General features: G+C 40.8%; 60 protein-coding genes and 2 riboswitches (2 of these 62 running past the window's edge). Of the genes, 37 read left to right on the top strand and 23 right to left on the bottom strand.

Going from position 1 to position 57,174, the window contains the following annotated elements; genetic code table 11:
• The 5 genes in view from ACGLYD_RS18045 to ACGLYD_RS18025 are tightly spaced (at most 1 nt apart) and all read left to right on the top strand, a layout consistent with a single transcriptional unit that may run on beyond the window.
• A protein-coding gene (locus ACGLYD_RS18045; RefSeq protein WP_399629679.1) for an ABC transporter substrate-binding protein crosses the window boundary here: on the top strand, positions 1-472 show its end. Its footprint begins 497 nt before the window's first position; the window shows 472 of its 969 coding nt (coding positions 498-969); its start codon lies beyond the left edge, outside the window; it ends in the stop codon at positions 470-472.
• A gap of 1 nt (position 473) precedes the next feature.
• The gene (locus ACGLYD_RS18040; RefSeq protein WP_399629676.1) at positions 474-1,508 is read left to right on the top strand and encodes a FecCD family ABC transporter permease; all 1,035 of its coding nucleotides are present in this window, start codon (positions 474-476) and stop codon (positions 1,506-1,508) included.
• Complete coding sequence (locus tag ACGLYD_RS18035) at positions 1,495-2,280, top strand: ABC transporter ATP-binding protein (protein WP_067213610.1); 786 nt, start codon at positions 1,495-1,497, stop codon at positions 2,278-2,280. The genes ACGLYD_RS18040 and ACGLYD_RS18035 overlap by 14 nt, the downstream gene beginning before the upstream one ends.
• Entirely contained in the window at positions 2,277-2,690 is a 414-nt protein-coding gene (locus tag ACGLYD_RS18030) for a hypothetical protein (protein WP_067213609.1), read from the top strand. Before ACGLYD_RS18035 ends, ACGLYD_RS18030 begins: the two co-directional genes overlap by 4 nt.
• Complete coding sequence (locus ACGLYD_RS18025; protein WP_067213608.1) at positions 2,687-3,019, top strand: antibiotic biosynthesis monooxygenase; 333 nt, start codon at positions 2,687-2,689, stop codon at positions 3,017-3,019. The genes ACGLYD_RS18030 and ACGLYD_RS18025 overlap by 4 nt, the downstream gene beginning before the upstream one ends.
• 112 nt (positions 3,020-3,131) lie before the next feature.
• Here ACGLYD_RS18025 and ACGLYD_RS18020 read toward each other — a convergent pair whose 3' ends face one another.
• Complete coding sequence (locus tag ACGLYD_RS18020) at positions 3,132-4,577, bottom strand: MFS transporter (RefSeq protein ID WP_399629673.1); 1,446 nt, start codon at positions 4,575-4,577, stop codon at positions 3,132-3,134.
• A gap of 604 nt (positions 4,578-5,181) precedes the next feature.
• On the opposite strand from ACGLYD_RS18020, the gene ACGLYD_RS18015 reads away from it, so the two are divergent.
• The gene (locus ACGLYD_RS18015; RefSeq protein ID WP_338654669.1) at positions 5,182-5,700 is read left to right on the top strand and encodes a topology modulation protein; all 519 of its coding nucleotides are present in this window, start codon (positions 5,182-5,184) and stop codon (positions 5,698-5,700) included.
• A 276-nt stretch (positions 5,701-5,976) separates the two neighbouring features.
• Here the strand turns inward: ACGLYD_RS18015 and pabB are convergent, their stop codons facing one another.
• The 3 genes from pabB to ACGLYD_RS18000 all read right to left on the bottom strand — a co-directional run bounded on the left by pabB (position 5,977) and on the right by ACGLYD_RS18000 (position 8,624).
• Complete coding sequence (gene pabB / locus ACGLYD_RS18010; RefSeq protein ID WP_067213607.1) at positions 5,977-7,530, bottom strand: aminodeoxychorismate synthase component I; 1,554 nt, start codon at positions 7,528-7,530, stop codon at positions 5,977-5,979.
• Positions 7,531-7,557: 27 nt separating this feature from the next.
• A complete protein-coding gene (locus tag ACGLYD_RS18005) occupies positions 7,558-8,151 on the bottom strand; it encodes an aminodeoxychorismate/anthranilate synthase component II (protein ID WP_067213606.1) in 594 nt (197 codons plus the stop codon).
• Positions 8,152-8,285: 134 nt separating this feature from the next.
• Entirely contained in the window at positions 8,286-8,624 is a 339-nt protein-coding gene (locus tag ACGLYD_RS18000) for a helix-turn-helix domain-containing protein (RefSeq protein ID WP_067213605.1), read from the bottom strand.
• 111 nt (positions 8,625-8,735) lie between these two features.
• On the opposite strand from ACGLYD_RS18000, the gene ACGLYD_RS17995 reads away from it, so the two are divergent.
• The 3 genes from ACGLYD_RS17995 (at position 8,736) to ACGLYD_RS17985 (ending at position 11,929) form a co-directional block, all read left to right on the top strand.
• Complete coding sequence (locus ACGLYD_RS17995) at positions 8,736-9,581, top strand: VOC family protein (RefSeq protein WP_399629669.1); 846 nt, start codon at positions 8,736-8,738, stop codon at positions 9,579-9,581.
• A gap of 265 nt (positions 9,582-9,846) precedes the next feature.
• Positions 9,847-10,926 (top strand): AI-2E family transporter, encoded by a 1,080-nt coding sequence (locus ACGLYD_RS17990; RefSeq protein ID WP_067213603.1) that lies wholly within the window; start codon positions 9,847-9,849, stop codon positions 10,924-10,926.
• 124 nt (positions 10,927-11,050) lie between these two features.
• Entirely contained in the window at positions 11,051-11,929 is an 879-nt protein-coding gene (locus ACGLYD_RS17985; protein ID WP_399629666.1) for a DUF4349 domain-containing protein, read from the top strand.
• A 52-nt stretch (positions 11,930-11,981) separates the two neighbouring features.
• Here the strand turns inward: ACGLYD_RS17985 and ACGLYD_RS17980 are convergent, their stop codons facing one another.
• On the bottom strand, positions 11,982-12,311 hold the full coding sequence (locus ACGLYD_RS17980; protein WP_082786858.1) for a CHY zinc finger protein: 330 nt from the start codon (positions 12,309-12,311) through the stop codon (positions 11,982-11,984).
• Between the two features lie 83 nt (positions 12,312-12,394).
• On the opposite strand from ACGLYD_RS17980, the gene ACGLYD_RS17975 reads away from it, so the two are divergent.
• Positions 12,395-12,673: a hypothetical protein gene (locus ACGLYD_RS17975; protein ID WP_340766746.1), complete on the top strand. Its 279-nt coding sequence runs from the start codon at positions 12,395-12,397 to the stop codon at positions 12,671-12,673.
• 10 nt (positions 12,674-12,683) lie between these two features.
• On the opposite strand, the gene ACGLYD_RS17970 is transcribed toward ACGLYD_RS17975, so the two are convergent.
• On the bottom strand, positions 12,684-13,394 hold the full coding sequence (locus ACGLYD_RS17970; protein WP_340741064.1) for a hypothetical protein: 711 nt from the start codon (positions 13,392-13,394) through the stop codon (positions 12,684-12,686).
• A 105-nt stretch (positions 13,395-13,499) separates the two neighbouring features.
• Between ACGLYD_RS17970 and ACGLYD_RS17965 the strand changes: the two genes are divergently transcribed.
• Complete coding sequence (locus ACGLYD_RS17965) at positions 13,500-14,771, top strand: acetyl-CoA hydrolase/transferase family protein (RefSeq protein WP_067213599.1); 1,272 nt, start codon at positions 13,500-13,502, stop codon at positions 14,769-14,771.
• A gap of 144 nt (positions 14,772-14,915) precedes the next feature.
• Here ACGLYD_RS17965 and ACGLYD_RS17960 read toward each other — a convergent pair whose 3' ends face one another.
• Positions 14,916-16,022, bottom strand: coding sequence for a sugar diacid recognition domain-containing protein (locus ACGLYD_RS17960; protein ID WP_340766750.1), 1,107 nt, complete (start codon positions 16,020-16,022; stop codon positions 14,916-14,918).
• A gap of 144 nt (positions 16,023-16,166) precedes the next feature.
• Here ACGLYD_RS17960 and ACGLYD_RS17955 point away from each other — a divergent pair, with 144 nt between their 5' ends.
• The 10 genes from ACGLYD_RS17955 (at position 16,167) to ACGLYD_RS17910 (ending at position 26,561) form a co-directional block, all read left to right on the top strand.
• On the top strand, positions 16,167-17,327 hold the full coding sequence (locus ACGLYD_RS17955) for a glycerate kinase (RefSeq protein ID WP_340766751.1): 1,161 nt from the start codon (positions 16,167-16,169) through the stop codon (positions 17,325-17,327).
• Positions 17,324-18,454, top strand: coding sequence for a 2-keto-3-deoxygluconate permease (locus ACGLYD_RS17950; RefSeq protein ID WP_399629661.1), 1,131 nt, complete (start codon positions 17,324-17,326; stop codon positions 18,452-18,454). Before ACGLYD_RS17955 ends, ACGLYD_RS17950 begins: the two co-directional genes overlap by 4 nt.
• 105 nt (positions 18,455-18,559) lie before the next feature.
• Complete coding sequence (gene larA / locus ACGLYD_RS17945; RefSeq protein ID WP_340766753.1) at positions 18,560-19,834, top strand: nickel-dependent lactate racemase; 1,275 nt, start codon at positions 18,560-18,562, stop codon at positions 19,832-19,834.
• A gap of 49 nt (positions 19,835-19,883) precedes the next feature.
• Complete coding sequence (gene larE, locus ACGLYD_RS17940; protein WP_399629658.1) at positions 19,884-20,717, top strand: ATP-dependent sacrificial sulfur transferase LarE; 834 nt, start codon at positions 19,884-19,886, stop codon at positions 20,715-20,717.
• Between the two features lie 135 nt (positions 20,718-20,852).
• Entirely contained in the window at positions 20,853-21,548 is a 696-nt protein-coding gene (gene larB / locus ACGLYD_RS17935) for a nickel pincer cofactor biosynthesis protein LarB (protein WP_399633300.1), read from the top strand.
• The gene (gene larC / locus ACGLYD_RS17930) at positions 21,529-22,842 is read left to right on the top strand and encodes a nickel pincer cofactor biosynthesis protein LarC (protein WP_399629655.1); all 1,314 of its coding nucleotides are present in this window, start codon (positions 21,529-21,531) and stop codon (positions 22,840-22,842) included. Before larB ends, larC begins: the two co-directional genes overlap by 20 nt.
• A 143-nt stretch (positions 22,843-22,985) precedes the next feature.
• Positions 22,986-23,807: an ABC transporter permease gene (locus tag ACGLYD_RS17925; RefSeq protein ID WP_231885740.1), complete on the top strand. Its 822-nt coding sequence runs from the start codon at positions 22,986-22,988 to the stop codon at positions 23,805-23,807.
• Between the two features lie 4 nt (positions 23,808-23,811).
• Positions 23,812-24,606: an ABC transporter ATP-binding protein gene (locus ACGLYD_RS17920; protein ID WP_187046149.1), complete on the top strand. Its 795-nt coding sequence runs from the start codon at positions 23,812-23,814 to the stop codon at positions 24,604-24,606.
• Between the two features lie 15 nt (positions 24,607-24,621).
• A complete protein-coding gene (locus tag ACGLYD_RS17915) occupies positions 24,622-25,728 on the top strand; it encodes an ABC transporter substrate-binding protein (RefSeq protein ID WP_399629652.1) in 1,107 nt (368 codons plus the stop codon).
• Between the two features lie 173 nt (positions 25,729-25,901).
• Positions 25,902-26,561: a GntR family transcriptional regulator gene (locus ACGLYD_RS17910; RefSeq protein ID WP_067214098.1), complete on the top strand. Its 660-nt coding sequence runs from the start codon at positions 25,902-25,904 to the stop codon at positions 26,559-26,561.
• A 64-nt stretch (positions 26,562-26,625) separates the two neighbouring features.
• Here the strand turns inward: ACGLYD_RS17910 and glyA are convergent, their stop codons facing one another.
• From glyA to ACGLYD_RS17885, 5 genes are all read right to left on the bottom strand, one after another.
• On the bottom strand, positions 26,626-27,966 hold the full coding sequence (gene glyA / locus ACGLYD_RS17905; RefSeq protein WP_067213595.1) for a serine hydroxymethyltransferase: 1,341 nt from the start codon (positions 27,964-27,966) through the stop codon (positions 26,626-26,628).
• A gap of 149 nt (positions 27,967-28,115) precedes the next feature.
• Entirely contained in the window at positions 28,116-29,078 is a 963-nt protein-coding gene (locus ACGLYD_RS17900; protein WP_067213594.1) for a multidrug resistance efflux transporter family protein, read from the bottom strand.
• Between the two features lie 18 nt (positions 29,079-29,096).
• A complete protein-coding gene (gene pepT / locus ACGLYD_RS17895; RefSeq protein WP_067213593.1) occupies positions 29,097-30,323 on the bottom strand; it encodes a peptidase T in 1,227 nt (408 codons plus the stop codon).
• Positions 30,324-30,361: 38 nt separating this feature from the next.
• The gene (locus ACGLYD_RS17890) at positions 30,362-31,024 is read right to left on the bottom strand and encodes a lysoplasmalogenase (RefSeq protein ID WP_067213592.1); all 663 of its coding nucleotides are present in this window, start codon (positions 31,022-31,024) and stop codon (positions 30,362-30,364) included.
• 99 nt (positions 31,025-31,123) lie between these two features.
• Positions 31,124-32,047, bottom strand: coding sequence for a LysR family transcriptional regulator (locus ACGLYD_RS17885; RefSeq protein WP_082786761.1), 924 nt, complete (start codon positions 32,045-32,047; stop codon positions 31,124-31,126).
• Between the two features lie 46 nt (positions 32,048-32,093).
• Between ACGLYD_RS17885 and ACGLYD_RS17880 the strand changes: the two genes are divergently transcribed.
• Positions 32,094-33,101 (top strand): YeiH family protein, encoded by a 1,008-nt coding sequence (locus ACGLYD_RS17880; RefSeq protein WP_067213590.1) that lies wholly within the window; start codon positions 32,094-32,096, stop codon positions 33,099-33,101.
• A 62-nt stretch (positions 33,102-33,163) separates the two neighbouring features.
• On the opposite strand, the gene ACGLYD_RS17875 is transcribed toward ACGLYD_RS17880, so the two are convergent.
• Entirely contained in the window at positions 33,164-33,385 is a 222-nt protein-coding gene (locus tag ACGLYD_RS17875; protein WP_067213589.1) for a DUF2187 family protein, read from the bottom strand.
• A gap of 287 nt (positions 33,386-33,672) precedes the next feature.
• Here ACGLYD_RS17875 and ACGLYD_RS17870 point away from each other — a divergent pair, with 287 nt between their 5' ends.
• The 8 genes from ACGLYD_RS17870 to ACGLYD_RS17835 all read left to right on the top strand — a co-directional run bounded on the left by ACGLYD_RS17870 (position 33,673) and on the right by ACGLYD_RS17835 (position 38,969).
• The gene (locus ACGLYD_RS17870) at positions 33,673-33,936 is read left to right on the top strand and encodes a metal-sensitive transcriptional regulator (RefSeq protein WP_067213588.1); all 264 of its coding nucleotides are present in this window, start codon (positions 33,673-33,675) and stop codon (positions 33,934-33,936) included.
• A 126-nt stretch (positions 33,937-34,062) separates the two neighbouring features.
• The gene (locus ACGLYD_RS17865; protein ID WP_399633298.1) at positions 34,063-34,485 is read left to right on the top strand and encodes a DsrE/DsrF/DrsH-like family protein; all 423 of its coding nucleotides are present in this window, start codon (positions 34,063-34,065) and stop codon (positions 34,483-34,485) included.
• 15 nt (positions 34,486-34,500) lie between these two features.
• On the top strand, positions 34,501-34,797 hold the full coding sequence (locus ACGLYD_RS17860; protein WP_338654708.1) for a rhodanese-like domain-containing protein: 297 nt from the start codon (positions 34,501-34,503) through the stop codon (positions 34,795-34,797).
• Between the two features lie 58 nt (positions 34,798-34,855).
• Entirely contained in the window at positions 34,856-35,422 is a 567-nt protein-coding gene (locus ACGLYD_RS17855) for a sulfurtransferase TusA family protein (protein ID WP_399629643.1), read from the top strand.
• Positions 35,423-35,454: 32 nt separating this feature from the next.
• Positions 35,455-36,582 (top strand): MBL fold metallo-hydrolase, encoded by a 1,128-nt coding sequence (locus ACGLYD_RS17850; protein ID WP_399629640.1) that lies wholly within the window; start codon positions 35,455-35,457, stop codon positions 36,580-36,582.
• Positions 36,583-36,610: 28 nt separating this feature from the next.
• Complete coding sequence (locus tag ACGLYD_RS17845) at positions 36,611-36,838, top strand: sulfurtransferase TusA family protein (protein ID WP_067213583.1); 228 nt, start codon at positions 36,611-36,613, stop codon at positions 36,836-36,838.
• 63 nt (positions 36,839-36,901) lie between these two features.
• A complete protein-coding gene (locus ACGLYD_RS17840) occupies positions 36,902-37,675 on the top strand; it encodes a sulfite exporter TauE/SafE family protein (RefSeq protein ID WP_067213582.1) in 774 nt (257 codons plus the stop codon).
• A 205-nt stretch (positions 37,676-37,880) separates the two neighbouring features.
• Entirely contained in the window at positions 37,881-38,969 is a 1,089-nt protein-coding gene (locus tag ACGLYD_RS17835; protein ID WP_187046145.1) for a P1 family peptidase, read from the top strand.
• A 146-nt stretch (positions 38,970-39,115) separates the two neighbouring features.
• Here the strand turns inward: ACGLYD_RS17835 and ACGLYD_RS17830 are convergent, their stop codons facing one another.
• Positions 39,116-40,525, bottom strand: coding sequence for an amino acid permease (locus ACGLYD_RS17830; protein WP_338654718.1), 1,410 nt, complete (start codon positions 40,523-40,525; stop codon positions 39,116-39,118).
• Between the two features lie 243 nt (positions 40,526-40,768).
• Complete coding sequence (locus ACGLYD_RS17825; RefSeq protein WP_067213579.1) at positions 40,769-42,391, bottom strand: PucR family transcriptional regulator; 1,623 nt, start codon at positions 42,389-42,391, stop codon at positions 40,769-40,771.
• A gap of 150 nt (positions 42,392-42,541) precedes the next feature.
• Between ACGLYD_RS17825 and ACGLYD_RS17820 the strand changes: the two genes are divergently transcribed.
• Complete coding sequence (locus ACGLYD_RS17820; protein WP_187046142.1) at positions 42,542-44,005, top strand: CoA-acylating methylmalonate-semialdehyde dehydrogenase; 1,464 nt, start codon at positions 42,542-42,544, stop codon at positions 44,003-44,005.
• A 40-nt stretch (positions 44,006-44,045) separates the two neighbouring features.
• A complete protein-coding gene (locus tag ACGLYD_RS17815; RefSeq protein WP_399629633.1) occupies positions 44,046-45,404 on the top strand; it encodes an aspartate aminotransferase family protein in 1,359 nt (452 codons plus the stop codon).
• Positions 45,405-45,466: 62 nt separating this feature from the next.
• On the opposite strand, the gene ACGLYD_RS17810 is transcribed toward ACGLYD_RS17815, so the two are convergent.
• The gene (locus ACGLYD_RS17810) at positions 45,467-46,102 is read right to left on the bottom strand and encodes a glycerol-3-phosphate acyltransferase (RefSeq protein WP_067213576.1); all 636 of its coding nucleotides are present in this window, start codon (positions 46,100-46,102) and stop codon (positions 45,467-45,469) included.
• A 145-nt stretch (positions 46,103-46,247) separates the two neighbouring features.
• Positions 46,248-46,363, top strand: a riboswitch (SAM riboswitch).
• Positions 46,364-46,488: 125 nt separating this feature from the next.
• Between ACGLYD_RS17810 and ACGLYD_RS17805 the strand changes: the two genes are divergently transcribed.
• The 3 genes from ACGLYD_RS17805 to ACGLYD_RS17795 are packed head-to-tail and all read left to right on the top strand — an operon-like array spanning position 46,489 to position 49,620.
• Positions 46,489-47,778: an O-acetylhomoserine aminocarboxypropyltransferase/cysteine synthase family protein gene (locus ACGLYD_RS17805; RefSeq protein WP_187046140.1), complete on the top strand. Its 1,290-nt coding sequence runs from the start codon at positions 46,489-46,491 to the stop codon at positions 47,776-47,778.
• 31 nt (positions 47,779-47,809) lie between these two features.
• Entirely contained in the window at positions 47,810-48,676 is an 867-nt protein-coding gene (locus ACGLYD_RS17800; RefSeq protein ID WP_399629628.1) for a hypothetical protein, read from the top strand.
• Complete coding sequence (locus tag ACGLYD_RS17795) at positions 48,634-49,620, top strand: homoserine dehydrogenase (RefSeq protein WP_342539264.1); 987 nt, start codon at positions 48,634-48,636, stop codon at positions 49,618-49,620. Before ACGLYD_RS17800 ends, ACGLYD_RS17795 begins: the two co-directional genes overlap by 43 nt.
• A gap of 40 nt (positions 49,621-49,660) precedes the next feature.
• Here ACGLYD_RS17795 and ACGLYD_RS17790 read toward each other — a convergent pair whose 3' ends face one another.
• The 4 genes from ACGLYD_RS17790 to ACGLYD_RS17775 form a co-directional block, all read right to left on the bottom strand.
• A complete protein-coding gene (locus ACGLYD_RS17790) occupies positions 49,661-51,151 on the bottom strand; it encodes a BCCT family transporter (protein ID WP_067213572.1) in 1,491 nt (496 codons plus the stop codon).
• A 186-nt stretch (positions 51,152-51,337) separates the two neighbouring features.
• Complete coding sequence (locus ACGLYD_RS17785; protein WP_067213571.1) at positions 51,338-51,568, bottom strand: excisionase family DNA-binding protein; 231 nt, start codon at positions 51,566-51,568, stop codon at positions 51,338-51,340.
• 69 nt (positions 51,569-51,637) lie between these two features.
• Positions 51,638-52,120 carry a QueT transporter family protein gene (locus tag ACGLYD_RS17780; protein ID WP_067213570.1) on the bottom strand — a complete coding sequence of 161 codons (483 nt, stop codon included), beginning with the start codon at positions 52,118-52,120 and terminating at the stop codon, positions 51,638-51,640.
• A gap of 7 nt (positions 52,121-52,127) precedes the next feature.
• A riboswitch (PreQ1 riboswitch) is annotated at positions 52,128-52,174 on the bottom strand.
• A 260-nt stretch (positions 52,175-52,434) separates the two neighbouring features.
• Positions 52,435-52,770: a winged helix-turn-helix transcriptional regulator gene (locus tag ACGLYD_RS17775; RefSeq protein WP_399629622.1), complete on the bottom strand. Its 336-nt coding sequence runs from the start codon at positions 52,768-52,770 to the stop codon at positions 52,435-52,437.
• 134 nt (positions 52,771-52,904) lie between these two features.
• Here ACGLYD_RS17775 and ACGLYD_RS17770 point away from each other — a divergent pair, with 134 nt between their 5' ends.
• Both ACGLYD_RS17770 and ACGLYD_RS17765 read left to right on the top strand, forming a co-directional pair.
• Positions 52,905-53,534, top strand: a complete 630-nt coding sequence (locus tag ACGLYD_RS17770) for a nitroreductase family protein (protein ID WP_399629620.1) — start codon at positions 52,905-52,907, stop codon at positions 53,532-53,534.
• Positions 53,535-54,565: 1,031 nt separating this feature from the next.
• Positions 54,566-55,435, top strand: coding sequence for a DMT family transporter (locus tag ACGLYD_RS17765; RefSeq protein ID WP_399629618.1), 870 nt, complete (start codon positions 54,566-54,568; stop codon positions 55,433-55,435).
• A gap of 39 nt (positions 55,436-55,474) precedes the next feature.
• Here ACGLYD_RS17765 and ACGLYD_RS17760 read toward each other — a convergent pair whose 3' ends face one another.
• The 3 genes in view from ACGLYD_RS17760 to ACGLYD_RS17750 are tightly spaced (at most 26 nt apart) and all read right to left on the bottom strand, a layout consistent with a single transcriptional unit that may run on beyond the window.
• A complete protein-coding gene (locus ACGLYD_RS17760; RefSeq protein WP_255428527.1) occupies positions 55,475-56,383 on the bottom strand; it encodes a CPBP family intramembrane glutamic endopeptidase in 909 nt (302 codons plus the stop codon).
• A 26-nt stretch (positions 56,384-56,409) separates the two neighbouring features.
• On the bottom strand, positions 56,410-56,967 hold the full coding sequence (locus ACGLYD_RS17755) for a hypothetical protein (protein ID WP_399629615.1): 558 nt from the start codon (positions 56,965-56,967) through the stop codon (positions 56,410-56,412).
• On the bottom strand, positions 56,960-57,174 hold the end of the coding sequence (locus ACGLYD_RS17750; protein WP_338654735.1) for a hypothetical protein. The gene runs 664 nt beyond the window's last position; the window shows 215 of its 879 coding nt (coding positions 665-879); its start codon lies beyond the right edge, outside the window — the gene reads right to left on this strand; the stop codon is at positions 56,960-56,962. The genes ACGLYD_RS17755 and ACGLYD_RS17750 overlap by 8 nt, the downstream gene beginning before the upstream one ends.

Below are 57,174 nucleotides of genomic sequence, written 5' to 3'. Positions count from 1 at the left end.
AAAAGAAACAGAAGCTGAAAGTATGAATAAAACGATTACGGAAGAAGTAGAAAATAGCGGAAAAACCAATTCTGATCCAGTGAAAACACTATTGGTATATGGTGCGCCAGGTACGTATCTAGCGGCTCTTCCAAACTCACTTACAGGTGATTTATTGGAAAAAGCGGGTGGAGAAAATATTGCATCCGATTTTCCACAAGAAGAGAATTATCCGCAGTATGCGAGTTTAAGTGTTGAAAAGATTATCGAAAGAAATCCAAAAGTTGTGATGCTGATTACACATGGCGATCCAGAAGGGGTAAAAGCGGCTTTTGAAAGTGAAATGGAAAAGAATACAGCTTGGAAAAATCTTGATGCAGTAAAAAATGGCAATGTATTTATTTTACCTTCACATTTATTTGGTTCAAACCCAGGTACAAAAGTGGTAGAAGCACTTGAGGTGATGAAGGAAAATCTAGCGGCGGTTAAATAAAATGGAAGCGGTAGAAGTTCAAGTATCTAAAAATGTTCATCCACTCGCAAAAAAACGAACAATTGTAGTTATCTCTTTTAGTATCCTTCTTGTACTTGCGTGTACGGTAAGTTTAATGATTGGGCCTGTTTCATTTACATTCAGTGAAGTTTGGAGTGGTCTTTTTCACTCAGATGATTCATTGGCTAGACGAATTATATGGGAGTTACGTTTCCCACGGGTTTTAATCGGAATGATTGTCGGAATGTGTCTCACGGTATCTGGTGCTATTTTACAAGGCGTAATGAAAAATCCACTAGCTGATCCGGGAATTATAGGGGTGTCGTCTGGAGCTGGTCTCGCCGCAACGACTATTATGATTATCTTTCCGGCGTATATCCTATTCTTGCCTTTAGCGGCTTTTATAGGGGCTCTCATCACTGCGCTCATTATTTATGCATTCTCTTGGAAAGGTGGCACTTCACCTGTACGTATTATATTAGTCGGTGTAGCCATTAATGCCGTAATTGGTGCGTTCATGAGTGCACTCATGCTGTTATATAGTGACCGCGTGCAATCAGTTCTTCCATGGCTAGCCGGTGGCATTGGGGGCGTGGGGTGGATTCAATTCGAAATGATTATTTATTACGCGGTTGGAGCGCTTGTATTATCTTTGTTTGCAATCAGGCATATTCGCATTTTAAGACTTGGTGATGAAGTTGCAAAACTGCTTGGCCACAATGTTGAAAAAAGTCGTTTTTTCCTAATTGTTCTTAGTACACTTCTTGCGGGAATAGCTGTAAGTGTAGCCGGTTTAATAGGCTTTGTTGGGCTTGTTGTGCCACATATATTAAGAATTATGATTGGTGGAGATTATCGCTATTTACTGCCTGCATCCGCACTTGGCGGAGGGTTGCTCGTTGTATTGGCTGATACAGTTGCACGGAGTGCTTTTAATCCAATCGAGTTGCCAGTTGGGATTTTGTTGGCATTCTTAGGCGGCCCATTTTTCTTATATATGATTCAGAGAAGGAGGGACTCATTTGCTTCTAACTAAAGATGTCGCATTCGAACATTCTCCTTCCTTTCAGTTACAAGCGATTGACTTACACATAAAGGAAGGTGAAATCGTCAGCTTAATAGGTCCAAATGGGTCTGGTAAATCGACATTGCTCCGACTTGTTTCACGTCTTATAACTCCGAAAAGTGGTGAAGTAATCCTAGATGGACAAATGATTGGTTCAATGAAAAGTCTGGATGTCGCAAAAAAACTTGCCATGCTACCACAAATGCAAGATCATCAACTCGATTTGACGGTAGGCGAACTCATCGAATTTGGAAGGTATCCACATCGGGGGGCTTACGGTAAGTTGACAAAAGAAGATGATGAAATCGTTCAATGGGCGATGGAGGTTACCAGGTTAACTCGATTTAAAAACCGGACGTTACAATCACTTTCTGGTGGAGAAAGGCAACGGGCGTGGATTGCACTGGCTGTTGCCCAGCGCCCAAAGATTTTACTGTTAGATGAACCAACAACATTTCTTGATATATCACACCAATTAGAAGTGATGGAGCTTGTCGAAGAGTTAAATACAAAGTTTGGCATGACTGTTGTAATGGTCTTGCATGACATCAACCAAGCAGCACGTTATAGTGATCGCCTTGTCGTTTTAAAGGATGGGAAGGTTCAGTACGATGGTATTCCGCAATGCGTGTTATGTAGGGAAATGTTTCAATCTATTTTTGAAATAGATGCAGATATCTATAAGGACAACGGAAAACCATTTTTCACACCAATAAGGTTACGAAAGGAAGAAGTTATATGAGAAAAGGGCCACTTAGCAATGAGTTGGTAAGGGCGTTTATTATTGCTGCACATGGAGATTTTGAAGAGGTAAAGAGATTAGTAAAGCAAGAGCCAGCGCTTCTTCATTCCATTACGAACTGGGGAGGTGACGATTGGGAAAGTGGGCTTGGGGCAGCAGCCCATACAGGTAATCGTGAAATTGCAGAATGGCTACTCGAACGTGGTGCACGAATGGATATCTTCGCGGCAGCGATGCTTGGCGAACTAAGTATCGTGAAAGCAATTGTTGCTATACAGCCTAATGTCATTGCGGCTCCAGGTCCGCATGGTATTGCACTGCTTCGACATGCGCAAATGGGTGGAGAACCTGCACGGACTGTATATCAGTATCTAGAGTCTTTAACACTGAGGGAGGAAGTTGAATTATGATGAAAGCAGTAAATACAATCCGTATCAAAAAAGGAAACGTAGAAGAGGTTCTTGCACGTTTTCAAACACCGAAATCTGTTCATACATTTGAGGGATTTGTTTTAATGGAAGTATTGAAAAAAGAAAATAGTCCGGAATATGATGAGTTGAAAATCTGCACTACATGGGAAGAAAGAAAGTTTTTTGATGAATGGTTGGGTAGCAGAGCATCTCAAAAAACGCATGATAAGAAAAATGAACAAAAATCAGCGGATAATCCAATCATAAGTTCACAACTGACTACCTTTCAAGTGGCAATTCAGCACAAACCTGCAAAGCAGGAGGTTTGAATTTTAGTGGATGACGGTCACCAAGACAATTATGAAATAAACACAGTAATTTATAAAACAGCCTTAAATCGATTATGATTTAAGGCTGTTTTTATGCGTATTAATATAAATACTATCCTATTCTACCGCTATTATTAACGGGATTTGTAAATTTTTCATTTTGTCTGCTGACTACTTGTTTTGGAGCATCTTGTCTCGCTTTAGGGACCAAAAACATGATTGCTATTAACGCAAGTACTGCGAATATAACGTTGGTAATAATTCCGGCAGAGGCTGCCTTTTCAATATTGCCCGTCATCGTCATTGTACCGTACACGGTGGCAGATATGGCAACGCCAAAGGAGCTGCCGAGAGAACTCGCCATTTTGTAAATACCTGACGCTGAACCGACTTTGTCTTCAGGGGCACTTGATACAGCTGTGTCAGTGGACGGTGTTGCATACAGCCCAAGTCCTACACCGAACAGGATAAATCCGAAAAAGACAACGATGATATAAGCTGTGTCCGGTAAAAATGTCAAAGCCATTAACCCGATGCCAATTGCCGCCAAGATAGAGCCTGCCATCATTGGTAATCTAGCACCGGTTCGTTGCAGTACTTTTTCACCGACACGGATCATGACAAGGACTGCCACTAAATAGCCAATTGATAGCATACCTGATTGAAACGCCGTGAAGCCTCTTCCGACTTGCACATATGTATTTGCTACAACGAGCGTACCAGCAACCGCGTTTAATAAGAAGTTGGAGATGGTAGCACCCGTATACGGTTTGTTTTTAAATAATTTAAAATCAATCAAAGCATGTAATTTACCTATTTCTATTTTGATGAAGAATAGCATTCCAACTAGCGTAGCGACAATTAAACTTAATGTGAGCGGGCTTGTCCACCCGAAATCTGCACCGCGCGTAATAACCACGTTTAATGCAATCATCGTTAAAACAAATACAACTAAGCCGGTAAAGTCGAAACGGGAAGAGCCTTGCTGTTCAACTTTGCTTTCGGGGGTATCTTTGATCAAAATCATAGCCAAGATGGCGAAAATAATTGAGAAAACAAAGATCCATCTCCAACCCATAGAAGTTGCGATAGCTCCTCCTGCAAATGAACAAACACCCGAACCACCCCAAGACCCGATAGACCAATAACTAAGTGCACGTTGCCTTTCAGCCCCTTCATAGTACGTTCTCATCAATGCAATCGTTGCTGGCATAATACAAGCAGCCGATAATCCTTGGATGATCCGTCCGATAATTAACAGCGCGGCCCCATTCGTAAATACGAGGCAAAGTGAGCCAATGATACTTAATATGAGTCCAAAATAGGTCATTTTCTTGCGACCAAATTTATCAGCAAGCCCGCCTGCTGCCACGACGAAAATACCTGAGAATAAAGCGGTCAAACTGATTGCAATATTAAGTACACCCAGTGAAATTCCTAGATCCGATTGGATTGCGGGAACAACATTGACCATGGATTGCGCGAAAAGCCAAAACGTTATGACACCAAACACGATTCCTGTAATCATTTTATTCGTACCTTGATAGCTTGTGGTCATGATCTTCCTCCTCAAAATAGAAAGCAGCTTTCGTGAGAGTTTTATCTCGTCTATCAAAATTTAATGTTTTACTACTTTAGCATAGTAAAGCGGCGGGGTGAAGAAGAAAAACGTGGTTTTTTTATTTTAAAATGATTGCCAATTGTGCGACTTGTAGGTAGTATCAATATTTCAACCTCTTGAGTAGTCGTTTACCATAAGTAAAACAAAGATAATCCCTGATGATGTCGCAAATCTTGAAATATGGGAATGGATAAAATGATTCAAAATATGGACACAATTTAATAATAGTATAATTAAATCGTTATGATAACCAAAGTGAATCAAGTTCATTGTTCGGGTTTTGTGAATAAATATAAATATTTCATTATATTTTATATGATTTTATTGCGTTAGTTAGAATATATCCTATCATTAGGTAAAATTCAATACCAATTGTTCGTCTTTTTAGGGCTGATGTAAATTTGGAATAGTTCAGCTATATATACTGTATAATGATTTTGAGAGGTTTAAATACATATTTTGGGTTATTTGGTCATGGGGATGGAAGTTTATATGTAGGAGGGGATTCACCAAGTCCCAGACAATGAGGAGGAGTTACGGAATGAATAAAATTATGGTCATCGGGGTGTCAGCGGGTGCTGGAAAATCAACGTTTGCACGTCGATTGGGCGAATTGACTGGAATCGAAGTAACACATTTAGATTGTTTGTATTGGAAACCGAATTGGGTGGAAGCCCCGCCTGAAGTATTTTCAGCAGCTCAACAACAAGTTGTCCAAAATGAGCAATGGATAGTAGAGGGGAATTATTCAGGGACATTCGATATTCGAGAGCCGCATGCAGATACCGTTATTTATTTGGAGCTCCCTCTCCGTGTCTGTTTGTACCGTGTATTAAAGCGAAGAGTACAATTCCATGGGAAAACGAGGAATGATATTGGTGAAGGTTGTAAAGAGAAGATTGATAAGGCGTTTCTGAAATTCATCCTCACAACATATGGGGCACGAAAAAGGAAAATGCTAGAGCGAATACAACGCTATGCAGGTGAAGGGAAGAACGTACATTATTTGAAAACACCTGCGCAGATTGAAGGGTTTTTAAAAACGTATATAAAAAAGTAAAACAACAAATAAGAAAGTATAAGTTTTCGACCCGGAACAATGTCTAGCTCCGGGCGCCAGGCGCTCGGAGTCAAAAGTCGATCTAGCTAGGAAAGAATGAACTGTATCCTTCTGGGGCAAAGGAACGTCGCTCCACTGTCCCGTCTTATGTCTGTCGCATCTTAGAGGGCGCCTGCGCTTTTCTTAATGTTCAAAAACCCTCGTGTTATAAACAGCTCAGAGTTATGAAATTGATTAAGGTTAGAAACTTTGGGAATTTGTATACGAACTGTTTCACTATAATAGCTTATTAAACAAACTATCCATATGGGGATCATTAAATGTATATAATTTTTTATCGAATTTTCCAAACTGAGAAATCGTAAGTGCTTTGACTAAAGCGCGACCTTTCAAAAGAGTTTCTTCAAATTCTCGTTCAGGATCAGATAAAATTGTGATTGCTCCACCCACACCTACAGTAGCCTGTTCGGGAGTCATTATAATCGTTCGAATGACAATATTTAAATCTGTAGTACCATTTAAGCTCAAAAATCCAATTGCTCCCGAGTAAATGCCACGAGCATTCGTCTCTAATTCGTCAATATAATCCATGGTTCGTATTTTGGGAGCTCCAGTCATCGATCCTCCAGGAAATGCTGATCGTATACAATCAATTGCTGTTAATTCCGCTCTTAACGTCCCTTTAATTGTTGAAACGAGTTGATGCACTGTTTGATAAGATTCAATAGCCATCAATTTCGGTACGTGAACACTTCCAATATCACAAACTAAACCCAAGTCATTTCGAAGAAGATCAACAATCATCAAATTTTCTGCTCTATCCTTTTCACTAGTACGCAATATTTCAGCCAATCTGAGATCGTCCTCGATATTTTTCCCACGAGCAATCGTCCCTTTAATTGGTTTAGCTTCGACCACTCGATCTTGATCAATTTTCAGGAAACGTTCAGGAGAAGAACATAGAACACTCAATTCCCCGAACTTAAGAAAGGACGAGTATGGAGCTGGATTAATATTTCTAAGAATACGATATGTAACTAATGGATTGAAATGTTCATTAATATTAATTCTATTCGTTAAGCAAACCTCATAAGTTTCACCTTCAGTAATATACTTTTTACATTCTTCTATCTTTTTTACATACTGAGCGTACGATTGACTTAATTCAAAGTTAAGTGGTGTGCGGGTATCATTGTTTGTTACTTCCACGGGTGCTATAGATGGAACGTTTTGTAGTTGCTGTTCCGTAGCGTCAAACCATTCAGAAGCGGATGTAGGGGCATTATATGGAACAATACTAACTAAATATATGCAGCGCTCTTTGTGGTCAAAGGCAATTAATCGGTCGGCTAGAATAAACAAGGCATCAGGATTTGAGGATACATGGTGTTCATTGGCACCGCATTCAGCTTTCAATTCATATCCAAAATAACCTACAAATCCGCCATTAAAATCAAACGGTAATTCATTAGAATGTTGTTGCATTTTATGGATCTCAGAATCAATATAGTTGAAAATATCTTCTGTAAGCTCAGTTTGTCCCTGTGCGTCACTAATTTGAACAAGCTGTGTTTTTGAGTCGTACTTAATCACTTTACTTAATGGTCCATTAGTTGCTCCCATAAAAGAAAAACGAGATAGGTCAGATTCGACACGACTACTATCAAGCCAAAAAGCATATGCTTCTTCAGCAAAAAAATGCTGAAAAACTTCTTCTGGTTCTACAAAATTTAATAGTTTTCTACTCAAAACCTTTACAGTGGGTAATGCAGTAGACATTTCACGAGACATGCCCCGTGGGACTATCGAAATCTCTGGAATATTTGTCAACAAGAACATCTCCTTGGAAATACTGATTTATCCATAAATAGTAGTTTTTTTATTCATTAACGAAAAATTTTCTAGTATTTGATGTCCGAACTCAGTGCAAATGGATTCAGGGTGGAACTGTACACCGCATATTGGTTTTTCAGTATGCTGCAAGCCCATTATAATTCCATCAGCAGTCCATGCTGTTTTTTGTAAACAAGTAGGTAAATCATCCTCGACAATAAGTGAATGATAGCGAACTACTTCGAATTCTTGGGGTACTCCCTTAAATAACTCAGAATCGTTATGAAAGACTTTACTTATTCTTCCATGCATTGGCGTAGGTGCTTTCACAACTTTTGCGCCAAAAGTATGGGCGAATCCCTGATGACCTAAGCAGACCCCTAAAATTGGCACTTCTGATAGGCGTAAAACATCTCGACAAACACCAAAATCTTTTTCTTTCGTTGGTGTTCCTGGTCCTGGAGAAATAATCACATTATCAAACGAAATGGATTGTAATTCGTTCCATGAATATTGATCATTCCGAACTACTATGGGTAGTTCTTCGTTTATAGAGGCAATGAGTTGATAAAGATTGAATGTATATGAATCGTAGTTGTCGATTAGCAGCGTCCTCATAACTCCCACTCCTTCTAGTACAATAGAACATCTATTTATAGAGTATACATTTTCATTTAGTTGAAACTACTCTTTCTATAATCGAGGGGTTTAGGAATACGATAGTCGGATGAGTGTGAAAAACATGTGAATTCTTATGCTTTTTCATTAGGAGAAACTGCTTCACGCTCAATCCACTTCTGTGACCAATTCTCAATTTCTTTCATAATAGGCGTAAGAGACATTCCTTTTTCAGTTAATGAATACTCAATTCGCACAGGTGTTTCAGGGTAAACGTGGCGGATGACAAAGCCTTGCTGATCAAGATCTTTTAAACGTTCTGAAAGTGTTTTTCCACTGACACCAAGTTTGTCAGTCATTGTGCAAAAGCGCTGTGGTCCTGCCATTAATTGATACAAAATAAGGGCGGTCCAGCGTTGGCTTAGAATAGATACGGCCTTCTCGAAACGCGGGCAAAGTTCAAATTCATTCATATCATTGAAGCTCCTTTCGCCGAACATAATGTGTTGACAACTGTCATTATAACATATAAAGTTAGTTACATAAAGTAATTAACTTACTATTATCGATAAGGGGGAATGAAAATGAATTTTCATACAGCACCGCATACGTATACAGGGGAAGTACATCTCAACGTTTTGGACATAAATAGAGCTGTCCAATTTTATAAAGAGGTAATTGGATTTAAAGTACTTGAAGAAGCCGCGGCTAAAGTTGTCCTGACAGCAGATGGCAAGACGCCTTTACTGATTATTGAACAACCGGAAAATGTTATGCCGAAAGAGGCGCATAAATCTGGATTGTATCATTTTGCATTATTGTTGCCGAAGAGAGCCGATTTAGGGGCAATTATTAAACATTTCATCCAACAGAATGTACGAATTGGGGCTGCGGATCACCTTGTGAGCGAGGCGCTCTATTTGTCAGATCCGGATGGCAACGGAATTGAAATTTATATAGATCGTGATCCTGCTGTTTGGAGTTGGGACAATGGAACAGTTGCAATGAGTACAGATGCGCTTGACGGAGAAAGTATTATTGCAGAAAGTGGGGAGCAGACGTGGGATGGACTTCCTGTCGGAACGGTTATGGGCCATGTACATTTACATGTAGCCAATTTGCCTGAATCGGAAATATTCTACAATGCACTCGGCTTCGAAGTCGTTACGGACTATCCGCAAGCATTATTCATGTCTAACGGGAAGTATCATCATCATATTGGCTTGAATACATGGAATGGCGAAGGTGTATCACGTCCAACTGTGGGAAATGTTGGACTTCAATCGTACACGCTTATTTATCCGAATGAGGCTACATTGAAAGAAGCGATTACGAAAGTGGAAGCATTAGATGGAAAAGTGGAATTGAATGGTAGTGGATTTGTAACGGTAGATCCTTCCGGTATTCAAATTAATCTTAGAGTTGGGTGATTTTTTCTATCACCAGTGTGTAAATGGGCTGTCCGAATTGGGCAGTCTTTTTTCACTTGTGGGTCTTTGGGTATAGGTGAAACAGATAGTATCCAAATTGTAGTATGGAAGTATAAGTGGCGGTACTGGTTTAAAAGCTTGGACTTTTTTTGAAGGACCATATGTTTATCATTTCGTAAGGAAAAGTTGAAACTTTCTTCGACGCCAAGCGTATAACAACGTATACTTAAAATAACAATACATAATTGAAAAGGAAGTGGGATATGTGACGAAAAAGTTATGGTTTCAAGTAGGTGTCGGAATACTGCTTGCTATGCTAATTATTAAATACTTTATAGAGATTCAAGGGATTTTTTCGCCTTTAGTGATCATAGCAAAGGCAATATTTATACCATTATTACTTGGCGGAGTTCTATATTATATTACGGAACCGGTTCAACGTTTTCTGGAAAAACGTAAAGTACCAAGGTGGGGAAGCATTCTTTCGGTTATAGCGATTCTCGTAGCAGTCGTTTGGATATTCGTAGCAATTATTGCTCCTCCAGTAACGAATCAAATTAATAAATTAGTCGAAAATACGCCTACTATCGCCCAAGAAATAAATGACTTGACATACACATTACTTCAACAAAAAAGTGATTTACCACCAAAACTTGAAGATTCAATTGATAGTGCGGTTGAATCACTTCAATCCATAGCGGTTAATTTTGGGAAATGGGTTGTTCAATTTTTACAATCCTTCTTTCAAGCAATGTTCCTGCTTATATTAGTCCCGTTTTTCTTCATTTTCATCCTGAAAGATCATGAAAAGTTTGCTCCGTTCATATACAATTTCTTTTCGGGAAAACGTCGGGAATGGATCAAAAAGACCTTACATGATATCGATACTGTACTCCGTTCTTATATCCAAGGGCAGTTGTTAATCAGTTTTCTATTAGCAATTCTGTTGTTTGCAGGTTATATGATTATTGGACTGGAGTATGCACTGTTATTAGCCATTTTTGGATTGTTCATGAACCTCATTCCTTTCATTGGCCCATGGATTTCAGCTGTTCCTGCAATCATCATCGGTTTTATACAGGATCCGAAGATTGGTATTTTAGCTGCAGTCGTAATGGTGATCGCCCAGCAAGTTGAAAGTAATCTTATTACACCAAATGTAATGGGTAAATCACTGGATATTCATCCACTTACAGTCATTACTGTTATATTGGCAGCAGGTAATATTGCAGGTTTTCTCGGTATCATCGTTGCTGTTCCGGCGTATGCAGTTGGTAAAGCCATCGTTAAGAATATTTATGCAAGGCGGAAGGAAATCAAAAGCGCTGCGACGAAGACTGTTTAAAAAAGAAATAGAAGACTAAAAAAACGCTAGATAAAATCTAGCGTTTTTTCATACCGTTTAATTGGAAGATGTAACCTTTTTTGGATTACACCGTCTCATTGATTAAATAGATAGGGGGGATTCTATGAAGCGAAATGTGGTTTTGGCTCTACTATTATCAGGCTTACTTGTATTTATGGCGTCCTGCAGTTCAAGTGAATCAAAGAAAGACATTCAGATGGAGAGCTCATCAACATCGCAAGATATGGCAACTACAGAGCAAGAGAATAAAGCTGAAACAGAAGAGTTAGCCAACGAACAATCTAAAGTGATCCCAACGAATAGGAAAATCATCCACAGGGCGGAATTACAGCTCAATGTGAAAAAACTTGAAAATACTCAGCTTATAATAGAGAAAAAGGTGAGTGACTATGGAGGTTATATCGTTGAATCGAATGTGCATCGGGAAAGCGAGGAAAGTATAAGTGCTCGGCTCACTGTTCGAATCCCAGAGCAGCACTTTCAAAAGTTTTTAACGGATGCCGAAGGGGAAGCGGCTGAAGTTTTGAATCGTAATGTGACCGGGGAAGATGTAACCGAACAATATATTGATCTAGAGTCCAGGGTGAAATCAAAACGAACAGTAGAGGAAAGGCTGCTCGAGTTTATGGGGAAGGCAGAAAAAACAGAGGATTTATTGAAAATATCGTCTGATTTATCCAAAGTCCAAGAGGAAATCGAATTAATTGTAGGAAAGATGAAGTATCTAGAAAATCAGACGTCATTTTCTACTATTGAAATAACAATGTATGAAAATAGTGTTATTGTTCCAGGACTAGACAGTAAAAATTTAGACACGTGGGATAAAACTAAAAAACAACTTGCTACAAGTACAAATTTTATCTTTGCGACGGGTTCGGGCCTGATTGTCTTTTTCATCGGAAACTTACCAGTACTTCTACTTCTACTACTCGTAGGTATAGGGATTTATTTTGGCGTTAATAGAATGAAAAAACCTAAATAGGTTATCAAATATAACAAAAGCAGCATATTTCAAATGCTGCTTTTTTCCTGTTTTAAGTTTGGAAATAAAGATTTTTATGTAAACTACATCCGGGATTAAACAGTGCTGAACAAGTAAGGCACTTCGATCCACAGGTCAAATACTCCGAAACAGTTAGTTCATAACCACATGCTCCACAAAGAACTGCTTTTTCACCAAACATCTCAGTTGGCCAAACGTCAGGATTGCCACAACCGTCTTCTTCATGACATTCATAGCAGGGATAGTAGGTGCCACAACAATAAAACTTTATCGCAATCCGGTCGATTTCGGAATGATAATGTGCACACCGAGTTTCTTCATCAAGAACTTTTCCTCGAACTGTATGGCCTTTGATTTGCATGTTCAATTCCTGCCCTTCATCTTCAAAAAGTGTATTGAATTATAAGTGTTGTGGGAAGGCTAATGTGAAAAAGGATTGATTTCATGTGGAATGAGTTCCCGATTATCCATACAAACGTCTGGGATGCTTTTTGGGCAATACCCGCTATTCTTCTAGGAATATTCCTGTTGAAACTTTTATTTAAACTCCCTGAAAGTTGGTTTTCAACCGCGGCAACAATTATTGGACTTATCTTGTCTATTTTCATCAGTCATCCAGGTAACTTACCCGCGGGTATCTTCATGGGTTTTTTCTATGGTGGAGCGGTCAGTGGAACTATTTATTCGATGAAGGTCTGGTACAATAGCTATCGCAAAAAGTAACTGAATCATGTTATTTCAATGGACAAAATCCACACTGCATGAGACCGGGTACATCCTTTGAGAAACAACATGTGGTACGGACTTCTGTATTCAAAAGTGCGGACGGCTCGCATCCTTTTAAGTAGGTGGCAAATAAAGAACGAGGTGCGATTCCTTCCCAAAGCGTGTCGTCTTTCAATATGTTGAGGTCCGCGCGTGCTTCTACGGAGGTACCTGGATTTGCCAAAAGAACATGGTACTGCCAAAGGAGAAAACCAAAGATATTTTCCCATAACGTCAATGGAGAAATAGATGTGACGGTGCGGATTTGTCGGATGACAGCTCCGCATTCATCCTGCAGAATCCGCTTAATGACATCTCGCCGTTCCGCGTCTTCTACATATCGCCAATCCTTCGCGGATGCAAACGTACTAACAGCCAGTTTTCCGTATTCTTCTTTTGCACCAAAATGAAGTTGTTCATTGTTTCCATCCCATACTTCATCGTATGCCGCCAGGTTATAAAATTGCATCGCGGTAAACATACCGAAACGGCGCATGAAATACGATGCTGCTACAGTTCGGTTGGGGCTTCCGCTCACTGCTTGGACGACATTTAGTATATCTTCCGTTTTTTGACTATCGAGTAGCATTTTCAATGTGAATAAATTCCGTTCGGGCGAATCTACATAAATGCTGTACATATTCAGTTGTCTGAGCTGGTCCGTGGTTAAGTTTGTCATAGATCGATTATAGCGTTCTTACTAGTCAATCATCAAGTTGAGCAAGCGCTCAGTCTGCTGTATACTAATTGAATAGGCGGACTTTTATAGGAGTGAAAAAACGACGTGGAAAAACGATTGAGTGCAGAACAGTTTATTGATTTGATTGACGTAGAGGCTGATATTATTATCCCGATTGCCAATGGGGAACCTCATCGTCTACTTGATATATTGGAAGAGAACCATTCGGAATTACAGAACGTTAAGATTCATCAAATGCTGGCTCTTCGGGAGCGGGATTATATAATAGGTAAAATGAAAGGTCATCTTTCACATGTCTCCTACTTTTTAAGTGGTGCAACACGGAAGGCTTATCAAGAGGGCAAAATAGAATTAGTTCCTAACGTTTTCCATGAAGTCCCGCGCATGTTGAAAAAAGTTACGAACATGTCGATGATAATCACAGTTGCTTCTCCAATGGATGAACACGGTTATTTTTCATTGGGCACACAGGCAGACTATATTTCCGAATTCATCGGTCATGTTCCGTTTGTCTTGGAAGTGAATAAGCATATGCCACGTACATACGGTGAAAACCAAATTCATATTAGCCAAGTTGCGGGATACATTGAAAATGATGCGCCTTTATCAGAAGAAAGCTCTCCATTAATTGGTGAGAAAGATCTTAAAATTGCTGAATTTGTAACGAATGTTATTGAAAATGGGGATTCACTCCAAATTGGTATTGGAGCCATTCCGAATGCGGTTATGAGCATGTTGAAAGACCACCGTCATCTTGGTATCCACACTGAAATGCTGACAGACGGAATCGTTGACCTTGTGCAAGCAGGAGCTATCGATGGGACACAGAAATTCACACATAAAGGGAAGATTGTCGCGACATTTGCATTCGGATCACAGCGTTTGTACGATTTCCTCCATGAAAACCCTGCGGTTGAATTTTTACCTGTGAGTATGGTGAATGATCCACGTGAGATTGCGAAAGAAGAAAGAATTGTATCCATCAATGCGACGACGGAAGTTGACCTTTATGGACAATGTGCTTCTGAAACAATTGGAGGACGCTATTATTCATCAACCGGTGGACAAGCAGATTTTGCACGCGGAGCACGTTTTGCAAAGCATGGTAAAGGGTTCATCTGCATGCATTCAACAGTGAAAAACGACACCATTTCGCGCATTAAACTGCAATTGTCGCCAGGTTCTGTCGTAACGACGTCGAAAAATGACGTCGATAACATCGTCACGGAATACGGCATCGCTAGTCTGTATGGCAAATCGTTATCTGAACGTGCAAAAGCGCTTATCGACATTGCCCACCCGGCGTTCCGAGAAGAGTTAGTGTTTGAGGCGAAGAAAAACGGCATACTTTATTAATAGTGAAGCAGCGTCCTTTACAGGGAGCGCTGTTTTTTTATATTGTTTGCTAAAACCACGCAACTTCAGCCAGCCCTTTTTAAGCTTTTTCACAAGGGCGAGGCTGTTAATTCCATGTGGCTAGAAGTGAGTATGCCTGTAGTATCAACTATTATTTTTCTCCGCTTTTTGAAACAGCCACAGAGCCACCTGTAAGATCAAAGCATCCTTGAACTTTCTAGGATCATACCCCGTTTCTTCTATAATTTTATTCAAACGATAGATCAATGTATTTCTATGCACATATAAATCGTTCGCCGTTTTTTGGATATTTAAATCATTAACAAAGAAAGCTTCCAATGTTCTTGCTTTGTTTTCATCGAAACTTTTCAATACGCGATGAGAAAAACGTTCGGACACTCGTTCATCAACTTGATAGATCAATGCCTTTGCTTCAATTTGAGCAAATGAAACAATATCTCTCTCGGGGTTGCTTATCTTCATTGTAATGTCACAGTCTTTATACGATTGGCTGAATGTATCTAATGTACTAAAAGGTAGGCTATAAGCCATTCGAGAGATAACATTCAGTGATTTTAATAGCATGTAAATGGCTTCTATTTTTACAACACTTTCTTTTTCCTCAATGCCAAAAATAGTGATAAATATACGGTTAACATTTACAAAACTAACAATTCCATTTTTAGAGCCAATTATTTCTTCTATTTTTTGAATTAATGTGCGGTTGGGCACAGATCTCTCTGTTATTTGGATAATCATCGTTGTAAAAGGTGGCCTAAGGTGTAAGCCAAGCAAACTGAGGCTTTGATCAATACTGGTAACAGAAGCATCACTTTTTAACAATTGTTCAATTATTGTCTCTTTTGTTCGCTGCTTCCACTCCATCTGTGAATCCATAAATTCCTGCCGAATCATAAGTTCTGTAGTCATTTTAACCAGCTCTCCAATACTACCCATTTCATCGGGATCCCCAGTAATTCCAATAACACCTATAGTTTTTTCAAGAAAAACAATTGGGAGATTCACCCCAGGCTGGGAACCTTCCCAGTTGTTGTTTTCATTAGCATGAATAGTAAGTGCTTTTCCACTTTTAAGAACTTCTATTGCTCCGTTATGAATTGAACCAATTCTAGATTTATCTTGTGTGGCAATGATTATCCCATCCGTATTCATAATATTAACGTTGCGATGAAGGCGTAGAGAGGTCTCTTTTACAATCTCATTTGCAATTTTCCTCGTAAGCATATGCATAGGTTTTCTCATCCTTTAGTCGAAGTAGACAAAAAATAGATAGAATATGATCTTACTTTCATATGGTATAGCTATAGACTAGTTGAGTCAAGATTCATATAATTTAGATTAAGTAATTGAAAGCGCTTACGACAGGAGGATTTCATGAAAATTATTATAGCACCAGACTCATTTAAAGGAAGTTTAAGTGCCGTTGAAGCGGCAAATGCCATAAATAGGGGGATTAAAAAAGTATTTAGTGAAGCTGAAACCGTACTGCTTCCTATCGGTGATGGCGGCGAAGGGACGATGGAAACTTTAGTCGCGGCAACTGGTGGAAAAATACTAACTGTTTCCGTTATAGGACCCTTAGGAAATCAGATAGAAGCAGCGTATGGAGTATTGGGAGATGGTGAAACATGTGTCATCGAAATGGCATCTGCATCCGGACTGCACCTGGTACCAGAAGATAATTTTGTTCCCCTTAAAGCAACAACCTATGGCACTGGACAGTTGATTCAACAGGCTCTCAATGACGGTTTTTCATCCTTCATTATTGGTTTGGGAGGATCTGCAACAAACGATGGAGGAGCAGGAATGCTTCAGGCACTAGGACTTCGAATTTTGGATGAACTAGGAAATGAAATCGACCAAGGGGGGGGCGAATTAAATAAAGTGAATCGACTCGAATTGGATTCTTTTGATAAACGAATTAAAGATAGCAAATTTATTATTGCTTCCGATGTTCAAAACCCACTCATTGGTCCAAATGGGGCTTCTCATGTTTTTGGTCCCCAAAAAGGAGCTACAGCTGAAGAAGTTGACCTGTTGGATAGTAACCTCACCAATTGGGCAGATGTGGTTGCGAAGGAAACAGGAATCAAACTTCACAATCAACCAGGAGCTGGTGCAGCAGGTGGCATCGGAGGAGCCTTTCAAGCATTTTTCCCAGTTGAAATGAAGCGAGGAGTAGATGTAGTTCTTGATTATATTAAACTTGAAGCTGAATTGATAAATGCCGATCTTGTAATTACAGGAGAAGGACAAGTTGATAGTCAAACAGCATTTGGAAAAACCCCACTTGGAGTCGCTCAGATGGCAAAAAGTAGAAATGTTCCAACCGTTATTTTAGCAGGATCTATTGGGGAGGGAATTGAGGTACTGCATGACTTTGGTGTCGTAAGTATAAATAGCATTATTAATAGTCCGATGTCTTTAAAAGAAGCAATTGATAATGCGGAGGAATTATTAGCATCGAGTGCAGAACAAGTTATTCGATCTTATTTCCATCAAAGTGTAAAAGAAAAAGGGAGGTTATCTATTTGAGGATAAAAGAAGCTATAGAAAAAGTACCTGGGGGCATGATGGTAGTTCCGCTCTTACTAGGGGCTACACTGAATACGATTGATCAATTGCATATTCCTGTAGTAATGAACATTTTGAAGTCTTTAGGGACAGCACCAACAGATGCTGGTTATTATGAGTTTTTGAGAATAGGCGGATTTTCGCAGGAATTATTTAAAGATAGTGCATTAGTACTTATTGCTTTATTTTTATTCTGCGTAGGGAGCCAGATGAATTTAAAAATAGGTGGTAGAGCCCTGAAAAAAGGCGTTATATTAACTAGTACGAAGTACTTTACGGGTTTGGCGGTAGGTGTAGCTTTCGGTTTCTTCTTTGATCCATGGACTGGAGTATTGGGGCTTTCTACTTTAGCGATTATAGCTGGGATGACAAATAGTAACAGCGGAATGTATGCTGCTTTAACTGGGCAATATGGGAATCGATCCGATGTAGGTGGGCTATCTATTCTTGCTATTAATGATGGTCCTTTTTTAACACTGGTATCTTTAGGGCTTTTAGGAACTACCCTCCCGATGATTGCATTCATTGCCGTTTTATTACCAATTGGTATTGGGATGATTCTAGGGAATTTAGATCCCAAAATACGTGAATTCTTAAAGCCAGGGGAGTCGTTAACGATACCATTTTTTGCCTTTGCACTAGGTGCTGGCATGAACTTGGCGAATTTCTTTAATCCATCTGTCCTCGCGGGAGGGTTAGCTATTGCTATCCTAACTTTCGTTCTCACTGGAGGAATGGCTATCATCGCATTTAAAATAGCTGGAGAAAAAAGTTTTATTGCGCCAATTGCGGAAGCTTCTACAGCAGGAAATGCCGCAGCAACACCTGCCGCAGTATTGGCGGCAGCCTCAGTAGCATTAGGTTCAGGTGCGATGAGTATGGCAGATTTCGAAATGATACAGAGTATTGTGCCCATTGCTACTGCACAAATTTCTATATCAACAATTGCAACCTCTCTGCTCTGTCCACTTGGTGTTATTTTGATGGATAGATATCAAAAGAAACGAGGGATATATGGCACTGAGGAATACCCTGGAATAAAGGCAAAGAAAAAAACGAAAAAAACCAAAGAAGCATTAAATAATTAGTAGATTAATTAGTCAATAAGATGCTTCTCCCGCTATCATTTTATAGGGGAGAAGTGTTATCGTAAGAATAGAATTACAAATTATCAGAAAAGTGGTGTATTCAGAATGATTACGGAAATACTCTATGGAAAAGAAGGTATTTCATTAGATTTACCGGATAATTCTTTTATCATCGAACCGAAAAAGTTGTCTACATTAGAGAACGACAAAGATGCAATTCGACAAGCATTAGGAAGTCCAATTGGCTCATCGCCCTTAAAAGAATCAGTAAAATCTACGGACATTGTATCTATTGTAATTAGTGATATTACTAGACCAACTCCGAATCATATTTTAATACCTTTATTAATTGAAGAGTTAGGCCATGTGCCTTTGGAGAATTTCGTGATTATTAATGGAACAGGAACACATCGCGATCAAACGAGGGAAGAGTTTGTTGGAATGCTAGGTGAGTGGATCGTCGATAACATTCGGATTATCAATAATAATTGCCATGATAAAGAAACACTCGTAAACCTTGGTCAAAGTAAATTCGGCTGTGATGTTTATCTGAATAAAGAGTATGTAGAATCAGATTTCCGTATTGTAACAGGTTTTATTGAACCACACTTTTTTGCAGGATTTTCCGGAGGGCCAAAAGGAATAATGCCTGGAATAGCGGGAATTGAGACAATCATGACCTTTCATAATGCAAGAATGATTGGCGATCCCCTTGCTACTTGGGGAAACATGGTAAATAATCCCGTCCAGGATATGACCCGTGAAATAAACGGCATGTGCAAACCCGATTTCATGTTAAATGTTACGCTTAATCGTGAAAAAGGTATTACAGCAGTTTTTGCTGGAGAGCTTTATAAAGCGCATGACTTGGGCTGTGCGTTTGCTAAAGAACATACAATGTTCCGCTGTGATGAACGATTTGATGTTGTAATTGCCTCGAATTCCGGCTACCCACTTGATCAAAATCTTTATCAAGCTGTCAAAGGAATGAGTGCGGCACATAAAATTGTTAAAGAAGGTGGCTCTATCATTATTGCATCTGAATGTTCAGATGGACTTCCTGATCACGGAAACTATTCCAAGATTTTTGAAATGGCAGATACACCGCAGGGATTACTCGATATGATCAATAATCCTGACTTTAAATTATTCGACCAGTGGCAAGTACAAAAACAGGCAGTAATCCAAGTCTGGGCGGACGTTTATGTATATTCCGAGCTTACAGATGAGCAAGTCGAAGGAACTATGTTGAAACCAACGCATGATATTGAAAAGACAATAGAAGAGTTAAAACAGAAGTATGGTGCAAATATGACAATAGCTGTTCTCCCTCTGGGTCCTTTAACGATTCCATATGTTGAAGAAAATGCATACGTTTAATACTATCTAGTGTATAGATAAAATATCAAAATGAAACGGGGCTAAAATTATGAACAAAACAGTTGAAAAAAATCAGCATCTAGGCAAAATCCTTTCCGGCATGAATCGTGTTCTCGTAGCATTTTCAGGTGGAGTCGATAGCACATTAGTCTTAAAAAGAGCACAGCAAGAATTAGGCTCTGCGAATGTTCTTGCAGTTGTCGTTGCATCTGAGTTATTCCGTGAAGAAGAATTTGAGAGTGCGGTTAAACTAGCAGAAAAAATGGGTGTCAACGTCCATCAGACTGAAATAAAAGAATTAGAAGATGAAGGAATTGTAGCAAATACTCCTGATAGCTGGTATTACAGTAAGAAGCTGCTCTATTCTCATTTAAATCAGCTTGCTAAAGAATTGGGTTATGATTATGTGTTAGACGGTATGATCATGGATGATGTAGCCGATTTCCGCCCTGGCATGAAGGCAAGAACAGAGGCAGGGGCTCGTAGTGTATTACAAGAAGCCGACTTATACAAACAAGAAGTCCGACAGCTTTCTAAAGAACTTGAGCTGCCAGTATGGAATAAACCCGCATCATGTAGTCTTGCATCGAGAATTCCCTATGGAACAAAACTAGATAAACGTAAAATTGAACAAGTCGATCAAGCAGAAAAATTCATTGCAAAACTTGGATTCGATATGGTGCGTGTACGCTACCATGACAATGTAGCTCGTATCGAAGTTACTCCAGATGAAATTACTGAACTACTGAAGCACCGGGAAAAAATCCAGCTGAAGTTAACGTCACTTGGCTTTAATTATGTATCACTGGATCTGCGCGGCTACCGTACTGGTAGCATGAATGAAGTATTGCCGGCTGATTTATTGAAGGTAGAAGTTAATTGATTAGTTTTTAAAGAGATGGAATTATATAGAGAGAAACGAACCTGAAGTACAGTATGGGTTCGTTTCTCTTTATAAATAGGAAATGTAAGAACGGTGTATAACAGCTATTATTATGATGAAGAAGTAGGTGATGATATGGAGAGTTTTGAAGACTTAGGATTTTGTAAAGTAGATTTTGATCGAGAAAAACGTCAGGGTTTTCCAGAGGTCATTTATGGTGAAGGGAAAACGGTTGAGCAGATTCAAGCAATTATGAGTAAGCTAATTGAAAAACATGGAAAAGTAATGGTTACAAGAGTGGACAAGGAGAAAGGAGCAACTCTTGTAAAAGCATTTCCTTTAGCTCAATATGACACTACATCTCGAATTTTATTATATGGTACTTCAACACAACAATTTGGTGGAGAGGTAATGGTATTGTGTGCAGGCACTTCAGATCTTTTTGTTGCCGAAGAAGCAGCGATTACGGCAGCTTGGATGGGTTGCAAGGTGACTAGATTATATGATGTTGGCGTAGCTGGGATTGATCGATTATTGGCGTATCGCGATGACATCAACAAGGCCAGTGTGTTGATTGTTGTAGCGGGAATGGAAGGGGCTCTTCCAAGTGTCGTAGGTGGACTTGTTCAACGACCAGTTATAGCTGTACCAACTTCAGTCGGATACGGAGCTCATTTGCAAGGAGTAACACCATTACTAGCCATGCTAGCTTCCTGTGCTTCAGGAATGAGCGTAGTGAACATCGATAATGGATTTGGTGCAGGTTATCAGGCTGCACTTATCCTTAAACTTGTTTCAGAGGGGGTAAACCATGAAAATCCTGTATCTTGATTGTCAATCGGGAATTTCAGGTGATATGACACTTTCAGCATTAATTGATTTGGGAGCGAACATAAATTATATTAGAGAACAGCTAAAGGCGCTGCCGATTGATCCCTTTTCGTTAGATGTAAAACAAGTGGATAAGAGAGGGATATCATCCAAACTGTTGGATCTTCAGTTTGTTGAATCAGCTTCAGTGGAACTCGATAATGCTCATAGTCATAGTCATAGTCATAGTCATAGTCATAGTCATAGTCATGATCAAGAAGACCATTCACATGATCATTTACATACGCATGGACATGAACACACGCACGATGACCATCAACATCATTTTCACCGAAAAGCATCTACTATTTTAGATATGATTAAGAACAGTGAACTGCCAGTTCGGGTGAAGGAAAGAAGTTTAGCTGTATTTCAAGTGATTGCAGAAGCTGAAGGGAAAGTACATGGGATGGATCCGAAAGACGTTCACTTTCACGAAGTAGGCGCCATGGATTCAATAATTGATGTAATCGGTGTTTGTTTGGCACTAGAAAGTTTAGATGTCAGTAAAATAATTGCTTCTCCAGTACCAACGGGATATGGAAAAGTAATGATCGCACATGGACTTTATCCGATTCCCGCTCCAGCAACCGCTGAAATACTAAAAGGTGTACCCCTAGCGGACTTTCATGTAAAAGGGGAGTTAACGACCCCAACAGGAGCAGGGTTTATTAAGGCATTATCGGATGAATACGGTTATATGCCCGCCCTTACAATAGAGAATATTGGTTACGGAGCAGGTAAAAAGAATTTTGAACATCCAAACGTCTTAAGAGCCGTCCTTTTTAATGAAGAGAAGGCTCCGCAACGTGAAAAAATAATCGTTCTGGAGTGCCAACTAGACGATTTAACTGGTGAGGCTCTTGGCTATACTATGGAAAAGGTATTGGCGGAAGGAGCTCTAGATGTTTATTTCACACCTGTGACGATGAAAAAAAGCAGACCTGGAACATTAATAACCGTTTTAACAAAGCCAGAAAAATCTCTTGCATTAGAGAATCTTTTATTACGTGAAACCAGTACTTTCGGTGTTCGTAGATCAGAATGGTCACGTAAAATTTTAGAGCGAGAGTTTAAGTCGGTTGAAACGGCTTATGGAAAAGTAACCGTTAAAATAGGTAAACTTGAAGGAGAAATTATGAAAATCTCTCCTGAGTATGAAGATGTAAAAAAAGCCGCTGTACAATATGAAGTTCCGCTCGTGGATGTCTATCTTTCAGTCCAACAAGCAGCTAGAGAACAAGCGGGAAATTAGAGGATTCCCTCAAAAAACTACGTAGAGTATTAGTCTACGTAGTTTTTGTGTGGAAAAAAGGTGAAAGATGCTCGTTTATCAGCATATGCCCAACACACATTTTTAGGCAGATACATACTATTTGAATGAAGAGGTGGTGGACGTTGAAGAGAGATGATAAGGCTGTCCGATACGATCCGTTTGAAATCGAACAGCGTGAATGGAAACAAAGACAAACGAAAGAACGGTTAAAACAGCTGTTGACGATTGCCTCGCCCCTATTCCTGCTCTTTATGTGGGAATTCTTGTCGAGAACGGGAATGATTGATATCCGCTTCTTTCCGCCTCCATCTGCAATTGTGGGGACATTTTTCGGAATGATTTCAAGTGGTGAAATGGCGGGTCATATCGGCGTTTCATTGTACAGGATTCTTGTCGGATTTTTGCTAGGCGTCATACCCGGAATCATCATCGGTTTGTTAATGGGGCTTTATACGCCAATTCGACATTTTGTTTCGCCAATTGTCATGGCGCTCATGCCGATTCCTACACTTGCTTTGCTTCCAATCATTATTATTATTTTTGGAATTGGTGATTTATCGAAAGTTGTAACAATTGCTGGGAGTGTTTTTTTTCCTGTTGTCATTAATACGGCAGCTGGAGTCATTAATATCGATTCAATCTATTTGGATGTGGCAAAAAATTATGGAGCTAGTAAACTAGACTTTTTTACGAAAATTGCTTTGCCCGGTGCGATGCCGGTTATGTTGGAAGGGATTCAGATGGGGCAGGCGATTGCGCTTCTGACAATTGTCGCTGCGGAAATGATGGGTGCTACATCAGGGATTGGCTATCTAATCTGGGTTTCGTACAAAGCGTTCTTACTGCAAGAAATGTACGTTGGGCTCATCCTCATTTCGTTTTTCGGTTATCTGTTCTCGCTATTGCTACGAGGAATTCAGAAAAAGATGTTACCGTGGAGGTGAGTAGATGAGTAGGAAAGCAAAAATCATCATTCGTAATTTAACAAAGGCATTTTATAAAAAACAAGGCAGTGTTACGGCGCTAGACGATATTAATGTAACAATCAATGATGGGGAATTCGTTTGTATTGTTGGACCGAGTGGTTGCGGTAAATCAACGTTACTTCGAATCTTGGCAGGGCTTGAAACCCCGAGTATTGGTGAGTTTACGATTGCAACCGCGACGGATGGAGAGGATCGACCATTGCAATCGATGGTGTTTCAGGAAAAGGGTATCATTCCATGGCTCACTGTCGAGAAGAATGTAGCGTTCGGACTCAAAATGCGTCATTTGCCGAAAAAACTTATAAAAGAGCGTACTACGTATTATTTGAAAAAGACCGGTCTAGAAAAATTTTCAACCCTTTATCCGAAAGAGCTATCAGGGGGCATGAAACAACGGGTGAGTATTGCGCGTGCATTTGCCAATGATCCGGAGATCCTGTTGATGGATGAACCGTTTGGTGCACTTGATGAGCAAAATAAATTTATCTTGCAGGAAGAGTTGCTGTCGATTTGGTCGGAAACGGGGAAGACGATTCTATTCATTACCCATAGTATTGATGAAGCGTTATTGCTAAGTGATCGTATTTTACTGATGAGTTCGCAGCCGGGTAAAATTATTCAAGAAATTATTGTCGATATGCCACGTCCGCGCAAAATTGAAGACATACGAGAAAACCCAGTTATGGCAGGGCAATTCGTGGAAATATGGAAGCACTTGCAGGAAGAAGTACAGCGTTCAAGACGAGAAGATGGATAGAAAGGGAGAGGTTCGATGGCAAAGTGGATGAAAAACGGATGGTTGTTGTCGTTATTCGCGATAGTGCTAATCGTTGGTGCCTGTTCTCCTAAAGAGACGGCGAAACCGGTAGTAGAAGATGAAAAACCTGAAGAAGTAGCTACAGTTAATCCTTCTGGTGATTTGGCACCGCTTGAAAAACGTGAAAAAGTTGTCATAGCGGAAGATGGGGCGGCCTCTGGTGCAGGTTTCTATATTGCAAAAGAGAGAGGATACTTTGAAGACTATAATATCGAAGTAGAATTTGCTCAGTTTGCAAACAGTGATGACATGCTTCCGGCATTAGCGGCTGGCGAGGTGGATATTGCGGGAGGCGTTTCGACTGCATCTTTCTTCAACGCGATTGCACAGGGAATTGACGTGAAAATTATTGCAGATAAAGGACATAACGTGCCAGGGAAGTCGTATTTTACTCTCGTCATAGGTAATCATATGGTTGACGTAATAAAAGACTATAAAGATTTAAAAGGCAAGAAAATTGCAGTGTCATCACTTAACTCAATTGATTGGTATATCTACGATGAAATGCTTAAATACGCTGGATTAACCGAAGATGACGTTGAATTTGTCCTTATGGGTGATTTTGGTAGTATGCTTGGCGCAATTAGCAGTGGAACAATCGATGCTGCCGTAAATATCGAACCGCTTATCACACAAGGTGTTGAAAAAGGGTTCCACGTCCGATTTGGGGATGCAACTGATTATGCGCCGGAATCTCAAATTGCATTGGTTCTTGGATCACCAGACTTCATGAATAAAGAACAAGATGTTTCGTTACGCTTCATGGCGGCTTATTTGAAAGGCGTCCGCGATTACAACGATGCGTTTATCAAAAATGAGGGAAAAGATGAAATTATCGACATCATGACGAAGCATACAGCATTAAAAGACCCGGCTCTTTGGGAGAAAGTGAACGTCACTGGCCTTGATCCTGATGGCAAGATGTTCATCGATGATATTAAAAAGCAATATGATGCGTACAAAGCAAATGGTGCTATCCGCGGTGATATTGATTTTGATAAAGCGATAGATACCTCGGTAACGGAAAAAGCGGTCGAGACGATTGGAGAATATGTACGGTAATTAGGTTTGCTGAATCGTTAGCAAATATGGAATAGCTCACAACTTCATTGGTTGCGGGCTATTTCTTTTTCACGAATGTAAGTCTTGAAACGATGTGGTTTTTATAGATGCTTGGGAGGGCGTAAACGCAACCTTAGTTTGTCAGTTAATTTAAAATGCGATATACTGGTTTTATGGAAAAAAATAATATAAAACAAATTATTCGACCGACATTAAAAGACCAAATATACGAGTCGCTCAAAAATGCAATTGTCAATTTAGAATTGCAACCAGGACAGCGATTGAATGACAATAAACTTGCGGAACAATTTGCAGTAAGTAGGACTCCGGTGAGAGAGGCATTGAAACGACTGGAAGATGAAGGACTCGTCGAAGCATTCCCGGGCTCTTCGACGCGTGTGACGGAATTGGTTGAAGAGGAAGCAAAACACGCATTTACCGTTGTAGCTGCGCTTCATGCTTTAGCTACAAAATTGGCAGTGCCGAAGATGACGGATATAGACTTTGCAAAGTTGGAGAAAATTAACCACTCATTAGCCGAAGCGCTTGACAGTAAAGATAGTAACCGAGCAATTAATGCTGATGAGCATTTCCACCAAGTTTTTCTTGCGGTTGCGGGCAATATTGAAATTGACAAAGCTCTTGAAAGAATTGTGCCGAAAATTCATCGGCTAACGTTAAAAAAGTTTGATTCGGTGGATAGTTGGACTTCAATCAATCAGCATGAAGAAATTATTACTGCTTGTAAAAAGGCCGACAAAGAAAAAGCCGCACATCTTGTTGAAGATAATTGGCTTACCCTTGGTCGACTACTTTCCGAAGTTGAAAGTTAATTATATAATATAAAAAAGGCGTTACAACAATTCAAGCATTGTTGTAACGCTTTTTTATATTGATTCATTCGAAGCAGTAATGAAGTTTTTTGAATGATTTACGCATTTCAAGTGCTTCTTTCTTGGCAACGTCCAAGTCTTTATTCGATATGAGAATATCGGCGATCAGATTTGCAATCGTCGCCATGTCCTTTTCTTTCATGCCTAATCGTGTCACTTCGATTGTTCCGATTCTGAGTCCGCTCGGCCGATCCCAATCTTCAGTACGATCACTTGGAATTAAGTTCTTATTCGTAATGATGTTTGCCTTCGCAAGTTCATGCCCAACATGAAGACCCCCACCAAATTCTTTCACATCCAGAATCACTTGATGCGTTTCAGTGAATCCTTTATGTGCACCAAGTACAGTGATTCCACGGTCGTGGAATGCTTGACCTAGCGCTTTTGCGTTTTTAACGATTTGTTCCATGTATGCTTCTCCAAACTCCAAGAACTCGGCTGCAGATGCAGCAAGAGCAGCTACACGATTCACTTGATGAGTCGCGGCAAGGGTAGGGAATATAGCATCTGTTAGTGGTTTTGTCAGTTCAGGATCATTCCAAACGATAATTCCACTTTGAGGTCCACTGAATGTTTTCCCCGCTGACCCAGTCATCACGCTTGCTCCTTCTTTTAAAGGATCTTGGAATTGTCCTCCGCCGATTAATCCGAGTTGGTGGGCGCCGTCAAAGAATATCTTCCCACCCCACTCTTTCACGATTTCGGACATTTCTTTAATCGGAAATGGGAATAGTGTCATTGACGCTCCAAGTGTTACAAGCTTTGGTTTTAATTCCTTTGCAACTCGTTCGAATTCTATTAAATCAACGGTGAGTTCTTCTGTATTCATAGGAATATCAGCGATCTTCAATCCACGAATTCCGGCAGGTCCATCATGTCTGTTACTAGAATGTCCGCCTAATGGCTGTGCAATCGTCATGATTTGATCCCCAGGTTCGGTCAGAGCTGCATAAACGGCCATATTTCCAATCATACTTGCAACTAGACGATGATCCGCATAATTCGATTTGAATACTTTTTTCAATAACTCTACGCAAAGAGCTTCAATTTCGTCAATATGCTTCGTACCGGCAAACCATCTTTGTTCGGGTCCGATATGACCTTCTGCTGCACGGGTACCGACTTCAGACGCTAGTAAATCACGTACGGTTTGACTTGTAGGAGCTTCGGGGGCTAATAAATTCAAGCACTCCTCTCCCCGCCAAACAGCATTTCTTTCCACTGCGTCTATAACTTCTTGTTGTATTTGAGCGGAAGTATTATTTTCAATGATACTTTTTGCCTTATTCAATGCGGTGACGTCATGGACTTGGAAATCTTGTTTAATAGGTGTAGTTGTGTTCATACTCAAAATCCTCCCTTTTCATAGTAAAGTGAACTTGTAAACCAATATATCACTTTGGGAAACGAGAGTCAACTAGATATTAGAATAGTTTGATTATTTACGAAAGAAAAATGACCTCCAATCCAAATGGAGGTCATCTTAACTTATTATCAGTGTACTTTTAATTGTTTCTTTCTACCAAGTGCAGTTTGGAAACTATGTAATCCCATACCAACAATAATTACTGCGATCCCAAAGAGTGAAAGGGCACCAGGGAGTGCAATGCCGAGAATCAGCATTTCGCCCAGCATAACAAAAATAAGCTGTGTGGACTGTGTTGCTTCTACAGCGGCGAGTTTTCCCTGATCTCCCCTTACGCGGTCAGTGGCCATGAAAAACAAAGTTGTAGCAATGACGCCAGAACTGACACCAACGATGAAAGACTGGCCTAACTGGCTCATAGAAGGGGGACCGACCGTCCATAACGCATAGATGGAAAACCCAATCCAGACTGGAATTGTCATAAGCGTCATACCGAGCACACGTTGAAACGTATCAAGCCTGCCGCCAAGAAGCTCCATCATTTTGCGGTTACCAAGCGGGTAGGCAAATGCTGCTAAAACAACTGGAATGATACCGAGCAGCAACGTACGTGGTTCAACACTTTGTGCGTGCGGAATTTGGATAAGTACGACACCGGCAAAAATAATAAGTGTAATTCCAAGTGAAACAAGCGGGATCTTTTGTCGAATCTTTTTTTCGCCATCCGAGGTTTTCACAATCAACGTAAAGAAAGGGGCGAGCAGGACGCCCGCCACGATTGTCAATTGCCAAGTGCCGGCAAGAAGCCATCCCGGACTGTAAGCTGCCGCGTATGTAAGTGGTGCGTAGAATAAGACAAAGGCCGTTACGCTCCAAATGAAAAACGGGGCGGGTTTATGGACGAATTCCTTCTTCACGTCACCAAGCCCTTTGCGGTAAGCGACGATAGCGAATAAAAAAGGTACCATAAATAAATAGCGTAAGGAAGCACTCCATAGCCAACTTCCCCCCGACAGTTCCATAGATCTGTTCAAAATGAAGGTCACTGCGAAAAAAACGGAGGAAAGGACACCAATCCAAATTTCTTTCATAAGCTACCTCCCTCTTACTTATGCACGTTCTTCAAAAAGTTTCACTGCTTCGATGATGACTTTAGTCGCTTTTACCATGTTATCGACTGAAACATACTCGTATTTCCCGTGATAATTTTCTCCGCCTGTGAAAATGTTAGGCGTTGGTAAGCCCATGTACGACAATTGGGACCCATCTGTACCGCCGCGTACAGGTACGATATTTGGTTCGATATTGAGATTTTTAAATGCATCGGACATGATCTCAACTATTTCCATGACGGGTTCAATTTTTTCACCCATATTGAAGTATTGGTCTTGGATTTCGAGTGTGACCGCATTTTCGCCATAGTCGTTTCTTAGATTGTCAGCTGTTTCAATCATTAGCTGTTTTCTTGCTTCGAATGTTTCACGGTCGAAATAACGGATAATATAGCCGAGGGTTGATTCTTCAATGGACCCGTTGGACTGCATGAGATGAACAAATCCCCCGTAACCATCCGTTTTCTCAGGTATCTCATCTACCGGCATTTTAGCCTGAAATTGGTTGGCTATTAAAATTGAGTTGACCATTTTACCTTTCGCGGTACCTGGGTGAACACTAGTCCCGTGGAATGTTACTTTTGCACTTGCGGCATTGAAGCTTTCATATTGTAGTTCCCCAAGAGGGCCACCGTCCATTGTATAGGCAAATTTTGCTCCGAATTTTTCGACATCAAACTTTTGTGGTCCACGCCCAATTTCTTCGTCAGGTGTGAAGGCAATTCGCAGTTTACCATGTTTTAAGTCTGGATTCGCAATCAAATACTCCATCGCTGTTACGATTTCAGCAATCCCCGCTTTATCGTCCGCTCCAAGAAGTGTTGTCCCGTCAGTCGTAATAAGGGTATGGCCGGCATAATTTTTCAGCTCGGGAAAAGCGTTCACTGTCATGACGATGCTGTCGTTCAGTTGTATGTCTTTGCCATCATAGTTGTCGATACGCTGTGGCTTAACGTTTTTCCCGGTAAAATCCGTGGTCGTGTCGACGTGTGCAAGAAAGCCGATGACTGGCACATCCCGGTCCGTATTGGCGGGAAGCGTTGCAAATAAATACCCGTTATCGTCGAGAGTAATGTCTTCTAGACCGATATTCGCTAGTTCTTTTTGTAATTCGTGCAGAAGGTCCCATTGGCCTGGTGTAGTCGGCGTAAAATTGCTTCCTGCATCTGATTGTGTATCGATTTTTGCATAACGTACAAGACGTTCGATTAATTTTTCTTTCATTTTTAAAAATTCCTCCTAATAATGAAGTACTGATTCATCTATCTTATCAGATTGTTCCGGTTTACGGAATACTTTACAACCCGACTTCCAATGCTAGCTGCTATGAAAACTTGCGCCGCATAATATGTCACCATAACGAATGCATCCCGGTATGGGATTTCCAGAACGAATCGATCGATTGCAAGAACTGAATCAGAGAAAATGAACAGCAGTGCGCCGATAATTGCGAGCGTCATTCGTGTGCGAATAGCCATCCAGCCCATCGTTAAAATAACGCCGATGTAGGCGATGATGGCGATACCAAGCACGGTTTGGCCAGCAGAAAATTGTGAACCGGCAACCCAAATAGCCATACCTGCACCGTAAAGGAGGAGAGGGGCGGCAACCCAGATTGGCATGGGTTTCTTCGCGCCATGACGAAAAGCAAAAATATAAAAAATATGACCAATGAAGAAGGTGATAAGTCCGGGTAAGAACCAATAGATGACGCCATCCGCAATCATGCAAACGAACAGTCCACCGATTATAATCCGTTTGTATGTACGGGAAAATAGAGGTCTTGTCATTAATGCAAATAGGATAATAAGTGCCATCGGAATCAGTTTCATTAAAATTTTGAAGCCGACCGGATCCGCTGGGATAAAGAAAATATAAACGATACCCATTACAATAATTGCAGTGAGCACTAGATTTCGAACCACAAGGAAAACCCCCTTTTCTACTACTTTTCTAGGAATGACAGGAGAAACCCTTTTTCGGTCATGCAGTTTTTGGGTTAGGTCGAGCGTCTTTACCCTTTTTTACTTGGACCGAAGCTCTTCTAAAAAAACGGTGACATGCTTTTTGGCAGCCATCAGGGGGGAGTACAAGGTTGAGAAAATACGCTTTTGTAAAGGGACATCGACTTTCAATTGTACAAGCTTTCCACTATCAAGTTCAGCTTTCACTGTATGAATGGAAACGGCCGCGATACCGAGCCCACATAGAATCGCTTTTTTCACACCTTCATTCGAACCGATAACTGTTTTCGAGGGCTTGACATTACCGATTGACTGAAGTAAATAATCTGTATACTCCCGTGTACCAGAACCAACTTCTCGCATGACCCAGTGAGAAGTTTGGAGGTCAGCTCCTTTAGGGTGGCGAATATTTGTCAAAGGATGTCCGCTTGCTGCGACAAGGATGAGTTCGTCTTCCATGAATGGCTGGATGATAAGCCCTTTTGTTTGCACACTACCTTCGATACAACCGATATCCGACCGGAATTCGCGGACCGCAATTTCGACGTCCTCGGTATTTGCAATTGCAACTTCTACATGCAAATCAGGATATTTATAATGTAGCCTCGTTAGTATCTCCGGCAATACGGACTCCCCAATTGTGTAACTTGCAGCGATGCGAAGAATTCCGCTAACCTCATTATGTTGCCATAAAATTTCTTCTTTTGTTTGCTCTGCGAGATGAAGTAATTGTATCGCACGTTCATACAAAACCACTCCGGCGGGTGTAATGTGAAATGTTTTATTTGCACGTACGAGCAATGAGGCTTTTAGTTCGTCTTCCAAATGTTTGATATGGAGACTGACAGTTGGTTGAGATATGTTTAGTGATTCACCGGCCCTGGTGAAATTCTTTTTTTCAATTACCGCAACAAACGTTTTCAATTCTTCAAGTAGCATGATGATAAGCTCCCCTCTATTAGTAATCTTAATCGATTTTATCATATATCCTCATTTTACTGATCGATAAGATGAGATTATACTATAAGAAATGGAAGAAGGTATGGCTATGAAAAAAGGATTCTGGCTTGGAATTGGACTGACGTTTTTCATCGCAGTCATCGCAAAATTGGCAACACTACTCCCTTATATTTCGTTAATTGGTCCACTTGTTTTTGCAATACTAATCGGAATGTTATGGAATACGTTTTTTCCTGTTCGCGCAGAGTGGGAAGGTGGTATTGAGTTCGCGTCAAAAAAATTATTGCGTGCTGGTATTATCCTTCTCGGCATGCGATTGAATCTGGGCGATATTGCATCTGCAGGATGGCCAGCATTTTTATGGGCAGTGGGCAGTGTTCTAATCGGTATTGGAGCTGTATACGGTATAGCTCGTGCAATTGGGGCTGATAAAACAATCAGTTTTCTAACTGCTTGCGGAACGGGGATCTGCGGTGCAGCTGCCATTGTTGCAGTGGCTTCACAAGTAAAGGCAAAACCCGAGCAGACCGCAATTAGTGTTGCCATCATCGCTATTCTTGGAACGTTATTCACATTTGTCTATACTTTAGTATATCCAGTGTTAGAACTTTCAAGTGAGGCATTTGGCATGTTTGCAGGTGGGACACTTCATGAGATTGCACATGTTGTTGCAGCAGGGGATGTTGGGGGGACTGAAGCACTTGATTTTGCGCTTGTCGTGAAATTGACTCGTGTCATGTTACTCGTCTTTGTTGCAGGAGGAGTAGGAATCTGGATGTCACGGAAGAATAAACAGTCGGCAGAAAAATTCAAATTGAAGACACTTCCAATTCCATGGTTCATTTTCGGTTTCCTTGCAGTGAGTGCGCTGTATACCACGGGGATTGTACCGGAAGCGGTCGCATCAGTATTTGTCACACTCGCTTATCTATTAATGGCGATGTCAATGGCTGGGTTAGGTCTGAATGTGAAGTTCGAGGCATTCCGTAGTGCGGGGATGAAGCCATTTGTTGCAGGACTAGGAGGAACGGTTATTCTTGTACTTGTCGGTTATATGTATGCACGTTTTGTATTTTAAACAATATAGAGGCATGGAAAAAAGGCATCGCTATTGAAGCAGATGCCTTTTTCTTATATTTATTAAACAATTGAGTAATTCTTATGTGAAACAACAGTCAGATTTGACGCGGCGCCAATAAGTTCGGCGTCCTTCGATGAGATTTCAACGATGACGGAATTCTCAAGTATTTTAAAAATAGTACCATTTACTTCATGTTCATTACGGACAAATGAAATTTCTTCATCGATTTTGCGCGCTGCGACAAAATCCGACACTTCTTTTTCCCTACGTGGAAAAGCCATTCGAATTCCCCCTATTATCCATTCTCATCTTGCCATCTAATTAAAGAGTGCTTCGGGGAAACCCGCAGCAACAAGTAGATGAAGATGGAAAACAACTAATCGTAAACGATAACACACATGCTGTCTACTATTAGTATACCATATTTCAACGAAATTTGCAGGAATGCAGACTTTAATAGCTATGCTTAAGTTCAGAAACTTTTATCTTAATAAAAGCAAAGGGGTTGACATTATACCTGTAGGGGTATAATGTGTGTGTATAGCTTAAATAAAAGGAAGTGATAGGTATGGAATACGATGACAAAGTAAAAAACAGGTTAAAACGAATTGAGGGTCAAATCAAAGGGATTTTAAAAATGATGGATGACAATAAAGACTGTAAAGAAGTAATTACACAATTGTCAGCCTCACGTTCAGCTATAGATAGAACGATTGGCGTTATTGTCAGCTCCAATCTAATTGAATGTATACAACAAATGGATGACAGCGATCCAAGAACACAAGAGGATATTGTAAAAGAAGCAGTAGAACTACTAGTAAAGAGTCGATGAAACAGTGGACTCTTTTCTTTTTAACAAATAATATACCCCGCTGGGTACAAAAAGGAAAGGGAGATTTGATTGTCTGAGACGAAAAGAACTACCATTGTATTATTCAGTGGAGATTATGATAAAGCAATGGCGGCATACATCATTGCGAATGGTGCTGCAGCTTATGATCACCAAGTAACGATTTTTCATACATTTTGGGGATTGAATGCACTACGAAAAGAAGAACTAGTCCCAGTAAAAAAAGGCTTGCTAGAAAAAGTATTTGGCAAAATGATGCCGCGAGGTGCAGATAAGATGGGTATTTCCAAAATGAACTTTGCTGGAATGGGTCCTAAAATGATTAAACATGTTATTAAAAAGCACAATGCGATGACACTTCCGCAACTGATTGAACTAGCTGAAGAACAAGATATAAAGCTTGTTGCTTGTACGATGACGATGGATCTTCTTGGACTTCAACAGGATGAACTGTTGGATGGTATTGAGTATGCCGGAGTAGCGGCGTATCTTGGTGATGCACAGGAAGGCAATGTAAACTTATTTATTTAAATTGGAGGTTTTTAGATGATTGAAATAACACCAATAGAAGTTCAAGAAAAGTTAAAAATGAACAAAACGATTAGCCTAATTGACGTGCGTGAAGTAGATGAAGTGAAAGAAAGGAAAATAGCACAAGCAATTCATATTCCGCTCGGATTATTGGAATTCCGTATGCATGAATTGGATAAAGACATTGAGTACACAATGGTATGCCGCTCAGGTGGACGTAGTGGAAGAGCGGTGCAATTGCTTGAGGCGCACGGTTTTAAAGTGGTAAACATGGTTGGCGGTATGAATGACTGGGAAGGTCCAGTGGAATAACATTATTTTTTTACATTAAAAAATACCCATACGGGCATTGGTAGAAGGAGAAGATGACATGATAGAAACGGATTTCGTACTCGATGCAAAGGGGCTGGCTTGTCCAATGCCAATCGTCAAAACGAGAAAGATCATGAAAGAAATGGAACCAGGAAATGTGTTGGAAGTACAGGCAACTGATAAAGGATCTACGGCGGATTTAAAAGCATGGGCTGAGGGTTCTGGACATTATTACCTTGGCACGACTGAAGAAGCAGGAGTTCTTACACATTATGTTCGGAAATCAAGCGAAGAAGAACAAGTTGAGAGAAAGCACCCACATGTCGTGTCGAATGAACAACTGAAAGCCATTTTAGAGGGGCATCGTGAAGTGCTTGTGCTCGACGTTCGTGAATCGGCAGAATACGCATTTAATCATATTCTAGGGGCCAAGTCTTTACCGCTTGGGGACCTTGAAAGTGAATCCATGAATCTTGATAAAGAGGCGGAAATTTATGTCGTATGCCGAACTGGAAATCGTAGTGATATGGCTTCGCAAAAACTTGCTGAATCGGGCTTTTCAAGAGTGAAAAACGTTGTGCCTGGTATGAGTGAATGGAACGGACCTACAGAAAACTTTTTGTGATAAATGAATGTAATTACTAGGGGGGTATATAAATGATAGTTCAATCAATGACTGCGAGTACAATAGCGAAAAAAGTAGTGAGCAAAGAAACGTTTTTCATTCTAGACGTTCGTAATGAAGATGCATTTGTGGATTGGAAAATTGAAGGGGAGAACATTCAGTATCTTAATATCCCTTATTTCGATTTACTCGATGGGGTTGAAGAAATCCTGCATCAGCTTCCTGCGGATCAAGATATCGTCGTTGTCTGCGCGAAAGAAGGATCTTCCATTATGATTGCGGAAATGATTGCGGAAGAAGGGCGTGCAGTTCATTACTTACAAGGTGGCATGAAGGCCTGGAGTGAACATTTGGAGCCAGTGAAAATTGGTGACTTGAAAGACGGCGGAGAGCTGTATCAGTTCGTACGAATTGGCAAAGGTTGTTTGTCATACATGATCGTTTCAAATGGAGAAGCGGCAATTGTCGATGCGACACGAATGACTGATGTATTTCTTGATTTCGCGAAAACGTTGGATGTTAAAATTACGCATATTTTAGATACACATCTCCATGCAGATCATATTTCCGGGGGACGAAAAATTGCAGAAGCCGTCAATGGAACGTACTGGTTGCCTCCAAAAGACGCTAGTGAAGTAACGTTTGCCTATGAGTCATTAGAAGAGGGGCGAACGATTATAATCGGTGATACGACGATTGCCATTCAACCTTTGTACTCACCTGGGCATACGATTGGTTCTACATCATTCATAGTAGATGACACGTATTTACTTTCAGGCGACATCTTATTCATCGATTCAATCGGACGCCCTGACCTTGCTGGTTTGGCTGAAGATTGGGTTGGAGATTTACGGGAGTCGTTGTACAAACGATATAAAGAGTTGTCAGAGGAATTGATTGTTCTTCCTGCGCACTTCATGATTATTGAAGAATTGAATAGGGACGGTAGTGTATCTGAGAAACTTGGTACATTGTTTGCTGAAAATCACGGTTTGAATATTCAAGACGAAGCGGAATTCAGGGACATGGTGACTGGGAATTTACCTCCACAACCGAATGCCTACCAGCAAATACGTGAAACAAATATGGGGAAAATATCACCTGATGAAGAAACCCAGCGTGAAATGGAAATCGGACCAAATCGTTGTGCGGTTAGATAATTTATTGAAAACTAAGGAGAGATTAGTGATGGAATCAAACAAAGTATTAGACGCTAAAGGGTTGGCTTGTCCAATGCCGGTTGTACGTGCAAGGAAAGTCATGAAGGAAATGGAAACGGGTGAAGTGTTGGAGATTCTTGCGACAGATAAGGGTTCCGTCGCTGATTTAGCTGCATGGTCGAAATCCGGTGGGCATGACTTAGTGAAGCATACAGAAGAGGCTGGCGTATTTACGTTTTGGATCCGAAAAGGTTAATTTGAAACGGAAGGGTGTCTGCATAGTAGATGCCCTTTCTCCTTTTGAAAGGAGGAAAAAGTGGTGGATTTCGCGTTTATTGTGACAATATTTTTAATTGGATTTGTTGGTTCCTTTATTTCAGGAATGGTTGGTATAGGCGGATCAATTATAAAATATCCGATGTTGTTGTATATCCCGCCCCTACTTGGTGTTGCAGTCTTCACCGCTCACGAAGTATCCGGAATAAGTGCAATTCAGGTCTTTTTCGCAACAATTTCAGGTGTATGGGCGTACCGTAAAAGCGGTTATATTAATAAAACGTTGGTTCTTTACATGGGCTCGAGTATTTTAGTAGGTAGTTTTATTGGAGGATACGGCTCGAATTTGTTATCTGAAGGTGCTATCAACCTGGTCTACGGTATATTGGCAACAATCGCTGCGATTATGATGTTCATTCCGAAAAAAGGACTGGATGACATTCCTGTTGATAAAGTTACATTCAATAAGTGGCTAGCAACGTTGTTAGCGTTCATTGTTGGTATTGCGGCAGGAATTGTAGGGGCTGCAGGAGCCTTTATTCTTGTACCAATCATGTTAGTTGTTTTGAAGATACCTACGCGAATGACGATTGCAACTTCTCTTGCGATTACATTTATATCCTCAATCGGCTCGACAATAGGTAAGATCACAACGGATCAAGTGCTGTACGGTCCTGCGATGGTTATGATTGTTGCAAGTATTATAGCGGCACCCATTGGGGCGAAAATTGGTCAAAAAATGAACACGAAAGTACTTCAATGGTTATTGGCACTTCTTATTTTAGGAACTGCTATTAAAATATGGTTGGACTTTTAGCAAGTAATAAAATCCGTTATCACTCATTACGTAGGCGATAACGGATTTTATTTGTAATTGGATACAAGGTGGACAATATGTAAGGGATTCAAGTCTTTACATGCACCATTTGTTTAATGAGTATTGAAAAAAATGAAGTATAGTGAATGTGATAGCGATATTTTTTAAAAAGGGCTTAAATAATATAATTTAAGGGGTGACTTAGATGCGAGCACGAGATTTAGGGTTGAAATTTGAAGGAGAAACGGGATTACATAACGCAATTACTGACGTTCCAGGGGTTACCGTTGGGTATTCAACAATCATTGAAGGGGAAGGTCCATTAGAGGTGGGAAAGGGTCCAATTCGCACCGGAGTAACTGCCATATTGCCACGTGGTAAACAAAATGAAATGAAGCCGATCTGGGCTGGAACATTTTCGTTTAATGGCAATGGTGAAATGACAGGTACACATTGGATAAACGACGGCGGATACTTTTTAAGCCCGATATGTATTACAAATACGCATTCAGTTGGTACTGTCCACCAGGCGGTAGTCAAATGGATGATAGATAATTATCAAGATCAATTCTTAAATGAACATTTATGGGCTATGCCTGTCGTTGCTGAAACATATGACGGTGTTTTAAATGATATTAATGGGCTTCATGTTAAAGAAGAGCATGTTTTGGCTGCAATACAATCTGCCCAATCAGGCGAATTGAAGGAGGGCAATGTCGGCGGAGGAACTGGGATGATTTGTTACGGGTTTAAAGGGGGAACGGGTACTTCTTCTCGTAAACTAGATATCGATGGAGAGGAATACCACATCGGAGTACTTGTGCAAGCAAACTACGGTAAAAGGGAATGGCTAAAAGTTTCAGGTGTCCCAGTTGGAGAACACTTGACTGAGAATATAGTACACACAAAGGAAATGGGCTCAATCATTGTAATTATCGGGACTGATATTCCAATGTTACCTCATCAACTAAAAAGACTTGCGAAACGTGCATCCATTGGGATTGGACGGAGTGGTAGTCCGGGGGGAAATGATTCCGGTGATATATTTCTTGCATTTTCAACCGCAAATGAAATGTCTATTCATCAAAAGGAAGACCCAATCCTAACTATGAAAGTCACAAATGATCAACAGTTTGACCCGATTTATGAGCAAGCTTGTCATGCGATTGATGAGGCGATTATTAACGCTATGATTGCAGCGGAAAGTATGTCCGCTCTTAAACCAAGCGGGAAAGTAGTTGAAGCTATTGATCATGAACGACTGATGGAAGTGATGAAGAAGTATAATCGTTAATAAATAATAAATAATAAATAATAAATAATAAATAATAAATGAAGATGAATGCGTTGGCTCAGCAATTAAGAAATGGATAGGTATGTAGCGGAATAAAAACATCCGGTATCGCTCATGGAATGGGCGATACCGGACTTTTAGATTTATTAGCGAAGCGTTCTTGAAGAAGCTTGTATAATTCCCTTCTTCAATTCTTTGATACCTTCTTTCTTTCGAACAAAGATGAAATAACAAGCGATGGTCAACCCAGCAATGAGCAAGGTAAGTACTGCCTGCACACGTAACGATTCAATGACGAGCATTGCGATAAAGATTCCTGTAATAACGAAAATAGTCGCATACGTTAGATAAGGGAACAACCACATTCTAATTTGAAGTGCTTCAGGGTTTTCACGTTCTAATCTTCTGCGCATTCTTAGATGTGTGAAGGCGATGACAAGATACACTAAAAGTGCGACAGCCCCTGATGAATTGATGAGAAATAAAAATAGTTTATCGGGTGATACGTAACTGAATATGACCGCTATATAGGAAAAAACCGTGCTGAATAAGATTGCTCGAACAGGAACGCCCTTCTTACTCAATTTTAAAAAGGCTTTTGGCGCTTCGCCTTTCTGTGCCATTCCAAATAACATGCGTGAGTTGGCATATAATGCTGAATTTAAACAAGAGAGAACCGCCGTTAATACAACAAAGTTCATGATCTGGGCTGCGGCAGGTATTCCGATATAATCGAGAACGGCAACAAATGGACTGACCAGCAGATTTGCAGAGTTCCATGGCAACAAAGTGACCACGATCGCAATAGAACCGATATAGAAGATAAGAATCCGCCAAATGACACTGTTTGTCGCAATTCGGACCGCTTTCGCCGGATGATCTGATTCGCCAGCAGCAATCGTAACAATCTCGGTACCCATGAATGAGAAAATGACTACTGTAATTCCTAACAAGACGGAACCGAATCCTGTTGGCATGAATCCACCTGTCCCTAAGAGGTTTACTGTTCCAGGTGCAACAACACCTGGATACCATCCGAAAATCACGCAAAGACCGAGGACAAGGAATAAACCAATACTTACAACTTTTATGAGTGAAAACCAATATTCAAATTCCCCGAAAGATTTTACTGAAAAAAGATTTGTCAGTGTTAACAAAATGGTTAAGATTAATGCCATTAACCAAAGTGGGAATTCTGGAATCCAGTATTGCATAATAGCAGCACCGGCAATTGCTTCAATTGCTATAACGACAACCCAGAAGAACCAATATAACCATCCGATTGTAAAACCTGCCCATGGTCCAATCGACTCGGTTGCATATGTAGAGAAGGATCCGCTTGTCGGATGGGCGGCCGCCATTTCACCAAGCATGCGCATAACCAAGACGACAATTGTTCCTGCAAAAGCGTAGGATAGAATCGCACCTGGTCCAGACGCATTAATAACTGCTCCACTTCCGATAAACAAACCTGCTCCGATAACACCTGCAATTGAAATCATACTAATGTGTCGGATCTTTAAATCTGGATTTAACTGTCCCTGTTGATTAGACATATACATTCCCCCTTGTGTAAATAGTGAATTTTTTAAGATGTAAGCGTTTCCAATCATTTGTTATAATATTCTTTTAAGTTGTTAAGTCAATCATACAGAAATAAATCTGAAAATTTGTAGACAAGTTGTAAGATGAAATGAATTTAAATTTTACGGAGTGTAAAATAAGGACTTGCTGCACTATTTTGGTCCGGTCATTGAACATGAAAACCGGTTTGCGTTTAGTAGCGCAACCGGTTTAACTTACTTATTACCTAACAATCGAGAGGTCATGATAGCACCCTCAAGCGCTAGACGCTTAGATGGCTCCATAAAGTCTTCGCCTAGAAGTAATTCCAACTTTTCAAGACGGTGGTACAGTGTTTGTCTAACTATGAAAAGACGGTCTGCAGTCTCTTTTTTCGATCCACCGCATTCGAGATAAACACAAAGTGTTTCAAAGAGGTTGCTTTCCATCTTCAGATCGTAGTCGAAAACTGTTGATAAGTAATCTTGGACATATGTTTCAAGGTAACCGTTGTTCTCCACTAATAGAAGAAGCCTATAAATGCCTAAGTCTTCATAGAAATATGATTTTGTAATGCCAGACTCGCGCATTTTTAAAACATCTTCAGCTTCTTTGTATCCTTTTTTTGCATCCGTAATTTCTTTGTAGACTGTACTTACTCCAAATGTACATCTGGTTCCGTCAATGAAAGTGTTGTCTTTTATGTTAACAATATGTTCAATAATTTGAGAAAAACGATTAGTCTCATCTATCAAGTGATCTGCAGCGATGAAGGATGCAATGATGACAATCTCACTTTTGCTGGATGCAACTGCGGGGAAGAACCCATTACGTTTAAAGAGTGACCGTATCATCATCGAGCGTTGCAGTTTAATCTCTTCCCATTCTTCTTCACCAAGATTCGTTTCGAATGTCTTCATTTGTATGATGAACACTCTGAAGTATGTATTGCGGCTTTTGGAGGGCAAATAGGCATGAAGGTCTTCCTGTTCAAAGGATCTGCCGCTCAATAAATTCCGAACGAATTCATCTTCGTTATTCTGTTTGCGCTCTTCTATTGTTCGGTTACGTAACAAAATTTGAGCGATTGCAAGTGCAGCGCGGTCTAATATGAGAAATGGAAATTCATCCGACAGTTGTTCTGTCACCTCGAGGAATAGATACCCCCAAATTTGTCCTAGCCCACTAACAGGCATTTGTGCAAATTTCTGATCCTTCAGCATGAGGAATTTCTGTCCTGTATTGATCGATGGGGATCTTTCAAGATGGACTCGGATGGTTATTTCCAACTCTTTGATCTCAGACGGATAGTAATAAGGCTTCGTATCATCACTAATGAACAGGATATTATGTCGGAAAAATTGATTTAGTTCTTGTAGGATTTTTAAAATACCGTTGGGTGCAAGAGAAAGTGTAATGAATTTCCTTGATAAGATATCGAGTTGTGAAAGCATCTGATGATGTTGATTAATGATAAATGTATGAAGGTCTTGAGTTATATCGACAAATTTCACAGTTTTTTCGAAGACGATGAATGGAAATGCGTGTTTGTCTGCGAGTTCAATAATTTCAGGTGGAATTAGCTTAAAGTAAGGTCCTACTTCTATACATATACATGCCACATCTTTTTCTATCAGCCTCGATACATACATTAGCTGGCTTGGAAGATCGAGTTGTAAGCCAACGCCTGTCGTAAGAATCATCTCTCCTCCATTTATTAAGGCATCGAATTCTTTTACCTCTAATACATGAGACCATTTTACTTGACGGTCCAATCCTTCTTTTCCTGCAACGACTTTGGCGTGTTTGAATGAGCTTCGTGAAAGAACATCGCGGACAGTAAGTTTTAAGGTATTCATTATAGGTATAGACCTCCATAACGTTAAAATAATCGCCTAATGATTAGACAAAGTGTAAATTGAAAGTAATCTAAATTATTTGTAAAGTATAATATGAAGTCTAGCGAAGATAGCGTAAAGTAGCAAGAACAATAGAACGGGGGAATGAAAATGATTTTAACGCAGGTAGAAAAGAAGACGCTTACAAACTTCATCAATGGACAATGGGTAAAATCAACGACAGATAAATATGAAGAGGTACCAAATCCAGCGACAGGAGAAATATTGGCCGAAGTTCCTATCTCCACACTTGAAGATTTGAATAAAGCGGTAGAGGCGGCGAAAACAGCATTTGCGAAGTGGAAGAAGGTTGCTGTTCCTCAACGGTCAAGGATCTTATTTAAATACCAGCAATTGTTAATAGAGAACTGGGAAGCACTAGCGAAAATCATTACGATTGAAAACGGTAAAAACTATGCTGAAGCGTATGGCGAAGTACAGCGCGGGATTGAGTGTGTTGAATTTGCTGCAGGAGCCCCGACGTTAATGATGGGGTATCAGCTTCCTGATATCGCAACGAACATTGAATCGGGTATGTATCGTTATCCAATAGGCGTAATTGGTGGAATTACACCGTTCAACTTTCCGATGATGGTCCCTTGCTGGATGTTCCCACTTGCAATCGCTAGTGGAAATACATTCATCCTAAAACCATCAGAGCGTACGCCACTTTTGGCGAACCGTCTTGCAGAATTATTGCATGAAGCGGGTCTGCCTGACGGTGTTTTCAATATCGTCCATGGTGCGCATGAAGTCGTAAATGGCATTCTCAATCATCCAGATATTCCGGCCGTGTCGTTCGTAGGTTCACAGCCGGTTGCTGAGTATGTGTATAAAACAGGAACTTCAAATGGTAAGCGTGTCCAAGCATTAGCGGGCGCGAAAAACCATACAATCGTTATGCCGGACGCGGATATGGATTTGACGATCACAAATATTATTAACGCAGCTTTCGGATCCGCTGGAGAAAGATGTATGGCTTGTGCGGTTGTCGTTGCAGTTGGTGATATTGCAGATGAACTTGTCGAGAGATTAGTAGACGAGTCGAATAAACTGACGATTGGTAATGGACTAGAAGAAGGGATTTTCCTTGGACCTGTTATTAGGAATTCACATAAAGACAAGACACTGGGTTACATCGAATCAGGTATTGAGGAAGGCGCCAAACTATTACGGGATGGCCGTGAAGACAAGTCTACTTCCGAAGGCGGTTATTTCGTCGGTCCGACAATTTTTGATAATGTCACTCAGGAAATGAAAATTTGGAAAGAAGAGATTTTTGCTCCTGTGCTATCTATTGTAAGAGTGGATACATTGGATGAAGCAATCGAACTTGCGAATAAATCAGAGTTTGCAAACGGGGCTTGTTTATTTACAGATAGTGCAAGTGCAATCCGGAAGTTTAGAGAAGAAATTGATGCGGGGATGCTTGGTGTGAATCTTGGTGTTCCAGCTCCGATGGCGTTCTTCCCGTTTTCTGGTTATAAAAAATCATTCTATGGTGACTTGCATGCGAATGGTCGCGACGGAATTGAGTTTTACACACGGAAGAAAATGTTGACTGCGCGTCACTAATACCAGAAATTAATCGTGAAATTAGGAGGGGGTAGAGAAGATGACTACAGCAAAAGAGACTACAGGGTTATTAGTTGAAAAGGACCGGGAGAACGTTTGGCACCATATTTCTTCCTATAATGAAAAGAACCCACCAATGGTAGTGGAGAGTGGGGAAGGAGCTTGGATTACAGATCATAATGGCAATCGTTATCTAGATGGAATGTCTGGACTATGGTGTGTGAATGTCGGTTATGGTCGTGAGGAGCTAGCGCAAGCTGCCTATGATCAGATGAAAAAGATGGCCTATGCACCGATGACCCAAAGTCATGAGCCTGCTATTCTGCTTGCAGAAAAGTTGAATGAAATGCTTGGTGGTGACTATAAAATATTTTACTCAAACAGCGGATCCGATGCGAACGAAGTAGCGTTTAAACTTGCGCGTCAATACCATCAGCAAAATGGGGAACCGTCACGCTACAAATTCATTTCCCGCTATCGTGCGTATCATGGGAGCTCCATGGGGGCACTGGCAGCAACAGGGCAAGCACTGCGGAAATACAAGTATGAGGCACTTGCACCGGGGTTCTTGCACATCGCCCCTCCGGACAATTACCGCAGACCTGCGGGACAGTCAATTGAGGAGTACAACATACAACGTGCCCAAGAGTTTGAAGAGAAAATCATTTGGGAACAGAAGGAAACAATCGCTGGGATTATTATGGAACCGCTTATTACAGGAGGCGGTATACTCATCCCACATCCAATCTACTTGGAAAAGGTTCAGGAAATCTGTACACGCCACGGTGTACTGCTAATTGTTGATGAAGTCATTTGTGGATTTGGCAGAACTGGGAAAGACTTTGGTCATCAGCATTTTAAGTTGAAACCGGACATTATTACGATGGCAAAGGGACTAACGAGCGCTTACTTGCCACTTTCGGTTACGGCTATTCGAAAAGATATTTATGAAAAGTTCGATACAGGAGAAGATAACAGTCATTTCCGCCATGTTAATACATTTGGCGGGAATCCTGCGGCTTGTGCAGTCGCGTTGAAGAATCTTGAAATCATTGAGAGAGAAAATCTTGTTGAACGGTCGACTGAGCTTGGCGAGCGCCTTCTAAAAGAGTTGGCTTGCTTATTGGATCATCCTTTTGTTGGCGATATTCGCGGGCTCGGATTCTTGTTAGGCATTGAACTTGTAGAGAACAAAGAAACGAAAGAACCTGCTGCAAACGCCCGTGTTGCGAAAATCATTGGCGAATGTAAGGCGAATGGACTTATTATTGGAAGGAACGGCGATACAGTTGCTGGCTATAACAATATTCTAGCGCTAAGCCCACCGCTGTCTTGTACCGATGAAGACGTGGACTTTATTATTGCGGTTATGAAGAAAGTGTTCAATGAAAATGCATGAGTTAGGATGAGATTTTTAATCTTGCTAAACCAAAAACGGAGAACCTCCAATTATAGGGGTCCTCAGTTTTTGGTTTTATTTTTTCTAAAGACCATTGAAACGCGCTTCTCGCTACGCTCTTTCATACGCTGAAAATTCTCGAGATGTTTCCAAATGGCGATTGCAAATAACAAAGTTGCTATTACGACTGGCCAGTATCCGTCTGCCAATACTGCCATCGCGATGAGCGTGACGTAGAGCATCAGCACACCAAACACGAGAAAGTCTGTTACTAGCGCTACGACGACAAATAATGCAAAACCAATGAGCCCGATCTGCCAGTCGATTGCAAGCAGTACACCAATTATTGTCGCTGTTCCTTTTCCGCCGTTAAAGTTCATATAAAATGGAAAGTTATGGCCAATAACGGCTGCGGCGGCTGTAAGAAATAAAAGTAAAGCCACAAAGGCTTCTGAAAATCCTGCGTTTTCTGCGAAATAGTGCACAAGTAAGACAGCTCCTGCACCTTTACTGATATCGATTACTGCAACTAATGCGCCGAACTTCTTCCCGAGAACAATGGTCGCATTCGAGGCACCGGCATTTTTCACACCGGTTTCTTTCAAGTTAACGCCGGATATTTTCTGCGCAACAACTGATCCATGCAGGCAACCAACTGCATATCCCCATAAGAGCACGCCTACAATCCATAACCACATATCAAGTTCCTCCTAAAATAACGGTAGTCTAAGTGTAACATTCCACATAGACACAAGTTTCAGAAATATTATTCGGTAAACTATTGACAAAGTATTGAGATATCTACTATACTATGTCACAAGATGGAAAACTGAATATCACAAACTCTTATCAAGAGCGGCGGAGGGAATAGGCCCTGCGATGCCCGGCAACCAGCAAGTGACTAACTTGCAAAGGTGCTACTTCCTACAGATTCGTGCGAACGGTCTGAAAGATAAGGGGAGGAATAAGCGAAAGCGTAACCCTCTTCTTAAGCGAAGGGGGTTATTTTTCATTCCAAAAATACCCCTAACGTCTCCGCCCATTACAATCACATCCATCTAAAAAAACTCTGGAGGTAATGACGATGACAAAACTTCAACCCGAAACACTTCTTCTGCACGGTGGACAAAAACCGGATCCTGTAACAGGTTCACGCGCAGTTCCAATTCATAGAACCTCATCTTTTGTATTCCGTGATACAGAACATGCTCAAAAACTATTTGCACTACAAGAAGCAGGCAACATCTATACACGAATTACAAATCCAACTGTTGCAGTTTTTGAAGAGCGTATTGCGCTTCTTGAAGGTGGTACGGCGGCAGTTGCATTCTCCTCAGGTATGGCAGCTATCGCTTTCTCTATCTTGAACGTAGCTGGTGCTGGAGATGAAATTGTCGCAGCAAGCAACTTATATGGCGGTACTTATAATTTATTCGCCGCTACACTTCCGCGCTACGGTATCAATGTAAAGTTTGTCGATGCAACAGATCCTGAAAACTTCCGTGCAGCAATTACAGATAAAACAAAAGCAATATTCGCAGAAACAATCGGTAACCCGAGTCTTCATGTACTCGATATTGAAGCGGTTGCGGACATTGCGCATGAAAACGGTCTACCGCTTCTTATTGATAGTACATTTGCTTCGCCATATGGTTCGAATCCTATCGAATTTGGTGCGGATGTTGTCATCCATTCCGCTACAAAATGGATTGGCGGACACGGTACCACGATCGGTGGAGTTGCTGTTGATGCGGGTACATTTGACTGGACGCAAGGGAGGTTTCCTGGCTTCACAGAGCCTGATGCGTCATATCATGGTCTCCGTTACGGAATTGATACAGCAGCGGCGGCATTTGCGACTAAACTACGCGTTCAACTATTGCGTGACTTCGGACCTTGCTTAGATCCAGATAGTGCATTTAATTTCCTCCAAGGACTTGAAACACTGCATTTGCGTGTGACAAGACATAATGAAAATGCCGTTAAAGTAGCGGAGTTCTTGAAAAAACATCCATCTGTCGAATGGGTAACATATACAGGCAACGAAGATCACCCATCTTATGACCTTGCGAAAAAGTACTTGAAAAACGGCTTCGGTTCCATTATTGTATTTGGTATTAAAGGTGGACGGGATGCAGGCCGGAACGTGATTGATAACGTCAAAATCTGGTCGCATGTTGCGAATGTTGGGGATGCAAAATCACTAATTATCCATCCAGCTTCAACGACGCATCAGCAGCTTGGGCCTGAGGACTTGAAAAAATCAGGTGTGACTGAAGAATTGATTAGACTATCGGTGGGCCTTGAATCCGCGGAAGATATTATTGCAGACCTTGCACAAGCAATCGAACTAGCGGTACCAGTAACAGTATAATTTTTTGGTGACAAGAAAGGGCGTGACAATCGTGGAGACGGGGATAGTGGAAATCGGGCATCTGGTATTGGAATCAGGAGTCGTCTTGGTAAATGTACAGCTTGCCTATGAAAGAACGGGCAGGTTGGATGCACCCCATGTACTTGTTTGTCATGCCTTGACAGGAAGTCACGTGACAGTTGGAACGGATGACTATCCGGGTTGGTGGAGCGGTCTTGTCGGCAAAGGAAAAAGTATCGATACAAATGAATTATCCGTTATCTCTTTTAACGCACTTGGCGGAAGTGACGGATCAACAGGACCGTTAACTGTAAATCCGGACACAGGCGAGCTGTATAGAAATTTATTTCCAGAAGTAACGATTCGAGATATGGTGCATGCAGAACGGAGAGCGCTGACGGTATTAGGTGTCAATCGATTAAGGGCGGTCATCGGGGGTTCGCTCGGTGGCATGCGTGTACTGGAATGGGGCATTATGTATCCCGAGGGTATGGATATTCTTTTCCCGATGGCGGTGACACCACAATCAACTAAAATTGGGAACATGGAATCTCCTTTTGGGAATAGCAGAAATGACATGGAGAGCTTCTACCCCTTAATCCGTGCCATGAATACGCATGACATCGGCCGTGGTCGAGGAGGCATTGAACTAGCTTCCCGCCTGATATCTGCAAAAGTGGTGGCGTTTGCGTTTACACACGATCCGATGTATCCGACGGATGAAATTCGAACGTTCGCCTATATGATTCCCAACTCTATATATTGTTTGGTCAATACAAAACATGGCTATGAAAGTTTTTTAACGGAATTTGAAAAATGGGGACTCATCATCAAACAGTCCATGGAGGTGGCGTTATGGCGTCAATCAAAGTCGCTCTACTTGGCTTCGGCACTGTAGGTGAAGGGATTTATAGGATTTTGAATGAAAGGAAAGAAGAGATTAAGCGGGAAATGGGCTGTACAATCGACATTGTTTCCATTTTGGTCCGGGATAAGGAGAAAGAACGTCTAGCGACACCTGGAACGAAGATAACGGATGACATTCAAGAAATCCTGTTAAATCCGGACATTGACCTCATATTTGAGGCGATTGTTGGAGAAGAACCCGCTTATACGTTTCTTTCGGATGCAATAGAAAAAGGTTTTCATATAATAACTGCGAATAAGACCATGTTTGCGAAACATGGTCCGGCGTTACTAAAACATGCGGAGTTCCGTGGAGTTTACGTTGGGTATGAAGCAACGACGGCGGGTGGCATACCGATTATCCGTACGGTGACAAACTTGTTACCGACAGACCGGGTGTTACGAATTAGAGGTATTTTGAATGGCACTTCCAACTTCATCTTAACGAAGATGCGGGAAGAGGGAATTCCATTTAAAGCCGCGCTTCACGAAGCACAGACGCTTGGCTATGCGGAAGCGGATCCGACGGACGATATAAGTGGCAAAGATGCCTTTCGGAAACTGATGATTTTGAGTGCACTTGCATTCGGTACGCAACCAAATTGGCAAGACGTTTCGGTTGTTGGAATCGACAAGATTACTATTGAAGATGTGGCGGATGCATCTAAGGCTAAGCTTCGTTATCGGCATGTCGCTGATATTTTGATTGACGAAAAGGGGACATTGCACGGAAGTGTTGGCCCGGTACTTATCGGAACTCATCATTCGCTATATGGTGTCGAAGGTGTGGACAACGCAATCATCGTTGAAACTGACTATCTCGGTGCCTTAACACTTGTCGGTCCGGGTGCAGGTATGTACCCAACGGCAAGCGCAATGGTCGGAGACTTCCTTCAAATGATTGGAAAACGTGAAAAGGTTCTTGTTAATAGTTAAGAAAAAGCGATTCCATTTATGGAATCGCTTTTTCTAGTTATTATTTTAATTTCATCAACTTTAATTCGGCTTTCAACGCTTTGAGCAACGCGACAACCATGAGCAGCATGACGAAAGAGAAGGGCAATGCAGCGATGATGATCGTGTTTTGCAAAGCGGTGAGGCCGTTGACAGATAGCAAAATGAGCGCAATTGTCGATTGGATAACGCCCCAAATGAGCTTCACATTATTCGGCGGTGTCAACGAACCATTCGTTGACTGCATGCCAAGGACAAATGTTGCTGAATCGGCTGAAGTAACGAAGAACGATACAATCAATAAAATTGCGAAGACTGATATCATGAACGACATTGGCATAACATTGAACATTTCGAAAATCGTCAGTTCTGTACTGGATTGCGTCAAGTCGACAAGCCCTTTTTTCTGGATATCAATCGCTGTCGTTCCAAACGCTGAGAACCAGAATGTAACCAGCAAAGTAGGTGCAGCAAGTACGCCAATCATGAACTCCCTGATTGTACGGCCTTTTGAAACACGGGCAATGAACATACTGACAAACGGTGCCCATGAAATCCACCATGCCCAGTAGAATATTGTCCAGTCGTCAAGCCATTTCCGGTCGGTAGAGTCCAATGGTGCTGTACCGAAACTCATTTGGACAAGGTTTGAAAAGTAGCCGCCAAATGAATCAGTGAACATATTGAAAATGAGTAATGTCGGTCCAAGAACGACGATAAATCCAAGCAGTGCAAGAGCAAGGACTAAATTTGTATTCGATAAATATTTTATGCCCTTACTTAATCCTGACCATGCAGATGCAACGAACAGGACCGTGACGATTGCGATGATGACAAATTGTGAAAAGATATTGATCTCAACACCAAATAAGTAGTTTAGGCCTGCATTAATTTGAACAGCGCCGAAGCCGAGTGATGTAGCAACGCCGAATGCTGTTGCGAAAACGGCGAGTACATCGACGAGAGTACCCCATGGTCCAACCATTTTTTCACCGAATATCGGCTTCAATGTTGCTGAAATTAATCCCGGTTCCCCTTTGCGGAACTGGAAGAAGGCTAAAGATAGCGCAATGACTCCGTACATGGCCCATATGTGAATCCCCCAGTGAAAGAAAGATTGACGTAAGGCTTCTTTGAAAGCAGCATCCGTATTTGGATCTTCCGAAGCAGGACTGATTGCAAAGTGTGATAATGGTTCAGCGGCACCATAAAAGACTAGGCCGATACCCATCCCGGCGGAAAACAGCATGGCAACCCATGTAACTGTTGAAAACTGCGGACGGTCCGTATCTTTTCCAAGCCGGATTTTTCCGTATGGACTGACGATGAAAAAGAAACTGAGCGCTAACATAAATGACATGAGCAGCATATAGTACCAACCGAAAGACGACGCAACAAAGTTTCGGACATTCGTTGTAACAGCCTCAAAACTTTCAGGTGCAAACGCGCCATATCCGACGGTCAAAATAATCAGACCAATTGTGATGTAAAAGACATTTGAAATTTTCTTCATAATTCCCCCTCGTGGAGCTGGTAATTTGGAAACAGCTTCTTACTATACTAGCAAAGCATATTGAAAGCAACCAATCGATGTATTTAGTATTTTCTCTTATAGCGATTTCCATACCTTTAACGGAACGATACCCTATCTTAAATAAAACAAAACCGGCTGAAAATCCGTAGATTTTCAACCGGTTTTTCAATCTTCATCTTTAATGTCACGATCGGGTGGAATAGGTTCGTTCCGCCATTCATCGATTTGGTGTTTTAACATTTCGAGCTGTTCTAAATAGAGTCCAAACTGATCTTTGTTAATAAGGAATTTTTCACCATCATGGACGGAACGGATGCGACCTTCCCGCACGTACTTTTCTACTTGTTCGACAGGCATACCTAGATGTTCAGCGGTTTCTTGGATTGTTATGTACATAGGATCCATCTCCTTAAAAAATCCCCTCTATTTCAATCGCTAACAGTGAAATGGAGGGGATGGGTTATGTTAAATAAGTTTTTCGAATTTCAAACGTTTATTTAAAATCATCATAATCGGAATCCCGATAGCCATAACGACGAATTCACCAATTGCGACTGTTAACCATGTAAGTAGGAAAGGAAGTTCTAATGCTAGGTTCAACTCGAAAGCAATGATGAACATTGTAAAGGTGAAGACAAGCGTGTTGAAGACCATTCGCTTGAATATTCCGGATATGAATTTAGCAGAAAAAATCGTGATTGAAAGAGCTAGGATTGATTGGCTTACCCCGAAAAATAAGTCATACATGCCAAGTGGGGAAAATAAGTTTGTCACAAATACGCCAAGCACAATTCCAAATATGAGCTTCTTATTGAACACGACGAGATGGTTGAACATCTCAGGGATTCTAAATTGGATAGCTGAGTATGCTAATGGTGCTATTAATAGGGATACAGCTACATATAAAGCGGCGATAATCCCGCTAATGGCCATTGTTTTTATTTTCATTATTCATTTCCTCCTAGTTTTTTTAGCGTGGGATGGTTGACGAACCACGTGTTAAAAAGCCTGCAATCCAGTGTATCATAGTGTTTTTGATTCGTACATGTCAATACATGTGAAAAATGAAGAAGTAAGAATTTGGATAGGATAAATATCGATGTTCGAAGTCTTGTTGGGGCCATGAAACAGCTCGGTATAAATGATCGAGCAAAGTGTAGGAAAGATGAATGTGGTTAATCAAGGCGAGGGAAAAGAGCTATCAACCTCTAGGGGAAATAGCTCTTCTTTGGGAGTTTAATGAATTTTCTAACCTTTAGGATCTAAAGGTTTGTTCGCTTTTTCATCCAGTTCCGTATGGCAGTAATAACTTCTTTTAATTCCATCCCGCTATCCGTTAGCTCATATCCAACTATAGTAGAAGAAGGCTCAAGTTGTTTTTTTGTAACGAGGCCTTCTTTGATTAATTCATTCAGCCGTTCTGTTAAAAGTCGATCTGATATCCCTGGAATACCCTCAGTGATTTCATGAAAGCGCTTGGGTCCGGACATCAGTGTATAAATAATTACCCCCATCCATCTCTTACCAATAAATTCAATTGTATCGTGAAAGTTGTTGCAGACATGTGATGAATTCCCACAATTTTTCGGTTGATTCACTAGTCGAACCTCCATTCTGCTTTATCTTTCATCTATCTTAACATGTATCGTTAGGGTTGACATAACAAACTTACTAATGGTAAGTTGAATACGGGTACTTACTATTAGTAAGTTTTAGAAAGGGAGGCAATACAATGACTACAACATTGAACTCACATTTATATAGTGTAATGAAGGAAAGAAAATCGGTAAGGGTGTTCGATCCGAACGCTACAATCGCAAAAGAGGAAATTGCAGAAATGCTGAAGCTGGCAACAATAGCTCCTTCATCTAGCAACCTGCAATCTTGGAGTTTTATAGTTATCCAGGACCCCGAGGTGAAGAAAGAACTGCAAGTAATCGCGAACAATCAAGTCCAGGTGGGGGATTCATCTGCCGTTATCGCTGTCTTAGGTAATATCGATGCGTATAAAAAAGTGGAGCAAATCTATACACAAAATGTTGCAGAAGGTCATATGGATGAGTCGATTAAAGATCGTACGATTGCCAGTACGAATGCGGTCTATCCAACTATTCCAAGAGAGGCAAGAATGAATATCGCTTCTTTCGATGCGGGGCTAGTTTCTATGCAATTGCTGTTGATTGCCAAAGAAAAAGGCTATGATACTTCAACAATAGGTGGCTTTGACAAAGTGAAATTTGCTGAGAGATTCGACCTTCCTAGTGATCAATTCCCAATTGTACTGATTGCCTTAGGAAAGGCCGCTGCCCCGGCATACGGGTCTTCCCGCTTGCCTTTAGATGAAGTTGTGCGTTTTATATAAGAAATTTCTTGCCCGGGATGCTACATGCATTTCGGGCTTTTTGTATACCATCATCTTAACTCGCTAGTTGAGATGATGTGTATACAGAGTTTTAGTCAGTAAAAATGTCACATGTGTTGATTAACCAAAAACAACCTGAAAATCACTTAATCAAACACTAGGCGCTTCATGTGCAGTTACTTTTGGATTGCTTTGGATTGAACGACCTCTATACGATTACCGAGATGTCTTGAAGTGTAGGGATGCGACTTCGTCGCATCCCTACACTTTTTTTCGGTAATCGTATGGTGCTTATTCATCCGTCACGCTCCAAATGCATACATACACAAAGTGCTAAATCTTTTTGGGACGAAAGAATAGCGGGGCTTCTTAGCTGGATAATAGCCACCAAAGATACAATTTTGGCGGCTGATGTCTTCTCCATAGGCTTGTCTTTTTTAGTTAAGAAAGAGTCACTTTCTTATAGTCCATCGCATGATAACACGAGTAATCTTTACTAAAAGTAAGCAAGGAACACCTTGTACAAAGTACTTGAGTGCCCGAAATTGTATCTTCGGGCACTTATAACCTATAAAAAAAATCATCTATTCTTTTTTCTAAAGTAGCTGTATTTTTCACTTGAACGTTGTAGGAACGCGACAGGCAACTATTCGTAGCAGACTTGCTCATCGGTAAAGATACCATGAATAGTTTGCCGAAAGCGGGTTGGAAATGATCCAGTGAAAATAGGATTTTTCAAGCCTTTCTTACCTGCTCTTTCTGCAAGAAGATGGTTAATCAACAGACGTGTAAAAATGTATGTTTCTCTTGGTTTGATGAAGTGAATAGAAATACATTTGGGGATATTGAGGAGATAATAGAAAATCGCGATGCATTGGAAAAAAGGAACGAAGAATACGTTTGATTTTATTGCACGCAATTTAAGCTAGGTTCGTATAATCACCTAGAGATTCAATTAAGTAGAATTAAGGTATTGGAAAATTTGATTTATGTGGTATCTTCTACTGTAGAGAGAGTAAGGGGGGATCACTTTGTCACAACGTATTTCATATCTAGTCGTGCTGGTAGGTGCGATACTTTGGGGGACGACTGGCACAGCCCAAACATTCATGCCGCAAACGATTCATCCGTTGGCAGTTGGGGCATCGAGGCTTGCTATAGGGGGTTTTTCGTTACTAGTTATTTTGCTCATTATGCGTAAAATCGATTTTCGAAATTGGCCTTGGAGATCTACCCTGTATGCAGCTATTTCGATGGCCATTTTTCAGTATTTATTTTTTTCTTCTGTCAGATTAACGGGGGTTGCTATAGGCACGGTCGTCACAATCGGAAGTGCTCCAGTTTTTTCTGGAATCATTGAATGGTTACTAGCAAAACGCCGTCCGACTCGGGTGTGGATCATGGCGACAGCACTTGCAATTATAGGCTGTGCACTGCTCTTTTTAAATAAAGATGGAATCGTTGTAAATCCAGTGGGAATCGCGATGTCACTTGGGGCTGGATTGTTGTTTGCCTTTTATACACTTGTCAATAAAGACTTACTAGACAAGGTAGATCCTGTGCCTGCTGTTGCGGTTATCTTTTCGATGAGTGCGATAATGCTCATGCCATTCTTGTTTTTATTCGAAACGGAAGGGCTTATGACGGGGCGTGGAATTTCTGTTGTGTTGTATCTTGGGATCGTCACAACCAGTGTGGCATATATCCTGTTTTCTGCCGGATTGAAACGGATACCTTCATCGTCAGCAGTCACCCTGTCACTTGCTGAACCACTTACTGCTGCTATATTGAGTGTGATTGTTGTAGGTGAACGACTGACAGGAACGTCGTGGATGGGTATTGCGATGTTGCTTGGTGGAATTCTTGTGTTGACGTTGAGTGGTAGGAAAGTGAAGGTTTGAACAGTCTTTTTGTTTTTGAAATTCAAAATACAGGAAGCTTTAAAGGCTTCCTGTATTTTTTTGATTTTTCGATTTGGAATAAAGCTTTGTAGCGATAAAACCGACCAAGATTAGCATCGTTGCTAGGATTCCACCTTCTAGGCCGAATGCACCACCAGTCAGCCAATCATGTCCCTCGGCTAGTTCAACGCTATAGATGCCATTTGGTGCTGTACCGCTTACCGCAAATCCAAAAATATTCCCTTGGAAGTAGTTCCACGTAATATGATAACCAATCGGTAGCCACAAACTTTTTGTGGCGTCAAACATATAAGCGAATAAAAGCCCGACCAGTGCAATATTCATTAATCCTAAAAGACTTACATTTGGATTTGCACCATGGGCGATGCTGAAAATTAAAGCGGATGCTACGTAGATAACCCACTTTTTATTTCCCCTACTTGCCATGGTGGACATGACATATCCTCTAAAGAACATCTCTTCAAAGATTCCGACAAGAATAAATAGAACTAGAAAAGTAATCGTAAATATTGAGAAATGAGGGTTTGACAATGAATTAAGGAGTGTCACATTGCCGGTCGCCATCAATACAATAAAAATAAAGATAATCGATAATGCACCAAGAAACAGTCCAAACCATAAGTCTTTCAACGAACCTCTAAAGCCGAGCTCTTTCATGGAACCCTTATTTATAAAACGCCATAGTAAAAAAGTAATCACTATTCCACCGACTGTACCACCGCCTTGCATTAAAAGGGAAATCCAAGGGTGTGAATCGAAAGCAGTTTGCATATCGAGATAACTAAATCCCTCACTAAAAGGTGCTTCAGTGAACATCAATAAAAGAATCCCAGGAAGTGAGAATAACTGTTGAACAATTAGCATGGCTATAAAGGTTAGTAAAATAAGCCAGCCAGCCCTTACTTGACCTGATTGGTTTTTAAACATCTTATCCCTCCCAATTTCCACTGTTTTCATACCGAATAGTCGTGAGCTGTCTGTCGCGGTTGTGCTTGCCGAATGGCTGCAAGTAGTAGAAGAAACATGATATCCATAACTAAGGCGCCCATTGTCAGCATGAATGTAAGTGTGATCCATTGGTCCTCAGCTATATTCATGGAAAATGACATGAGCATAAGCACGGATAAGTGGATAGCTATATAAAATGTATAGACACTTTTCGTCTGGTTTATCAATGCTTGATTAGCATAGTCATTGACAATACTTTTTAGAACAGCGAAAAGAAAATAGGCGACAATCAGTTTTAGGACGAGTAAAGCAAGTGAATAGACTTCCCAAATACCGAGATAATGCGCAGAAAGATTAACGAAAATTGCCGGGAAAGAAATGACTATGCCTAGTCCAGCTACGATTCCTGCTTTTTTTGCATGAGGATATTTATCGATAAGCATGAAGCATCCGGAGCAAATCAAATAATATCCGACAGGGTCAGCTAGCCAATCAAAACCAATATGGACCCGGAAAAAAATGAAAAGATACCCCCAGAACATATACCTTAATGCTTTATCCATTGGTATCCCCCTTTGTTTTCTCCTTGATAATTGCATTGACATCTTTTTGTTCCAAATAAGGACGCACAATAAGACCGCCTACTGTAGAAAAAGGCTTACCTGACTCGGTTGTTCCCGAAATATAGATGTTCACATCTAACACAGCTTTAAAGTCTGCGGCGAACTGGCTGTAGACACTTATTCTTTTACTTTTCTTTAAGTTCAGTG

Source organism: Sporosarcina sp. SG10008 (genome assembly GCF_044569405.1).
Taxonomy (GTDB): Bacteria; Bacillota; Bacilli; order Bacillales_A; family Planococcaceae; genus Sporosarcina; species Sporosarcina psychrophila.
This window is presented reverse-complemented; position numbering and strand designations above follow the sequence as displayed.

Excerpts from the sequence above, each read along its gene's own strand:
- ACGLYD_RS17885 (WP_082786761.1), bottom strand. The coding sequence starts at position 32,047 with ATGATAAAATCGATTAAGATTACTAATAGAGGGGAGCTTATCATCATG.
- ACGLYD_RS17915 (WP_399629652.1), top strand. The coding sequence starts at position 24,622 with ATGGCAAAGTGGATGAAAAACGGATGGTTGTTGTCGTTATTCGCGATA.
- ACGLYD_RS17880 (WP_067213590.1), top strand. The coding sequence starts at position 32,094 with ATGGAAGAAGGTATGGCTATGAAAAAAGGATTCTGGCTTGGAATTGGA.
- ACGLYD_RS17785 (WP_067213571.1), bottom strand. The coding sequence starts at position 51,568 with ATGTACATAACAATCCAAGAAACCGCTGAACATCTAGGTATGCCTGTC.
- ACGLYD_RS17845 (WP_067213583.1), top strand. The coding sequence starts at position 36,611 with ATGGAATCAAACAAAGTATTAGACGCTAAAGGGTTGGCTTGTCCAATG.
- larC (WP_399629655.1), top strand. The coding sequence starts at position 21,529 with ATGAAAATCCTGTATCTTGATTGTCAATCGGGAATTTCAGGTGATATG.
- ACGLYD_RS18025 (WP_067213608.1), top strand. The coding sequence starts at position 2,687 with ATGATGAAAGCAGTAAATACAATCCGTATCAAAAAAGGAAACGTAGAA.
- ACGLYD_RS17820 (WP_187046142.1), top strand. The coding sequence starts at position 42,542 with ATGATTTTAACGCAGGTAGAAAAGAAGACGCTTACAAACTTCATCAAT.
- ACGLYD_RS17875 (WP_067213589.1), bottom strand. The coding sequence starts at position 33,385 with ATGGCTTTTCCACGTAGGGAAAAAGAAGTGTCGGATTTTGTCGCAGCG.
- ACGLYD_RS17865 (WP_399633298.1), top strand. The coding sequence starts at position 34,063 with ATGGCGGCATACATCATTGCGAATGGTGCTGCAGCTTATGATCACCAA.
- ACGLYD_RS18000 (WP_067213605.1), bottom strand. The coding sequence starts at position 8,624 with ATGAATGAATTTGAACTTTGCCCGCGTTTCGAGAAGGCCGTATCTATT.
- ACGLYD_RS17985 (WP_399629666.1), top strand. The coding sequence starts at position 11,051 with ATGAAGCGAAATGTGGTTTTGGCTCTACTATTATCAGGCTTACTTGTA.
- ACGLYD_RS18030 (WP_067213609.1), top strand. The coding sequence starts at position 2,277 with ATGAGAAAAGGGCCACTTAGCAATGAGTTGGTAAGGGCGTTTATTATT.
- ACGLYD_RS17850 (WP_399629640.1), top strand. The coding sequence starts at position 35,455 with ATGATAGTTCAATCAATGACTGCGAGTACAATAGCGAAAAAAGTAGTG.
- ACGLYD_RS17810 (WP_067213576.1), bottom strand. The coding sequence starts at position 46,102 with ATGTGGTTATGGATTGTAGGCGTGCTCTTATGGGGATATGCAGTTGGT.
- ACGLYD_RS18040 (WP_399629676.1), top strand. The coding sequence starts at position 474 with ATGGAAGCGGTAGAAGTTCAAGTATCTAAAAATGTTCATCCACTCGCA.
- larB (WP_399633300.1), top strand. The coding sequence starts at position 20,853 with ATGGAGAGTTTTGAAGACTTAGGATTTTGTAAAGTAGATTTTGATCGA.
- ACGLYD_RS18015 (WP_338654669.1), top strand. The coding sequence starts at position 5,182 with ATGAATAAAATTATGGTCATCGGGGTGTCAGCGGGTGCTGGAAAATCA.
- ACGLYD_RS17870 (WP_067213588.1), top strand. The coding sequence starts at position 33,673 with ATGGAATACGATGACAAAGTAAAAAACAGGTTAAAACGAATTGAGGGT.
- ACGLYD_RS17830 (WP_338654718.1), bottom strand. The coding sequence starts at position 40,525 with ATGTCTAATCAACAGGGACAGTTAAATCCAGATTTAAAGATCCGACAC.
- ACGLYD_RS17900 (WP_067213594.1), bottom strand. The coding sequence starts at position 29,078 with ATGAAAGAAATTTGGATTGGTGTCCTTTCCTCCGTTTTTTTCGCAGTG.
- ACGLYD_RS17855 (WP_399629643.1), top strand. The coding sequence starts at position 34,856 with ATGATAGAAACGGATTTCGTACTCGATGCAAAGGGGCTGGCTTGTCCA.
- ACGLYD_RS17910 (WP_067214098.1), top strand. The coding sequence starts at position 25,902 with ATGGAAAAAAATAATATAAAACAAATTATTCGACCGACATTAAAAGAC.
- ACGLYD_RS17860 (WP_338654708.1), top strand. The coding sequence starts at position 34,501 with ATGATTGAAATAACACCAATAGAAGTTCAAGAAAAGTTAAAAATGAAC.
- ACGLYD_RS17755 (WP_399629615.1), bottom strand. The coding sequence starts at position 56,967 with ATGGATAAAGCATTAAGGTATATGTTCTGGGGGTATCTTTTCATTTTT.
- glyA (WP_067213595.1), bottom strand. The coding sequence starts at position 27,966 with ATGAACACAACTACACCTATTAAACAAGATTTCCAAGTCCATGACGTC.
- ACGLYD_RS17825 (WP_067213579.1), bottom strand. The coding sequence starts at position 42,391 with ATGAATACCTTAAAACTTACTGTCCGCGATGTTCTTTCACGAAGCTCA.
- ACGLYD_RS17995 (WP_399629669.1), top strand. The coding sequence starts at position 8,736 with ATGAATTTTCATACAGCACCGCATACGTATACAGGGGAAGTACATCTC.
- ACGLYD_RS17980 (WP_082786858.1), bottom strand. The coding sequence starts at position 12,311 with ATGCAAATCAAAGGCCATACAGTTCGAGGAAAAGTTCTTGATGAAGAA.
- pepT (WP_067213593.1), bottom strand. The coding sequence starts at position 30,323 with ATGAAAGAAAAATTAATCGAACGTCTTGTACGTTATGCAAAAATCGAT.
- ACGLYD_RS17835 (WP_187046145.1), top strand. The coding sequence starts at position 37,881 with ATGCGAGCACGAGATTTAGGGTTGAAATTTGAAGGAGAAACGGGATTA.
- ACGLYD_RS17770 (WP_399629620.1), top strand. The coding sequence starts at position 52,905 with ATGACTACAACATTGAACTCACATTTATATAGTGTAATGAAGGAAAGA.
- ACGLYD_RS17815 (WP_399629633.1), top strand. The coding sequence starts at position 44,046 with ATGACTACAGCAAAAGAGACTACAGGGTTATTAGTTGAAAAGGACCGG.
- ACGLYD_RS17790 (WP_067213572.1), bottom strand. The coding sequence starts at position 51,151 with ATGAAGAAAATTTCAAATGTCTTTTACATCACAATTGGTCTGATTATT.
- ACGLYD_RS17760 (WP_255428527.1), bottom strand. The coding sequence starts at position 56,383 with ATGTTTAAAAACCAATCAGGTCAAGTAAGGGCTGGCTGGCTTATTTTA.
- larA (WP_340766753.1), top strand. The coding sequence starts at position 18,560 with ATGATTACGGAAATACTCTATGGAAAAGAAGGTATTTCATTAGATTTA.
- ACGLYD_RS17975 (WP_340766746.1), top strand. The coding sequence starts at position 12,395 with ATGTGGAATGAGTTCCCGATTATCCATACAAACGTCTGGGATGCTTTT.
- ACGLYD_RS17920 (WP_187046149.1), top strand. The coding sequence starts at position 23,812 with ATGAGTAGGAAAGCAAAAATCATCATTCGTAATTTAACAAAGGCATTT.
- ACGLYD_RS17955 (WP_340766751.1), top strand. The coding sequence starts at position 16,167 with ATGAAAATTATTATAGCACCAGACTCATTTAAAGGAAGTTTAAGTGCC.
- larE (WP_399629658.1), top strand. The coding sequence starts at position 19,884 with ATGAACAAAACAGTTGAAAAAAATCAGCATCTAGGCAAAATCCTTTCC.
- ACGLYD_RS17780 (WP_067213570.1), bottom strand. The coding sequence starts at position 52,120 with ATGAAAATAAAAACAATGGCCATTAGCGGGATTATCGCCGCTTTATAT.
- ACGLYD_RS17960 (WP_340766750.1), bottom strand. The coding sequence starts at position 16,022 with ATGCATATGCTTACGAGGAAAATTGCAAATGAGATTGTAAAAGAGACC.
- ACGLYD_RS17805 (WP_187046140.1), top strand. The coding sequence starts at position 46,489 with ATGACAAAACTTCAACCCGAAACACTTCTTCTGCACGGTGGACAAAAA.
- ACGLYD_RS18005 (WP_067213606.1), bottom strand. The coding sequence starts at position 8,151 with ATGAGGACGCTGCTAATCGACAACTACGATTCATATACATTCAATCTT.
- ACGLYD_RS17795 (WP_342539264.1), top strand. The coding sequence starts at position 48,634 with ATGGCGTCAATCAAAGTCGCTCTACTTGGCTTCGGCACTGTAGGTGAA.
- ACGLYD_RS17970 (WP_340741064.1), bottom strand. The coding sequence starts at position 13,394 with ATGACAAACTTAACCACGGACCAGCTCAGACAACTGAATATGTACAGC.
- ACGLYD_RS18020 (WP_399629673.1), bottom strand. The coding sequence starts at position 4,577 with ATGACCACAAGCTATCAAGGTACGAATAAAATGATTACAGGAATCGTG.